The organism is Curtobacterium sp. NPDC086286 (genome assembly GCF_044746255.1).
Taxonomy (GTDB): Bacteria; Actinomycetota; Actinomycetes; order Actinomycetales; family Microbacteriaceae; genus Curtobacterium.
This window is the reverse complement of the sequence record NZ_JBIVBW010000008.1, coordinates 129,891-173,906: the sequence shown is the minus strand read 5'-3', so window position 1 is coordinate 173,906 and position 44,016 is coordinate 129,891. Positions and strand designations below refer to the sequence as shown.

The following is a 44,016-nucleotide window of genomic DNA, read 5'->3' as shown; positions in this document are numbered from 1 at the left end:
GCCCCCGCCTTGTCCCCCACTTGTTTGGGCGGGGGCCCCCGGGGGGGGGGGCGCCCCCCCCACCCCGGGGGGGGGGGGGGGGGCCCGCCCCCCCCCCCCGCCTCCTGGACGGGGTCGCGTCAGCGCCTACGCGCCCGCACGCCACCAGTCGTCGAAGGGCGTCGCCGGGACCTGGCGCTTGTGCTCCGTCGCCCGGTAGCGCGACTCGATCGCCTCGGCGACCTCGATCGGCACGTCGTGGCCCTGCAGGTACGCGTCGATCTCGGCGTACGACAGACCGAGGTTCGCCTCGTCCGTCTGGCCGGGCGTCTCGTCGAGCAGGTCGGCGGTGGGGGCCTTCTCGTACAGGCGGGCCGGGGCGCCGAGGTGCTCGAGCAGCTGCCGGCCCTGGCTCTTCGACAGCCCGGTGAGCGGGGTGAGGTCGACACCGCCGTCGCCGTACTTCGTGAAGAAGCCGGTCACGGCCTCGGCCGCGTGGTCGGTCCCGACGACGAGGAGCCCCCGCTGCCCGGCGACGGCGTACTGCGCGACCATCCGCATCCGGGCCTTGACGTTGCCCTTCACGAAGTCGCTCAGCTCCACCCCCGAGGCCGCGGTGTCCTGCACGACCCCGTCGACACCGTGCTCGATGTTCACGGTGATGCCCGGGTCGGCCGCGATGAACTGCAGCGCGAGCTGGGCGTCGTCTTCGTCGGCCTGCACGCGGTACGGCATGCGGACGGTGGTGAACTCGGCCGGGTGCCCCTCGGCGCGGAGCGACTCGACGGCGAGCTGGGTCAGGCGCCCGGCGAGCGTCGAGTCCTGGCCGCCGCTGATCGCGAGCAGGTAGCCCTTGGCGCCGGTGGTGAGCAGGTAGTCCCGGAGGAACCCGACGCGACGGGCGATCTCCTGCTCCGGGTCGATGGTCGGCTGGACGTTGAGGTCCGCTGCGATGGCGGCTTGGAGTTCACGCACCACCCCAGTATCCCGCTGCATCCGCCGCGTGCACAGGGTTCAGTGGACGCGATCCGCGCCGACCGGACGGATGGTGTTGTCGTGGTCGGCCCCGATCGCGCAGGTGCAGACGACGCCGATGGTCTCCTGCGCCCGGGTGAGGACGAAGCGTTCGACGTGCGGGGGCCCGACGTGGCGGTCGAGCGGGTGGGTGTCGTGGTCGTGCACGGTGGTCCTCACGTCGCGGTCGGAAGCGGTCGGAAGCGGTGGAAGCGGTGGATCGAGTCGGCCGGCAGGGAGGGGCCGGCCGGCGGACGAGGGGTGCCGGTGCGGTGGTGGCCCGAACCACCACCGCACCGGCGGGACCGCGGCGACCCGAACGCGCCGCGGTCCCGGAAGACGGGCGCCGGTACCCGCCGGCGCCCGTCCGGGTCAGGCTCGACGCATGCGCCGCGCGACGAGCGTGCCGCCGCCGGCCGCGAGGAGCAGCCCGGCGAGGAGCAGCAGCGGCAGGAGCTCGGCACCGGTGTAGGCGAGGCTCCCGGCACCCGTGCCGTTGCCGACCGCACCGGCACCGGCACCGCCCGCGCCGCCTGCGCCGCCGGGGCCGCCTGCGCCTCCGGGGGTCCCCGGCGTACCGGGCGTACCCGGCGTACCCGGCGTACCCGGGTCGGTCGGGTCGACCGGTGCTGCTGCGACCGCGAAGGTCACCGCGGCGGGGTCGCTCACGAGGGTGCCGATCGTCTCGACCGCCTCGGCCTCGTGGTCACCGACGGCGACCCCGGGGAACGTGACCGTCCACGTGCCGTCTTCGCCCGCGACGGTCGACTGCGTGCCCTCGTCGTCACCGTCGAGCGTGACGTCGACGTCGGCGCCCGGCTCCGCGGTGCCCGTGACCGGCACCGAGGTGGTGTCGTCGTCCGCGGGGACCGTGTAGTCCGTCCCGTCCTCGGGCGAGGTGATGGCGATGCCCGCGAACGGGTCCGCCTGCACGGTCGCCGTCGCGAGGTCGACGGTCGCCAGGTCCGCCGCCGGCAGGAGCTGCACGCGGACGGCCCGGACCGTGGTGGCCCCGGTGTCGTCGGCGGTCGGCTCGGTGAACGCCGGGGCGGTCTGCGAGTTGATCGTGACGGAGACGAGCTGGTTCACGACGTCGAGCAGCGGGTCGAGCGCCGTGACGGTCGACGTGATGGTGGTGAGCAGGGTCTGCACGGTGTCCGCCACGAAGTCCCCGCCGAGCACGTCACCGAGGATGCCGGTCAGCGCCGGGACGATGGTCGAGCCGAGCAGCGGCTGCAGCAGCGGGTCGAGCGTGCCGAGCACCGGGCCGAGGATCCCGTCGCCGGTGACCGTGAGCGTGGCGCCGTCACCGGTGCCGAGCAGGTCCCCGACGGTGGTGTCGACCGTGAGGGTCAGCCCCGCCACGTCGGCTCCGAGCAGGTCGACGCCGGTGTCCACGACGAGCTGCACGTCGGCGACGTCCAGGGCGTTCGTGAGCGTCGTGGTGAGGAGTGCCGGCAGCTGCTCGGTCAGGATGTCCGAGATCGCGCCGGTGATCTGCGCGTTGATCGTCGCGTCGTCGAGCAGCGTGGTGTTCGCCGGCAGGTCGTTCAGCGTGTAGAGCTGCGCGAGGTCGATCGTGACCACGCCCGAGGACAGGTCGATCGTGACCGGTCCGTCGGTGAGCGGCTGCTGCGTCACGGTGGCGAGCGCACCCTGCAGGTCCACGTCGGCGGTGAGCTGGGCGGTGGTGTCGTCGAGGGTCAGGACCCCGAGCCCGAGGGTGTTCACGGCGTCGGTCACCGGGTCGAGCAGCGCCGCGGTGAGGTCGGTGGTGAGACCGTCCTCGCCGATCGCCGCGTTCACGGTGTCGTCGGTGGTGCCGAGCGTCGTGTCCAGCGACGTCACGAGCTGCTGGACGGCGGGGCTGACGAGCCGGACCTGCGCGCCGGCGACCTGGTAGTCGGTGGTGACGTCCGGAGCGCCGAACGTGCGCGTCGCCTCGGCCCGGGCGGACAGGGCGCCGAGCCCGACCGAGAGCTCGCTCACGACGCCGTCGACGTCGAGGTCGCCGAGCAGCGGGGTGAGGTTCACGGTGGCGCCGGTGCCGGGGGTGCCCGGACCGACCTGGATCGCGCCGTCCGCGCCGACGGCTCCGGCGGCCGCGACCGCCGAGGTGGTGTCCGTGCTCGCGACCTGGCCGGCGACGCCGACGTTCACGAGACCGTTCTGGCCGAGCAGCTGGATGCCCCCGGGGACGTTGATCCCGATGCTGTTCAGCACCGAGAGGTCGAGCGGGTCGGACTGCCCGGCGGTCGCCCCGCCGGGAGCGGTCGCGCCGAAGGACCCGGCGAGCGCCGCGACGCTGTCGAGGTCGACGGAGCCGCTGCCGGAGAGCAGACGGCCCTCGGCCTGGGTCGCGTCGGTCGCAGCGGCGTGTGCGGGGAGGGCTGCTCCCCCGATGATCACGGCCGCGACGGTGGCCGTGGCGCCCGCGCGGAGCGCGAAGCGTGTTGCAGTGCGTGGCATGGTGCCTCTTCCTCCAGGCGGAGGTCGTCCGCCTGCTGATCCATCCCCCGCTGGTGGGGCGGGAGATCCGACGGGCGCGCTGGTGGGGCGGCCCGGAGTCACGTGTGCGCGTCGTGCTGCGCGCGGGCGCGGCTATCCGGGGTGATCACCCCCGGCGAGGCGGGGAGCGGTGCAGGCAGCGTCCACGGACGGGCGCATCGATCGTGCGCGCATCGTTCGTCCTCGTGCCATGTCCTGATCCCCCCGGGTGGGCTCGGCGGCGTCGTCGAGCTGAGGATGAGCGGTTGGTGAGACCGCGTTTCCTGTGCAATCTACAAGGTGGGTCCCCCGTCGTGGCGATACCCCCGTTCGGGGCACGCCGTGAACGGATCAGTTCGAGTGTTGACAGTTAGAGGTCGAACGGTTAGCGTTCTGAAGATGACGCAGCAGGCACCCCGGTTCGACACGCCCCTCCAGCAGATGCGCTGGATCGGGTGGGCGCAGCGCAAGGCGGCCGAGGAGTGGGTCCGCGAACGCGACCTCACCCAGGAGCAGAGCTTCGTGCTCGGGTACCTGCAGCACACGCCCGGCGCGATCCAGCGCGACATCGCCGACATCACCCGGACGAGTGCGGCCAGCGTCTCGAGTCTCCTGCAGGGACTCGAGCGCCGCGGGCTCGTCGAACGCCGGGCGGACGCCGAGAACGCCCGGACGAAACGGGTCTTCGCCACCGACGAGGGGATCGCCCTCATCGCCGGCTTCGAGGACGCCATGATCGCCCTCGACGACGTCCTGCTCGCGCCGCTCGACGCCCACGAGCGCGCCACCCTGCAGGAGCTCCTGCACAAGGTGACCGCGGAACTGCCGGAACCCACCCGGTGACCTGACCCGCGCCTCCAGGCCCGTCCAGGAGGCGCGACCCACCCCCCACGCGTCGGCACCCGCCGATCGCGTCATCAGTCATGCCCTGCGGCGCCGACCGACGGTCGGCGCGCGCTCCGCCCTGCCCAGAAGGAGGCAGCCATGAGCACCACAGCACCCGACACCGCCGCGGCGAAGAACCGCTGGTACCTGTCGGCCGCACCGATCGGCCGCGCGCTCGTCCACCTGTGCGTCCCGATGGCCGCCGCGATGGTCGTCAGCGCCGTCTACAACGTCATCAACGCCGGCTTCATCGGATCGCAGCACGACACCTCGCTGCTCGCCGCGATCACGTTCGGCACCCCGCTCCTCGGCATCATCATGGCCGTCGGCGGCGTGTTCGGCGTCGGTGGCAGTGCCCTCATGTCGCGCATGCTCGGGGCCTCGGAACACGATCCCGCCAAGGCCGAGGACATCAAGCGCGTCGCCTCCTTCGCCCTCTGGGGAGCCGTCGTCACCGGTGTGGTCCTCGCCGTGCTCGGCCTGGTGTTCCTGCACCCGCTCGTCGCCGTGCTCGGTGCCGACGCCGCCGCGGTGCCCGCCACGAGCGCGTACGTCTCGGTCATGCTCGCGTTCGTGCCGGTGCTCGCCGCGTCGTTCGCGCTGGAGCAGATCGTCCGGTCCGAGGGGGCGGCACGGCAGGCCATGGTCGGGCTCGTCCTGTCGACCGTCGGCAACCTCGTGTTCGACGTGCTCTTCATCCTCGTGCTGCACTGGGGCGTCGCCGGTGCCGCACTCGCCGTCGGCCTCGGCAACGTCGTGGCGATCGGCTACTGGATCGTCTGGCTCCAGCGGAACAGCGCGAACGTGAGCTTCGCACCGAAGTGGTTCACGCTGCGGGCGGACATCCTCAAGCCGGTGTTCGGTATCGGCTCGAGCGAATTGCTGCAGTCCGGGTTCCTCATCGTGACGACCCTCGTGCTGAACAACCTCGCGGCCGCCTACGGAGACGACCCGCTCGCGGCGATGGGCGTCGCCGTCCGCATCGCCCAGGTCCCGGAGTTCCTCGTGATGGGCGTGACCATCGGCGTGCTGCCGCTGCTCGCCTACGCCTTCGGCAAGGGCGACGCGGTTCGGCTCCGAGCCGCACTCCGCGGTGCCGCGTTCACCGTCGGGACGATCGTCCTGCTGTTCTCCGGCACGGTGTTCGTCTTCCGCGAGCAGGTCTTCACGGTCTTCTCCGGCGACCACTCGGTGCTCGCGATCGGCCTGACCATCCTCACGGCGCAGCTCGTCGCCACGATCGTGAACGGGTTCACCGGGCTGCTGACCTCGCTGTTCCAGGCCACCGGGATGGTGTTGCCGGCCATGGTGCTGTCGATGGCGCAGGGCGTGCTGTTCATCCCGATCGTGATCGTCGGGAACCTGTGGTTCGGGCTCGCCGGGATCATCTGGGCACTGACCGTGACCGAGGTGCTCGTGTTCGTCGCGGCGCTGGTGCTCTGGCTCGCGTCGCGCGGGCGGATCGCCCGCGGCCTCGCCGAGGGCTCGCCGGAGCGGGCGGACGCCACGCTCGAGGAGGCGGCGGCGGTCTGACGGGACGCCACGACGGACGGGAGGCGCGGTGCCGGCTGGCACCGCGCCTCCCGTCCGTCAGGTGGCCGCGACAGCTCGTCGCTGGCCGGCCGGCTCGTCGGCGGTCAGTTCAGAGCTGCTCGCCGAGGAAGTCCGCGTAGGACGGCTCGTCCCACGTCGGCCCGACCGCGCGGAGCGTCTCGTCCGCGCCACCGAGGCGCGCGGCGAGCAGGCCGGCGATGTCCTCGGGCGAGCGCATGCCGTGGCGGTGCCAGTCCTCCTGGCGGCGGGCGTTCACGCGAGCACCAGCTCGACGACGGACACGGCCAGCGGGCCGAGGGGGGTGCGGGGTGACCCGACGAACAGTTCGGCGGGGTGCGAGAACACATGGACAGTGGCGGTCACGTCGACCAGCCCTTCGTCGGAGTGATGCGCACTCCGGATCCGATCGGACCGTCCCGTTGCGCCAGACCCCGCAGACCGCGGGGAGCATCAAAGGCGACGGAACCCTGAGTCGGTCCGATGTTCACCAGCGTACTGTCGCGCGACCGTCGGCACGAGAACCGTCCGGAACGCGCACCGGGCGTCCGCCGCCACGTCCTCATCGGATCTCGGACGACGCCGAGCCGTGACCGACGCCGCCCCGGCCGGATCGCCGTCGCCCCGGTACGGTGGGCGGGCACACCCGTACCCCGAGGAGCCCCATGCCCCTGTTCGGCACCCCGCAGCCCCCGCACCCCGACGCACCGCCGAGCCAGGTGGCGAAGCAGTGGTCCGACTCGTTCGGCGCTCTGGCCACCCGCTGCCTGCAGATCATCGTCGTGCTCGTCGTCGTGATCGGCATCGTCTACGCCGCCGCCACGCTCAGCGTCGTCACGATCCCGGTGCTGCTCGCCCTCATCATCGCGTCGGCGATGCACCCCGTCGTGTCCTGGCTGCGGCGGCACCGGGTGCCGTCCGTCCTCGCGACCCTCGCCGTCCTGATCGGCGTGCTCGTCGTGCTCGGCCTCGTCGGCTGGCTCATCGTCGTGGCCGTCATCTCGCAGTGGCCCGACCTGCAGAAGTCGGCCCTGAGCGGGTTCGACCAGCTCCAGGACTTCGCGTCGACGCTGCCGATCTCGATCGACCAGTCGCAGATCGACGATGCCGTGAAGGGCATCCAGGACTTCGTCACCAGCTCGCAGTTCGGTTCCGGCGCGCTCGCGGGGGCATCGGCCACGGCGAACTTCCTCACCGGTCTCGTGCTGATGATCGTGGTGCTGTTCTTCTTCCTCAAGGACGGTCCGGCCATCTGGGAGTTCCTCCTCCGTCCCTTCACCGGTGCCCGCTACGACCGTGCTCGCCGGGTGGGTGACCGGGTCGTGCAGACGCTCGGCGGCTACGTCCGCGGGACCGCCACCGTCGCCGCGGTGGACGCCATCGGCATCGGCGTCGGCATCACGATCGTCGGGGTGCCGCTCGCACTGCCCCTCGCCGTCGTCGTGTTCATCACGGCGTTCATCCCGATCGTCGGTGCGACGGCGGCCGGCGTCCTCGCCGCCCTCGTCGCCCTCGTCGCGCTCGGCCCCGTCCAGGCGCTGATCGTCGTCGGCATCGTCGTCCTCGTGAACCAGCTCGAGGGCAACCTGCTGCAGCCCGTCCTGATGGGCAAGACGCTCAAGCTGCACGGCCTCGTCATCCTGATCGGCCTGACCGCCGGCACGGTGCTCGCGGGCATCACCGGCGCGATCATCTCGGTGCCGCTGCTCGCCGCCGCGTGGGGCGTCGTGCAGGTGTGGGACGGGCCCGACAAGCCGGCGCGCCCGTGGCGGCAGAAGCGCGTGGAGTCCGCCGAGGCGCGCTGACGCGAGCGGCGGCGGTCGGGGCGTCCGTGCCGTCTGTGCCGCAGCCCCGGAACGACAACGTCGATGTCGTACGACGTCGACCATGTCGTTCCCCCGCGGCCGCAACAGTTGCACACGCCCGGCAGCGACGTCGTCGATGTCGTACGACGTCGACAATGTCGTTCGACCCCCGCCCGTCCGCCGGCCGAGGCGCAGCACAGCACGACGAAGGGGGCCTCCGCACGTGGCGGAGGCCCCCTTCGTCGTGCTGCAGACCGGCGTCAGTCGGTGCCGGAGTCGAACGCCGCACCCTCGGACGCGAGATCCGTCGCACGACCGAGCGCGTCATCGGCATCCGAGGTGACGACCGCGCCGCCGAGGATCTCCTCCGACTCACCCGACTCGAGCTCGCCGACGAGGTCGCCCGTCGCCCCGCCGATGAGCCCGGCGGCGGCGTACTGCTCGAGGCGTGCCCGCGAGTCGGCGATGTCGAGGTTGCGCATGGTCAGCTGGCCGATGCGGTCGTCCGGGCCGAACGCAGCGTCGCCGACACGCTCCATCGAGAGCTTGTCCGGGTGGTACGACAGCGCCGGGCCCGTGGTGTCGAGGATCGTGTAGTCGTCGCCGCGACGCAGGCGCAGCGTGACCTCTCCGGTGACGGCCGAGGCGACCCAGCGCTGCAGCGACTCACGCAGCATGAGGGACTGCGGGTCGAGCCAGCGACCCTCGTACATGAGGCGACCGAGACGGCGACCCTCGGTGTGGTACGACGCGACGGTGTCCTCGTTGTGGATCGCGTTGAGCAGGCGCTCGTAGGCGATGTGCAGCAGTGCCATGCCCGGCGCCTCGTAGATGCCGCGGCTCTTCGCCTCGATGATGCGGTTCTCGATCTGGTCGGACGCGCCGAGGCCGTGGCGGCCGCCGATCGCGTTCGCCTCGTAGACGAGCGCCACGGCGTCGGCGTACTCGACACCGTTGATCGCGACGGGGCGACCGGCCTCGAAGCGGACGCTCACGACCTCGGTGGCGACCTCGACTTCGTCACGCCAGGCGGCGACGCCCATGATCGGCTCGACGATGTCCAGGCCGCTCGAGAGCTCCTCGAGGCTCTTCGCCTCGTGCGTGGCGCCCCAGATGTTCGCGTCGGTCGAGTAGGCCTTCTCGGTGGAGTCGCGGTACGGGAAGCCCCGGGCGACGAGCCACTCGCTCATCTCCTTGCGGCCGCCGAGCTCCTCGACGAACTCGGAGTCGAGCCACGGCTTGTAGACGCGCAGCCGCGGGTTCGCCATCAGGCCGTAGCGGTAGAACCGCTCGATGTCGTTGCCCTTGTACGTGGAGCCGTCGCCCCAGATGTCGACGCCGTCCTCCTTCATGGCGCGGACGAGCATCGTGCCCGTCACGGCGCGACCGAGGGGCGTCGTGTTGAAGTAGGTCTTGCCGCCGGAGCGGATGTGGAAGGCACCGGTCTGCAGGGCGACGAGGCCCTCTTCCACGAGGGCGCTCTTCGCGTCGACGAGTCGGGCGATCTCGGCACCGTACTCGTGGGCACGACCGGGGACGGCGTCGATGTCCGGCTCGTCGTACTGGCCGATGTCGGCCGTGTACGTGCAGGGCACCGCTCCCTTCTCGCGCATCCAGGCGACCGCGCAGGAGGTGTCGAGACCTCCGGAGAACGCGATGCCGACTCGTTCGCCGACGGGGAGACTGCTCAGGACCTTGGACACGACGTCAATCGTACGGGGAGTCCAGCCGGTACATCGACGCGAGAAGTGCCCCTGGCCGGCGCCGCAGGGACTCGAACCCCTGCGACCTGCTGGTGCCCCTGGCCGGCGCTGCAGGGACTCGAACCCCTGCGACCTGCTGGTGCCCCTGGAGGGACTCGAACCCCCAACCGTTTCCTTAGGACGGAACTGCTCTTCCATTGAGCTACAGAGGCTGGCCCACCCACTCTAGCGGCGGAACGGCTCCAGGAAGGCCCGGAGCTCGTCGACGAACAGCCCCGGCTGCTCGAACGCCGCGAAGTGCCCGCCCCGGTCGAGTTCGTGGTGGTACACGAGATTCGTCGTCCGCTCGAGCCACTCCTTCGGCGCCCGCACGAGGTCCCCCGGGAAGATCGAGAACCCGGACGGCACCTCGACCCGACGCTCGAGCTGCGCTGCAGGAACCGCAGCGTTCACGTGGTACATCCGCATCGCCGACCCGATCGTCGCCGTCGCCCAGTACTCGGTGAGCAACGCCAGGACCTCGTCCCGCGTGTACACCGACCAGAGGTCCCCGCCGCAGTCGCTCCACGAGCGGAGCTTCTCGACGATCCACGCCGCGAGCCCGGCCGGGGAGTCGTTCAGGCCGACCGCCGCGGTCTGCGGCTTGGTCCGGTGCATCATCGCGTAGGCGCCTTCGTCGGTACGCCACCGCTCGGTCTCGGCGACGAAGGCACGCTCCGCCTCGGACAGCGTCGACGGGTCGAGCCCGGGCCAGGCGAGCCCGCCGTCGATCCGGTGCACGGCGACGACCCGCTCGGGGTGGTCGAGCGCGAGGTACCGCACGACGTGCGTGCCGATGTCCCCGCCGGACACCGCGAACCGCTCGTACCCGAGGTCGGTCATCAGCGTCGCCCACATCCCGGCGACCGCCCGTGCGTCGATCGGCTGCGGCGGTGCGTCGGAGAACCCGTAACCGGGCATGTCCGGCACGATCACGTCGAACCCGGCGTCGACGAGCATCGGCAGCACCTTGCGGTACCGCCACCCGGAGTCCGGCCAGCCGTGCGCGAGCAGCACGGGCAGCGCACCCGGCGTCGCCGCGCGGGCGTGCAGCACGTGGATGCCGATGCCGTCCACCTCGACCCGGCGGGACGGCAGTGCGGCGAGCGCCGCCCGGTGCGCGTCGAAGTCGAACCCGTCCGCCCAGTACTCGACGAGCGGGCGCAGCTCGTCGACGTCGATGCCGAGCGACCACCCGGTCCCGGCGGGCGCGTCCGGCCAGCGGGTCGCGCGTAGGCGCGCACGCAGGTCGTCGATCGTCGCGTCGTCGATCTCGGGGGTCTCCGCCATGGCGGCACGCTACGCCCGCCCACCGACAGCCGGTCGCCACAGCCGACACGGTCCTGGTCAGGCACAGTGACGGACAGGAGGCGCGGTGCGGGCCCGACCCGCGCCTCCCGTCCGTCACGGTGTCAGGCGGCGATCCGCCGGCTGCGGTCGCTCCCTCGGAACGTCGCCCACACCACGGCCAGCGCCGCGACGCCGATCACCCACTCCAGGACGCCGACGAGGCTCGTCATCGGCGACACCTCGCCGTGCTGCGCCGAGAAGGCGGAGAAGTCCCACAGCGCGTGCAGCACCATCGGCCAGACCAGGCTGCCGGTCGTCCGCCGGAGGACGTAGAACGCGGTGCCGACCAGGAACGTGTTGACGACCTGGGCGAGCGTCGGGCCGAGGGCCTGCCCGGCGAAGAAGTTGAGCGAGTGCATCGCCGCGAACGCCGCCGTGCTGAGGAACCAGACCATCGGCTCGGCGAACCGGCTGCGCAGTGCGGTGAGCAGGAGGCCTCGGGTCGTGAGCTCCTCGGTGAACCCGACCAGCAGCAGCGCGATCGACGCCGCGAGGAACGGCCCGTCGAAGGCCGCCCAGTCGGTGATGGTCAGCCCGAGCACGGCCAGGAGCGCCAACGCGATCGGCACGGTGATCGGCCACCGGTGTCGACTCGGGTGCTCGTCGGACAGGGCCGGCCGCCACCAGCCGAGCAGCGTGGTCGTGACGGCCAGCAGGACGGACGCGACGATGAGCGAGAGCCCCGCGCCGAAGAAGAGGTCGTGTCCGTTCCGGCTCAGGTCGGTGTACGGCACCCCGCCGAGTCGTTGGACGGTGAAGACGACGACCATGTAGCCGAGCCAGATCGCGAAGCCGATCCAGACCCGGGGGCGGACGCGGAGGTGTGACGGAGTTCCCTGGTGCTCCATGCCTCGAGCATGGCACGGTGACGGACGGGAGTCGCGGGTGGGGGCCGACCCGCGCCTCCAGTCCGTCACGACGTCAGCCGCGCGGTACCGCTACGCGGCCACCAGGTACTCGTCCCACTCGGACTGCGGACGCTCGATGCCCCGGACCACCCACGAGGAGCCGTGCGGCGCCTTCGGGCGGAAGCGGAGCCGCCACCCCATCTCCTGCGGGGTGCGGTCGCCCTTGGTGTTGTTGCACGCCAGGCAGCAGGCGACGAGGTTCTCCCACGAGTCCTCGCCCCCGCGCGAGCGAGGCTGCACGTGGTCGATCGTGGTGGCGTGCCGATCGCAGTACGCGCACCGGTTGGCGTCCCGGCGGAGGACGCCCCGGCGCGACACCGGCACGAGTCTCGAATGCGGGATGCGGACGTACCGGGTGAGGATGATGACGGACGGACGGTCGTAGGTCGACGTCGACCCCGTGACCGGGTGGTCGAGGTCGGCGGCGACGATGGCGGCCTTCTGGTTCATGACCAGCACGAGGGCCCGACGGAACGAGATCACCGCGAGGGGCTCGTAACCGGCGTTGAGGACGAGAGTGCGCATGGGTTCCCTTCCGACGTGCCTGGACGGCTTCCAGGCTGTGCGGGTGCGTCGGACCGGGGTACCGCGCAGGTGACCTCCGCTCGCGCGAACGGCCCCTGAACCACGAAGAGCACCACCCGGATGGGCAGTGCTCACGTCATGCAGGGGCGTGCTCGTGCACGCAGGCGGTGGTCGACCATATGTCGACGTGCGCGCGCCGACCCATGGTGCGGGTCGTGCGGAACGCTGACATGGGGTCTCCCTGCTCGGACCGTTCGGGCCGGTGCACGGTCAGGGTACGTCAGAAACCGGCCCGGCACGAGAGTGCACGGGCCGGTTCCGGCGATGTTCACGGGATCGATGCCCGCAGTCTGCGTCAGATGCCGAAGCGGACGATGTGGTAGTCGCTGGTCCAGATCGGACGGATCGACACGGAGCCACCGGGCTTCGGCGCGTCCATGATCATGCCGTTGCCCATGTAGAAGCCGTCGTGCGCCTCGTTGTTGAAGATGACGACGTCACCCGGCTGCGCCTCGGACTCGGGGATCGTGGTGCCGGCCTGGTCCTGCAGCGGCACGGAGTGCGCGAGGTTGATGCCGTACTGCGCGTACACGAACATGACGTAGCCCGAGCAGTCGAAGCCCGACGGGTCCGCGCCGCCGAAGACGTACGGGGTGCCGATGTACTGCTTGGCGGTGGCGACCACGGCCGGCAGCGAGAACGGGGTGTTCGCGGCGGTCGACGAGGCGACGTAGTCGGAGGCGCTCGGCCCCGTGTACGACGCGTACTGCGAGGCGGTCTGCGCACGCGCGGCCTGGGTGGCCGCGGCCTGCTCGGACGCCTGCTTCGCCGCGGCGTCGGCGGCCTTCTGCGCTGCCTCGGCGTCGAGCGTGGACTGCGCCGTCGCACCGTAGCCGTCGCGGCTCGTGCCGGCAAGGGCGACCGCGTCGGAGACGGAGAAGTTCTGGGCCTCGGTCGTGCGGACCTGGCGCTGCGCGGTCGCGGCGTCCGTCCCGGTCGACTGCTGCGTCGCGGCGAACGCCGGGGCGACCGCGACGGTGCCGAACATGCCCGCGGCCACGGTCAGGACGACCGGCGCGAGGAAGCGGCGCTTGCGGGCCGACGAGCTCGCCTTGGTGGAGGCGGCGGTACGCGCGGCCTGGGCGGCACGACGGCCGCCGGGGAGCGGAGCGTCGCGCACCGGGGTGACGGCGCGGGCTGCTCGGCGCGAGAGGGGGGCGTCGGTGGCGTTCGCGGTGTTCGTCGGGTTCGCGGGCGTCTGGTCGTCCGCGGCGGAACCGGTCTGCGTCAAGGGTGTCTCCGGCGTCTCGTCACCACTGCCAGCGGGGGTGATCGCCGACCGTGCAACCCCATCCGTTCGTCATCGTTTCCGATCGAGACAGGAGACGGGTTCGAGACGTCCTGTCACGGGTCCTGGGCCTCGTGGGTGGCCGGCGGACTCGTCGAGTGTACGTGCCGACCGTTACCTTGTCGAGATGAAACCGCCGCTTTGTAACGAATCGGTAAAGAAGCCCTGATCAGGCCGCAGAAACACGCCTCGCCCCAGTTTCGGGGGCAGACGGGTCAGGAGCGCTCGATGTAGACGTGCTGCGCGACCTCGGTCGGGAGCTCGATGCCCGCGTCCTCGCCGTCGACACGCACGGCGACGTAGGCCCCTGCGCGCTGCACGCTCGCGACCCGGCCGGGCATGACACCGGCGGACCGCAGCTGGTGGAGGAGCTCCGGTTCGAACTGCACGGGCTCGCCCAGGCGGCGGATGACCCCGGTCGCGACGGCGTCGGTGCCCTCGGTCGCGGCGACGATGTTCTGCACGCCGTCGAGGAAGCCGGGGGCGGCCGGGCCGCCGATCTCGGCGAGGCCCGGGATCGGGTTGCCGTACGGCGACTCGGTCGGGTTGCCGAGCATCTCGAGCAGACGGACCTCGACCTGCTCGCTCATCACGTGCTCCCAGCGGCATGCCTCGTCGTGGACGAACGCCCAGTCGAGACCGATGACGTCGGAGAGCAGGCGCTCGGCGAGCCGGTGCTTGCGCATCACGTGCGTCGCGCGCGAGCGTCCTTCGTCGGTGAGTTCGAGGTGCCGGTCGCCCGAGACGACGACGAGTCCGTCGCGCTCCATGCGGGCGATGGTCTGCGAGACGGTGGGACCCGAGTGGCCGAGGCGCTCCGAGATGCGGGCGCGCAGCGGCACGATCGCCTCTTCCTCGAGGTCGAGGATGGTGCGAAGGTACATCTCCGTGGTGTCGACGAGATCGGTCACGGTCCGCCTCTCATGTCTGGGCCCAGCGCGCCCCACCCTACTTGTTCGAGGCGACATGGAATGACCAACACTTGCAAGGTGCAAGAAAGTCCGTGCGCGATGCGGCCAGGAGGCGCGGCCTCGGCCCGCCCCGTCCGGCCGGTACACGGTCACTCGCGCTGGGATACCGCTCGTTAGGATCGGTGCATGGCAGACATCGTCATCCCCGCCGAACTCCTCCCGACCGATGGCCGATTCGGCTGCGGACCGTCCAAGATCCGTGGCGCGCAGCTCGAGTCCCTCGTGACCCGCGGCGCGACGATCCTCGGCACGTCCCACCGCCAGAAGCCCGTCAAGGACCTCGTGGGCAGCGTCCGCGCCGGCCTCGGCGACCTGTTCGACCTCCCCGAAGGCTACGAGGTCGTCCTCGGCAACGGCGGCTCGACCGCGTTCTGGGACGCCGCCGCGTTCGGGCTGATCGAGCGCCGGGCCGAGAACCTGTCCTTCGGCGAGTTCGGCTCGAAGTTCGCCAAGGCCGCCGGCGCCCCCTGGCTCGAGGCGCCGCACGTGGTCGAGGCCCCCGGCGGATCCCTCGCCCCGCTCGAGATCGTCGAGGGCGTGGACGTCTACGCCTACCCGCACAACGAGACCTCGACGGGTGTCATGGCGCCGGTCGTCCGCGCCGCCGGGGACGCCGGCGCCCTCACCGTCGTCGACGCCACGAGCGCCGCCGGTGGTGCCGCGTTCGACGTCAGCGCGACGGACGTCTACTACTTCGCCCCGCAGAAGAACTTCGCCTCGGACGGTGGCCTCTGGCTCGCGCTGTTCTCCCCCGCGGCGATCGAGCGTGTCGAGCGCATCGCCGCGAGCGGCCGGTACATCCCCGAGTTCCTCTCGCTCAAGAACGCCGTCGACAACTCGCGGCTGAACCAGACGCTGAACACCCCGGCGCTCGCGACCCTGATCCTCCTCGACGACCAGGTCCGCTGGATCAACGAGTCCGGCGGCCTCGCCTGGGCCGACACCCGCACGAAGACCTCGTCGTCGACGCTCTACGACTGGGCGGAGTCGGTCGACTACGCGACGCCGTTCGTGACCGACCCCGCAGCCCGGTCGCAGGTCGTCGCCACGATCGACCTCGACGACTCGATCGACGCCAAGGCCGTCGCCGCGACGCTGCGCCAGAACGGGATCGTCGACACGGAGCCGTACCGGAAGCTCGGCCGCAACCAGCTCCGCATCGCGACCTTCACGGCGATCGACCCGGACGACGTCGCGAAGCTCGTGCAGGCGATCGACTTCACGGTGAACGCCCTGCGCTGACGCGGTTCGTCCTCATGACAGGAGGCGCGGTGCCAGCTGGCACCGCGCCTCCTGTCCGTCCGGGGACCGGTCGAGCACCCGTCAGGCGCGGTGGTGGTCCGGGTCGACCTCGCCGGCGTCCAGCCGGTCGACCTCGAGGTCGGCGTCCGGGTCGACCGGGCGCACCCGCTGGGTGCGACGGCGGCCCCGGGCCGGCTCGGCCGGCTCGGCCGGTGCGTCCTGCCGGTCGGTGTCGTCGTCGTCCGAGTCGTCGGTGTGGTCCTCGGACCCGTCCAGCTCGTCGACGTCCACACCGTCGATGTCGTCGTCGTCCGGCTCGTCGAGGTCGTCCTCGTCGGCGTCGAAGTCGTCTTCGTCGTCCGCTTCGTCGTCGTCGGACTCGTCGTCGTCCGAGTCGTCGTAGTCGGCGTCCTCGTCCGCGTCGTCCTCGTCGCCGTCGAAGTCCTCGTCGTCGTGCTCGCCCTCGGCACCGTCGGTGTCCTGGCCGGCCCGGTACTCGGCGAGCCGCTCGGACCACGGCACCCAGTCGGGCGCCAGCAGCGAGCCGTCACCGGGCATGAGCTCGACCTCGAGCACGGTCGGCTCGTCACCGGACACCTGGGCGATGGACACGGTCCAGCGCCAGCCGGGGTACCCGGCCATGCGGTTGGCGAACAGCACCGAGACGACGCCGTCGCCCTCGTCGACGGTCCCGGCGAACGCGCCGACGGTCGACTCGGGGGTCACCTCGAGCAGCGCCGTGCGGGCGAGCGCGGTGAGGTCCTCGGAAGGGGCAGGAGCAACAGGGGAGGTATCGGTCATCACGCGTCCAACTGGTCAGCGACGTGCCGCAGGATCGCAGCGATTCGGGTGCCGTTCTTCGGGTACCGGCCGTGCCGGAAGTCCCCGCTGATCCGGTCGAGCTCCTTCACGAGGTCCTCGACGATCACGGCCATGTCGTCCGCCGATCGTCGCGACATCTTCGCGAGGGACGGCTGCGGGTCGAGGAGCCGCACGGACAGCGCCTGCGACCCCTTCTTCCCCTGGACGACGCCGTACTCGAGCCGCGAACCGGCCTTCACCGACGTGACGCCGTCGGGGAGCGAGGACGCGTGCAGGAAGACGGGTTCGCCGTCGTCGCCGGTGATGAACCCGAACCCCTTCTGGTCGTCGTAGAACTTGACCTTGCCGGTGGGCATTCGTCGGTCTCCTCGTGATCGTGGAACGGCCGTGGTGCGTCGGATATCCTGGGTCGATGGCCAACCCGACCCGGTCCACCGGGAACACGCAGGACTCCGCGGAACCCCCGGTGACGTTCAATCGTACCGAACGCGCCCTCGCGTTCATGGTCGGCGGGATCTTCATCGCCGCCTTCCTCTGCATGGCCGCCATGATCGTGATGTGGCTGACGGTCCCCAGCGCCCAGGGATCGATGCCCTGGCCCGTGATCATGGCGATCCCGCTGGTCGGCTTCCCGATCGGCATGGTGCTCGTGTTCACCCTCCTCGGCATCACCTGGACCCGTCGGGCCCGAGCGAACCGGACGGCGCGCTGAGGACCGCGTCGGACGAGCGCGGCGGACGATGACGACCACCGCAGACCTCGCCGCCCGGCTCCGGGCGATGCCGGACGACGCCCTCGAACGGCTCGTCGTGGCGCGCCGGCTCCCCGCGGCGGTCCTCGCCGAGACCGGCCCGCTGCGCATCTCGGACTTCTTCGACCTCGCCGAGGCGCTCCGCACCGACGACGCGGTCGACGCCGCGATCGAGCACCTACCCCGTCGGACGCTGCTCGCGCTGCGTGACGGCGCGGGCTCCGCGGACGACCTCGCCCCGGCGGTCGCGCTCGGTCTGGCGGACGAGGACGGCGGCGTCGACGACGCGGTGTCGGCCCGGCTGGCCGCCCACGACGAGATCGCCGGTCTCCCAGGAGGCGCGGATCACCCCCGCCCCGTCGCTCCGGTGGACGAGACGGGCGACGACGAGCGCGCCCGGACGACCGGCGCGGAGCACGCCTTCGCGACGATGACCGTGCTCGCCGAACTCCTCCGGGCGGTGTCCGAGGGCGCGGTGCGCGAGCTCGTGAAGGGCGGCATCGGCACCCCGCTCGCGAAGACGCTCGGCGAGCGCGCCGGCGCGGACCCCGTCGTGGTCCCCGGCCGCCTGGCGCTGCTCGAACGGATCGGGTTCGCGGACACGGGCAACGGGACGTGGGCGACCACGGCGGCGGGCGACGCCTGGCTCGTCGCGAGCTGGCCGGACCGCTGGTCGACGCTGGTGTCGGCATGGCGGAACGCACTCGACCCCGCCGTCCGGAGCGTGCTCGACGTGGCCGGCGACGACCTGCGCGACCTCGTGTCGGCCGGCCGGTGGGCGTACCCGGCGGGCTCGCGCTGGCTCGACGTGGTGCTGCTCGACGTCGCGGGCACGGCGGCCGCACTCGGGCTCACGGTCGACGGCCGCGTGACGAGCACCGGCCGTGCACTGCTGGTCGGGGACCCGGCCCCCGCTGCGGAGGACCTCCCCCGCACGGTCGACGCCGTGTACCTGCAGCACGACCTCACGGTCATCGCACCGGGACCGCTCGCGCCGGTCGACGACGCCGCGCTCCGGACCGTCGCCGTGCTCGAGGCGCCGGGCCTCGCCGCCCGGTACCGCATCTCCGAGGACTCGCTCCGCCGCGCGTTCCGGGCCGGCCACACCCGGCAGGACGTCGTCGCGCTGCTGGAACGGCTGTCCGCGACGGGCCTGCCGCAGCCGCTCTTCTACCTCGTCGACCAGGTGTCCTCGCGGGACGGCAGCATCGTGGTCGACGTCGGCGCCGACGGGGTCGGCGCCCGCGTGCACGGCACGCCGGACCAGCTCGACCTCATCGGGGTGGACGCCGAGCTCCGGCAGCTGGCGTGGGAGCGCAGCGACCTGACCACCCTGCTGACCCGCTACCCGCCGCACGTCGTCCACACGGCGCTCGAGGACCAGCGCTACCCGGCCGTCCTGACGGCCGCAGCCCGCCCGGCGACGGGATCCGTTCCTCCAGGCCGTCGACGCACCACCGGACGCAACCCGGAGCAGGCGGCGCACGCACTCGTGGAACGGCTCCGCGTCACCACCGAGCGCGGCGAGGCCGAGCCCGAGCAGGAGTGGCTGGGGCGGCAGATCGACCTGGCCGTCCGAGGACGCACGCCGATCCGCCTGACGGTGCGCATGCCGGACGGCTCCGAGCGGCCGTTCTCGATCGTGCCGACCTCGGTCGCCGCCGGACGCGTGCGGGGACGCGACACGGCCGTCGACGTCGAGCGGACGCTCCCGCTCTCCCTCGTGGTGGCTGTGGAGAGCGACGCCTGATCCACAGGTGAGCCGATCCGCGCTGGTTCGCAGCCGAGCGGCCTAGGCTGATCCGTCATGAACGGACCGCTGATCGTGCAGAGCGACCGCACCGTGCTCCTCGAGGTGGCGCACCCCGACGCCGAGGACGCACGGCACGACCTCGCGGTGTTCGCCGAGCTCGAACGCGCGCCGGAACACGTGCACACGTACCGCATCACCCGGCTCGGCCTGTGGAACGCGCGGGCGGCCGGGCACGACGCCGAGAGCATGATCCACACGCTCGAGCACTTCGCGAAGTTCCCCGTCCCGCAGAGCGTCACGGTGGACATCCGCGACACCGTGGCACGGTACGGCCGACTCGTCATCCGGCGCGAAGAGCGTCCGGACGCGCCGGCGATCGCGAACTCCCCGGCCGAAGAGCTCGAGCGCCAGCCGGTCCTGCTCCTCACCGCGTCCGAGCCCACGGTCCTCGCCGAGGTCATCCGCTCGAAGCGGATCAAGCCGCTGCTGGGCGACATGCGCTCCCCGGAAGAGGTCGAGCTGCTCCCGTGGGCACGCGGGCAGATCAAGCAGGAGCTCGTGAAGCTCGGCTGGCCGGCCGAAGACCTCGCCGGGTACACGCCCGGGCAGCCGCACCCGATCGACCTCGACACCGACGACTGGCACCTGCGTCCCTACCAGGAACAGGCGGTCGACACGTTCTTCGCGCAGGGCTCCGGCGTCGTCGTGCTGCCCTGTGGTGCCGGCAAGACGCTCGTGGGCGCCGGGGCGATGGCGACGGTCAAGGCGACGACGCTCATCCTCGTGACGAACACCGTCTCGGCCCGGCAGTGGCGATCCGAGCTGCTGCGCCGGACCACCCTCACCGAGGACGAGATCGGCGAGTACTCGGGCAGCGTGAAGGAGATCCGTCCGGTCACGATCGCGACGTACCAGATCCTCACCGCCCGTCGGAAGGGCGAGTACACGCACCTGTCGCTCCTCGACGCCCTCGACTGGGGACTCATCGTCTACGACGAGGTGCACCTGCTGCCGGCGCCGGTGTTCAAGCTCACCGCCGACCTCCAGGCCCGGCGGCGGCTCGGGCTCACGGCGACCCTCGTGCGCGAGGACGGGCGCGAGGGCGACGTCTTCTCGCTCATCGGGCCGAAGCGCTACGACGCCCCGTGGAAGGAGATCGAGGCGCAGGGGTACATCTCCCCCGCCGCCTGCTACGAGGTGCGCATCGACCTGCCGCACCAGGACCGCCTCGAGTACGCGGCGTCCAGCGACGACGAGCGGTACCGGCTCGCGGCGACCTCGCCGGCGAAGACCCCGGTGGTGCGCGAGCTCATCGAGAAGCACCGCGGCGAGCAGATCCTCGTGATCGGGCAGTACATCGACCAGCTCGACTCGCTCGCCGAGTCCCTGGACGCCGCCGAGATCACCGGTTCGACCCCCGTCGACGAGCGGGAGCGGCTCTACCAGGCCTTCCGCGAGGGGTCGATCGACGTGCTCGTCGTCTCGAAGGTCGCGAACTTCTCGGTCGACCTGCCCGACGCGACGGTGGCGATCCAGGTGTCCGGCTCGTTCGGATCCCGCCAGGAAGAGGCCCAGCGACTCGGCCGACTCCTCCGCCCGAACAAGGACGGGCTGCCCGCGTCGTTCTACACGCTCGTGACGCGGGACACCGTCGACCAGGACTTCGCGCAGAACCGGCAGCGGTTCCTCGCGGAGCAGGGGTACTCCTACACGATCCTCGACGCCGACCAGGTCCAGGCGGTCGTGGGCTGACGCACCAACCGCTCTCAGGAAACCACTAGGGAACGGTCAGAAGATAGGACCATGAGCGATGGCCCCAAGATCCTGATCGTCGACGACGAGCCGAACATCCGCGACCTCCTGACGACCTCGCTGCGTTTCGCCGGCTTCGCCGTGCGCGCGGTGGGCAACGGAGCACAGGCGATCTCCGCCGTGCTCGAGGAAGAGCCGGACCTGATCATCCTCGACGTCATGCTGCCCGACATGAACGGCTTCGGCGTCACCAAGCGCCTGCGGTCGTCGGGCTACACCTCCCCGATCCTGTTCCTCACCGCCAAGGACGACACCGAGGACAAGATCACCGGTCTCACCGTCGGCGGCGACGACTACGTCACGAAGCCGTTCTCCCTCGACGAGATCGTCGCCCGCATCAAGGCGATCCTCCGTCGCACGATGAACGACGAGGAAGACGCGATCATCCGCGCCGGCGAGCTCACGATGGACCAGGACACGCACGAGGTCACGATCGGCGACGCGCAGATCGAGCTCTCCCCGACCGAGTTCAAGCTGCTCCGCTACCTCATGCTCAACCCGAACCGCGTGCTGTCGAAGGCGCAGATCCTCGACCACGTGTGGGAGTACGACTTCAACGGCGACGCCGGCATCGTCGAGTCCTACATCTCCTACCTGCGCCGCAAGCTCGACCAGTACTCGGCCGAGCCGATCATCCAGACCAAGCGCGGGTTCGGCTACATGCTCAAGGCGTCCAAGGCCTCGTAGGTCTCCCGGATCCCTCGGGGTTCGTCTTCACGGCGGTCGTCCGGTTTCACCGGGCGACCGCTGTCTATCGTTGGGGCAGCATGCACACGCGAATGAGCCGCTGGTGGGACGGGATCTCCCTGCGCACCAAGATCACCGGGATCACGGTGCTCCTGGTGGCGCTCGGACTGCTCGTCGCGGGGCTCGGCACGATGACGGTGCTGTCGACGTACCTCATGGCCCAGCTGGACAACAACGTCCGTCAGACGACGGAACAGCTCGAGGGTCAGAACATCAGCGACGGCGAGCAGTACTGCAAGCTCTCCGTCGTCCTCTCGCAGAGCGCGTACGTCGCCGCGTACGACTCCGCCGGCAAGCAGATCTGCCAGACCCCGGCGTCGAGCCGCCCCGACATCCACGAGCTCGACTTCTCCTCCGCGGCGCAGACCAGTTCGCGCTTCTCGCTGTACGACAGCCAGCACAACCACGAGTGGCGTGCGCAGGTCATCCCGGCATCGCTGCAGGACCAGTCGACCGGCACCACGCAGGCCGGGTACGTCCTGGTCGCGGTGTCGAGCGCCGACACCGACCAGACCGTCCTGCGATTCACCGCCATCTTCCTGAGCTTCGGTGCCTCGGTGATCCTGCTCGGCGCCATGCTCACGCGGCTCCTCGTGACGGCGACGTTCGACCCCCTGCGCGACGTCGAGGACACCGCTGCCCGGTTCGCCGCCGGTGACTTCAACCAGCGCCTCGAAGCCGACACCCCCAACACCGAGGTCGGTCGACTGAACCGGTCCCTCAACTCCATGCTCGAGCGCATCGACTCCGCGTTCGAGGACCGGCAGCGCACCATCGACCAGATGCGTCGGTTCGTCGGGGACGCCTCCCACGAGCTCCGCACGCCCCTCGTGTCGCTCCGCGGGTACGCCGAGCTCTACCGGATGGGCGCGCTCCGCAAGGAAGAGGACGTCGCCCAGGCGATGGAGCGCATCGAGAAGGAAGCCCAGCGCATGGGCCTCCTCGTGCAGGACCTGCTGCAGCTCGCCCGCATCGACGAGTCGAAGCCGCTCGAGCTCGGCCCGGTCGACCTCGTCGCCATCGCCCGTGACTCCGCGCTCGACACGATGGCGTCGAACCCCGACCGCGAGATCCAGGTGCTCGTCGAGGACTCGGTGACCGGCGAGAGCGTGCCGCACGCGGTCCGTCCGGCGTCAGCACCCGCCTCGGCCCCCGGTTCCGGCGACGGGCCCCCGGCATCGCCGACGTCCGCGAACACGACCGGCCCCATCGCGTTCTCGCGCCAGACGATCGCGCGACTCCGCGCCCGCCGCACCCGCGCGATGGGTGTCGACGGCACGGCCGCCCCCACCGACGAGACCACCCCGCTGCCCACCGTCGTGCTGCCGAAGCGGCCGCCGATCGTCCTGGCGGAGGAGAACAAGATCCGCCAGATCGTGACGAACCTCATGGGCAACGCCATGCGCTTCACGGAGCACGACGACCCGATCGAGATCGGCATCGGCGTGGACGACGAGCGCGGGATGGCGCACATCGACGTGATCGACCACGGCGAGGGCATCCCGCCGCAGCTGCGCGACAAGATCTTCCAGCGCTTCTGGCGCGCCGACACCTCGCGCGCACGGGACACCGGCGGCTCGGGCCTCGGGCTCGCGATCGTCTCGGGCATCGTCGCGGCGCACCACGGTTCGGTCGAGGTGTTCGACACCGAGGGCGGCGGCGCGACCTTCCGCGTGTGGCTCCCCCTGCTCCCCCGCGACTACGCCGCCCCCGCGCCCGCCGGCGCGTGACGCCCGCGGGCGTGCCGCCCGCCCGCCCGCCGGCCCGCTAGCCCGCCCGCCCCCGGGCCCCCGCACGCCCGCCCGCTGGCCCGAGGTCGCAATACCTGCCGCCCACCCACGCGCTCGGCGGCAATTCGTGCGACCCGGACGCCCCACGCGCGGCAGGTCGCGCGACCTCGCGACGAACCCGCCAGCACACGCCGAGGTCGCAATACCTGCCGCCCACCCACGGGCCGGGCGGCAGTTCGTGCGACCCGGGCACCTCACCTGCGGCATGTCGCGCGACCTCGACCAGGTCATGCCCGTGGTCGAGCCGACGATCGCGCGACGAACGCCTGACGAAGCCGCTCGAAGAGGACCGCAGGACGGTCGACGTCTCCTCGATTCGCGTGGAGGACGAGCCATCCCTCCACGGTCATGGAGTTGTCCCGGCGCTGATCGTGCTCGAACGTCGCACGCTCGCGGTGGTGGTCCCCGTCGTACTCCAGTGCGATCCGGAGCTCCGGCCAGCCCATGTCCACTCGCGCCAGGAACCGCCCTGCACGGTCGAACACCTCGATCTGGAGTTCCGGTTCAGGGAACCCCGCGTCCACGACCGCAAGACGCAGCCACGTCTCCATCGCTGACTCAGCCCCGACGCGGATGAGCTTGACGGCCGCACGTGCAACGGCGACGGAGCGCTGCCCGGGAAGGATCGTGGCGGCCAGGGCGTCGACCGTCGTCCGGTCTGGCCGTCCGACGAGGAAGTCTCCGACCGCCACGAGCTGTCGGACGCTCAGCAGCCCAGCGCACTCGCGCCACGCATGTTCCGGCCCGCTGACTCGTACGCCGGCCCGCAGCACCACGGCCGCCGCGGATCGACGTCGGTGTCCGACGACACCGGGCCGACGCATGAGCGGGCCGGCGCCGATCGTCGTGACGTGCAGGCTGCCCTCGAACTGGCGCGGGAGCGGAGCACCCCAGAGCTCGACAGCGGTCGTGTGACTGAAGTGTTGATCTGGGCGCATCACGAGTGCGAGCGCGGCGACGGGCGACATCAATGCATCTGCCGACCGGACGCCGTGCACCGGGCGGGCGAGGTCCCGCCGGCGGAGTCGACCCGGATCAACCCCGGCCGCGAGTGCGTCGCAGACCCGGAAGCCGTTCGGATCGAGTTCGTCGGGGAGCGGAGACGGCCGGGCCATGGCGAGAGTGTGGCGGTGCGGTGCGAGCCGCGACCATCCTTCGAGCCGAACTGTGGAGAACGTGACGACCCGCGCCTCCTGTGCGGTGTGCGCTGGTCGCACAACACGCCGTGGGCGGGACGGTGAGGTCGCACGAACTGCCGCCCGTCGCGCTCTCGAGCGGCAGTTCGTGCGACCTCGGCGCCCGCCCCCCCCCCCCCCCCCCCCGGGGGGGGGGGGGGGGGGGGGCGCCCCCCCCCCGGCGCGCCCCCCCCCCCCGCCGGCGGGGGGGGGGGGGGGGGGGGGGCCCCCCCCCCCGGGGGGGGGGGGGGGGGGGGGGCCCCCCCCCCCCCCCCCCGCCGGCGGGGGGGGGGGGGGGCGCCCCCCCCCCGGGCCCCCCCCCGCCGCCGCCCGCCCGCCGGCCTCCCCCCCCCCCCCCCGCACGCGGAAGGGCCCCGCACGCGCAGCGTGCGAGGCCCTTCCGTCAGGACTGCTTAGAAGTCCATGCCACCCGTCGGGTCGCCGGCCGGAGCAGCAGGGGTGCGCTCGGGCTTGTCGGCGACGACGGCCTCGGTCGTGAGGAACAGACCGGCGATCGACGCAGCGTTCTGCAGCGCCGAGCGCGTGACCTTGGCCGGGTCGATGATGCCCGCGGCGACGAGGTCGACGTACTCACCGGTCGCGGCGTTGAGGCCGTGACCCGACTCGAGCTCGCGGACCTTGGCGGCGACGACACCCGGCTCGAGACCGGCGTTCAGCGCGATCTGCTTGAGCGGCGCGTCGATCGCGACGCGGACGATGTTCGCACCGGTCGCCTCGTCGCCCTCGAGCTCGAGGGTGTCGAGCACGACGGACGCCTGGATGAGGGCGACGCCACCACCGGCGACGATGCCCTCTTCGACAGCGGCCTTCGCGTTGCGGACGGCGTCCTCGATGCGGTGCTTGCGCTCCTTGAGCTCGACCTCGGTCGCGGCACCGGCCTTGATGACGGCCACGCCACCGGCGAGCTTCGCGAGGCGCTCCTGGAGCTTCTCGCGGTCGTAGTCGGAGTCGGTCGCCTCGATCTCGGAGCGGATCTGACGGACGCGGCCCGCGATCTGCTCCTCGTCGCCGGCACCCTCGACGATGGTCGTCTCGTCCTTGGTGATGATGACCTTGCGGGCCTTGCCGAGCAGGTCGAGCGTCGCGTTCTCGAGCTTGAGGCCGACCTCTTCCGAGATGACCTGGCCGCCGGTGAGGATCGCGATGTCCTGCAGCATGGCCTTGCGACGGTCGCCGAAGCCCGGGGCCTTGACGGCGACGGACTTGAAGATGCCGCGGATCTTGTTCACGACGAGCGTGGCCAGGGCCTCGCCGTCGACGTCCTCGGCGATGATCAGGAGCTGCTTGCCCGCCTGGATCACCTTGTCGACGACCGGCAGGAGGTCCTTGATGTTCGAGATCTTCGAGTTGACGATCAGGATGTAGGCGTCCTCGAAGACGGCTTCCTGACGCTCGGGGTCGGTCACGAAGTACTGCGACAGGTAGCCCTTGTCGAAGCGCATGCCCTCGGTGAGCTCGAGCTCGGTGCCGAAGGTGTTCGACTCCTCGACGGTGACGACACCTTCCTTGCCGACCTTGTCGATGGCCTCGGCGATGAGCGCGCCGATGGTCGGGTCAGCGGCCGAGATCGACGCGGTCGCGGCGATCTGGTCCTTGGTCTCGATGTCCTTCGCGTTGGCGAGGAGCTGGTCGGAGACGGCGGCGACGGCCTTCTCGATGCCGCGCTTGAGCGACACGGGGTCGGCACCGGCGGCGACGTTGCGGAGGCCTTCGCGGACGAGGGCCTGGGCGAGGACGGTCGCGGTGGTCGTGCCGTCACCGGCGACGTCGTCGGTCTTCTTGGCGACCTCCTTGACGAGCTCCGCACCGATCTTCTCGTACGGGTCGTCGAGCTCGATCTCCTTGGCGATGGAGACACCGTCGTTCGTGATCGTGGGGGCGCCCCACTTCTTCTCGAGGACGACGTTGCGGCCGCGCGGGCCGAGCGTCACCTTCACGGCGTCAGCCAGGATGTTCAGGCCGCGCTCGAGGCCACGGCGGGCCTCCTCGTCGAAAGCAATGATCTTAGCCATGTGAGTTTCTCGTCCCTCCCGGACGTCGTCATGGGGGTCGTGCTGGCACTCAGCGTGAGCGAGTGCCAACGCCGATTCTGGCACTCGCAGGGGTCGAGTGCAACACCGCCAGGAGGCGCGGCTCGAGTTCCCAGGACACGCACCGACACGAGCGACGAACGCACCGACACGAGGGACGGAAGCGACGAACGCCGGTCGCCGCACACGGACGAACGCGCCGCCCCGGACGGGACGGCGCGTTCGCGAGGTGGTTGCCGGGTCAGGCGGGACGGACCGATTCGGCCTGCGGCCCCTTCGACCCGGTGCCGACGTCGAACGTCACTGCCTGGCCCTCCTCGAGGACCTTGTACCCCGACATGTCGATTGCCGAGTAGTGCACGAACACGTCCTGGCCCCCTCCATCGACGGTGATGAAGCCGAAGCCCTTCTCGGCGTTGAACCACTTCACGGTTCCGTTGGCCATGATCTCTTGCTCCCTGCGGTGGTGCTGGTGCGGACGGCGTAGTCGCCGTCTTGGGGAGACTCTTACCGAACAATGCCGACAGGGCAAGAGGTGTGACGTTGTTTCACGTCGATTCCGACAAGAATCAACGTGCTCGAAACACGGCCGTCACAAATGCGCGCACCACGAACCGGAGAACGCGACCAGGAATGCGCCGGGAACGATCAGCCGGCGTAGTCCGCGCCGAGCACGACGCTGATGTCGGCGTTCGGGAACGCCGCCGACTGCTGCACCGCGGTCGTGCCGAGCGACTTCGCGATGCCCTGCGCGACGGCGGCCTGTGCGGCCTGCTGGTAGTACACGATCGTCGAGGTCGCCCCGGTCGTGCCGGCGTCCCCCGTCGACGTCACCTTCCACCCGGCCGAGGTCAGCGCCGCGCTGCCCTTCGCCGCGAGGCCGGTCGTCGACGTGCCGTTCAGGACGACGAGCGTCGTCGCACCCTGGTCGGCCGGGGTCCCCGTGGCCGGTGCCTGCGACGCCGACGAGGACGCGGACGACGACGGCGCCGCTGATGCGGACGCCGACGCCGAGGCCGAAGCCGACGGCGATGCCGAGCCGGTGAACGAGTAGCTGCCGTTCAGGAGCGCGAGCGCGACGACGCAGACCCCCACGATGACACCAGTGGCGAGCGCCGCCCACGCGAACGCGATCCACCCGCGCCCACGCCGCTGCGCACCGCGGTGCGCCCCGACCCGGGGGCCGTCGGCGACGTCGTCGAACCGGTCTCGGGGGTATCTCGTCGTCATCGTTCCTCTTCACGTCCTTCGGGAGCTGCACCGGGCGCGACGAAGCTGCGCGCTGCCCGGGCACTGGTGCGCGCGTACCGGAGCCGCTGCAGCCGGGAGACCAGCTGCGGGTCGTACGCGAGCGCCGCGGGCGAGTCGATCACACGGTTCAGCACCTGGTAGTACCGAGCGGGCGACATGTCGAACTCGACCCGGATCTCCGCTTCCTTCGTGCGGTCGTGCCGTGCCCGGTCGTGCTCGAACGCGAGCACGTGCTTGGCGAGCTCGTCGAGCTCGACGGGTGTGGCGGTCACTGCGGTTCCGATCACGGTGGGGGAACGGGTCTCGCACATCGTAGAGGTGGAGGTCATCCGCACCCTGGCACGCCGCTGGACTGTCGCGAAGACCGGTCACAGGTTCGGATCGGCCACCCACCGGACGCGGACCCCGAACGGGTCCGAGACAGCCAGGGCCACACCGTCGAGCGACGCGGTCGCGAACGCGTCCGGATCCGCCGGGTCGACGTCGTCCGGCAGGGTCGCGGCGACCCCGCTGAGGATCCCCGTGCGTTCCAGCGCGATCCAGTGCACGCCCAGCTCGCGCACCCGGTCGACGAACCGCTGGCGGTCCGCGCCGGGGACGTACACGAGGGTCCCGGTCGTCAGGACGACCGGCACGACGTCGTCCGGCAGGGCTTCCAGTGCGCGGTCGAGGTCGCCCGGCAGGGTGCCCCGGATGCGGACGGGAGGCGCGGCGAGCGTCGCACGCGCAGCCTCACGCATCAGGGCGGTGCGGTCCGTCGCCTCGGGCGGGACGGCCTCGACGAGCCGGTCGAACGCCCCGGGCCCGGCGAGGTCGATCGGGTTCGGGTCGAGGGCCACCCGCGCCCGGACGTCGATCGGGCACGCTGCCGGTGCCGGCACCGCGCCGCTGGCCTCCGCGACGAGGTGCAGGCCGGGCTCGACGGAGGCCGTGTGCATCCGGACGACCTCGGAACGCGCCCCGACGACGTAGTCGAGCGTCACCCGGTCCGGGATCGAGCAGAGCCCCGCCGCCGCCCCCGCGTCGACGAGGCCGAGCGGCCGCCCGACCCGAGCGGCGAGCGCCGCGAACAGCGGGACCACCGGGGCCAGGCGTCTGGGGTCGTTGGCCTGCACCGTGGCGGAGGCGAGGGCGGCGACCAGGGCGGGTCGCGCCTCCTGGACCAGCGCGCGCAGCGCACCGGGGTCCGCCGGATCGGCGCCCAGGCGACGGGCGACCGCGAAGAGGAGCTCCGGCTGCCGCTTCGACTCCGGGACCTCGTCGAGCACGGACACCGTGCCGTCGTCCAGCGACCGCGCCCACGCGGCGTAGGACGGCGAGACCCCCGCGATGCGCTCCGCGTAGGCGGCGTACCGCTCCCGCGTGTCCATCAGCGACCGGGACGGTGCATACCGACGTGACGGATGCCGGCCTCGTCGTAGGGCGCTCCGAAGCGGACGAAGCCGTGGCGCTCGTAGAGTCCGGCGACGTACTCCTGGGCGTGCAGGACGAACGGCTCGTGCCCGTGCGCACCCAGCACCGCGGCCACGAGGCGACCGGCGATCCCGCTCCCGCGGTGTCCCGGGTCGGTGGCGACCCGGCCGATCACCCAGGCGGGTGCTGCCGAACCGTCTGGGTGGACCTCGTCCGGTGCCGGTCGGATGAGCCGCAGGTACCCAACCGCTCGGTCGTCGGTGCCGAACCACCAGTGCTCGGTGTCCGCTTCACGGTCACGGCCGTCGAAGTCCTCGGCCGTGACGCGTTGTTCCAGTGCGAACACGCGGTTCCGGAGCACCACGATGCCGTACAGTTCGTCCGTCGTCAGACGGTCCCAACGGGCGTGGTGCACGGAATGTTCGGACATCGTCGCGAGTTTACCGAAGTGGTCGTCCAGCAACGGCGACAGGAGCAGGAGGAAACAATGGCATACAACGTCGACAAGTCCGACGCCCAGTGGCGCGAGGAGCTCTCCCCGGACCAGTACGCCGTCCTCCGGCAGGCCGGTACGGAGCGCCCGTGGACGGGTGACCTCCTCGACGAGGAGCGCGCCGGTGTCTACACCTGTGCGGCGTGCGGCGCGGAGCTGTTCAAGAGCGGCACGAAGTTCGACTCCGGCTGCGGTTGGCCGTCGTTCTACGAGTCGGTCGACCCCGACGCGGTGCAGCTGCTCGAGGACAACTCCCTCGGCATGGCACGCACCGAGGTCCGCTGCGCGAACTGCGGCTCGCACCTCGGCCACGTGTTCCCCGACGGGTTCGGCACCCCGACGGGTGACCGCTACTGCATGAACTCGATCTCGCTGAACTTCTCCGAGAAGAGCGAGTGAGGCCCCGGCGCGTCCGCCGCTAGGATGGGCGCGTCAGCCGGCATGGCGCAATTGGTAGCGCACCGTACTTGTAATACGGGGGTTGCGGGTTCGAGTCCCGCTGCCGGCCCCACGTGCGAAGGCCCCGGGTGGAAGCACCCGGGGCCTTCGGCGCGTGGAACACGGATCAGGGGGCGTTCCGAGCGCTCGACGCGGTAACCAGCCGGTCGTGCAGTGATGGTGACACCGCACCGAACACGGTGTCCACATCCCTGGTCAAGCTCGCGGAAAGCCGCACCCGTCGGACAGCGAACGCTCAGCGGCCCCCGGTGATCTTCCGCTCGCGCTGCGCGACACCCGCGGTGCCGTAGGGGTAGTCGTCGATGCGCGGCGCGCTGACCTCGGTGAGCCGTGCGAGCTCGGCGTCGTCGAGGACGAGGTCGGCGGCACCGAGGTTGTCCTCGAGCTGCGAGACCGTTCGGGCACCGAGGATGACGCTCGTCACGGCCGGTCGGGCGAGCAGCCACGCCAGGGAGACCTGCGACCGCGAGGCACCGTGCGCGTCGGCGATGTCCGACACCGCGTCGAGGACGGCCCATGTCCGCTCGTCGCCGTTCCGCGCCTCCCACGCCTCCATCCCGCGCGCCGGGTTCTCGCCGAGCCGGGTCGCGCCGCTGGGGGCCTCGTCGCGCTGGTACTTGCCGGAGAGCCAGCCGCCGGCGAGGGGCGACCAGGGCAGCAGGCCGATGCCGGCGTCGAGGCAGGCGGGGACGATCTCGTGCTCGATGTCGCGGACGAGCAGGTTGTACTGCGGCTGCAGCGTCACGGGCGGCGCCCACCCGTGGCCCTTCGCCTCGTACACGGCCTTCGTGATCTGGTACCCGAGGTAGTTCGAGAACCCGTAGGAGCCGATCTTGCCCGCGGACACGGCGTCGTCGAGGAAGCGCAGTGTCTCCTCGATCGGGGTGAGGGCGTCCCACGCGTGCATCTGGTACAGGTCGATGTGCTCGACGCCGAGCCGCTCGAGCGAGGCGTCGAGGGCGACCCGGAGGTGCCGACGGGACAGCCCGAGGTCGTTCGGCCCGTCGCCCTGCGGGAAGCGCCCCTTGGTGGCGAGGACGACCTGCTGCGCCTCGGTCGGGTGCGCGGCGAGCCAGCGGCCGATGATGCGCTCGGACTCGTTGCCGGAGTAGACGTCCGCCGTGTCGATGAGCGTGCCGCCGGCGGCGACGAACGTGTCGATGATGGTGTGCGAGGTGGGTTCGTCGGCTTCGCTGCCGAAGGTCATGGTGCCGAGGGTCAGCGTCGACACCGATGTCCCGCTGTTGCCGAGGAGTCTGTAGTCCATGGCCGGGACGGTACGCGCGACCACCGGGGACAACGAGGACCTGGCAGTACCCGTCAGCGCTGGTCGGACACGGCGGTCTCGGTCAGGAACGTGATCGCGGCCTGGCGGAAGTCGCGCGACGTCGGTGCGTTGAAGTGGTTCCGGCCCGGGATCTCGAAGAACGAGGCGTCCGGGGCCGCCGCCGCGAGCCGCACGGCGCTGTCCTTGATGCCGTCCTCGCTGCCCGCGGCCATCAGTACGGGCTGCGCGGGCGCGTTCGACGGCGTCGGCTCGATGCTGCCCCGCATCCCCTCGACCATCGCCACGAGCGCGCCGAGGTCGTTCCCCTCGACGCCGGCGGCCATCGTCAGGTAGCCGTTCGTCACGCGGTCCTCGATCGGCGTGCCGTCCGCCAAGTACGCCTTCGCCTGGTCGACCCGCACGCGCCGCATCGGGTCGGCGTCGGGGATGCCGCCGAACACCGCACGGGTGATCCGGTCGGGGAGCTGCTCGGCGGTGTGCCAGCCGACGCGGGCGCCGAGCGAGTACCCGAGGTACGCGACGTCGTCGAGCAGGTAGGTGTCGATCACGCTGACGACGTCCGCGACGAGGAGCTCCATCGAGTACGCGGACGGGTCGTGCGGCTTCGACGAGGCACCGTGCCCGCGCTGGTCGAGCGCGACGACGCGGTACCCGGCGCGGACGAGGTCGCGCGTCCACCCGGAGGCGTGCCAGTTCAGCAGCGCGCCGGAGGCGAACCCGTGCACGGCGACGACCGCCGGCGCCTCGGGGTCGCCGAAGTCGTAGGTGGCGATCTTCAGCCCGTCCGGGGACATCACGACGCGGGGACGGGGTGCTTCGGGGACGAGTGACATGTCCCCTCCAGGCTACCGGGGCACTGTGGTCACCATGGACGGCTACGGCGGCGACCAGATCCGGGCGGCGGAGCGGCCGCACCTCGACGCGGGCGAACCGCTCATGCAGCGTGCGGCGGACGGGCTGGCGCGGATCGTCGGCGGACTGCTCGACGACCCGGCCGTGCGTCCGGCTGACGGACCGGGATCGGTCCTGCTGCTGGTGGGCAGCGGCGACAACGGTGGTGACGCGCTGTTCGCGGGGGCACGCCTGGCGGCGGACGGGAGGCGCGTGACGGTGCTGCGCGTCGGCTCACGCGTCCACGGGGCGGGCCTGGCAGCGGCGCTGGACGCCGGGGCGCGCCTCCTGGACCGCCCGTCCGACACCGGGTCGGTCCGTCCGGCCGCGGACCTCCTCGCAGCGGCCTCCCGGGATGACGCCGCGCGACTGGCCGCCGTCGCGACCGACGCGGCGCTCGAGGCGGACCTGGTGCTCGACGGGATCCTCGGCATCGGCGTGCACGGCGCGTCCGCGCTCCGCTCTCCGGCGCGCGAGGTCGTCGCGGCGATCCGTCAGCTCGCACGCGACCAGCGCGCACCGTTCGTCGTGGCGGTCGACGTGCCGAGCGGCATCGACGTCGACACCGGCGCGATCGCGGACGACCACGTGCTGCAGGCGGACGTCACGGTGACGTTCGGCGGGGTGAAGGCCGGGCTGCTCCGCGGACCGGGCGCGAGCCTCGCCGGGCGGATCGAGCTCGTCGACGTCGGGATCGGTGCGGACCTGGCGGGCGTGGAGCCGCTGGTCCGCACCTGAGACCCGGGCTCGGACCCGGGGTCAGACCGCGCCGGCGTCCACGCCGTGCTCGATGCCCGGGCGGGCCTCGAGCCAGGTGTCGACGAAGTGGCGGTAGTTCGCCGCGATGAGCCCCTCGGCGGCCTCGGTGTCGAGGTGTTCGCGGACGACGTCCTCGAGCGGTTCCTCCCAGTTGCTGCGACCGATGGCGAACCCGACGAACCCGTCCACCCCGGCGGCGGTGCGCAGCCAGTGGTCGAGCTGCTCCTCGGGGGCGTCCCGGCCGAGGACGATGCACTGCACCGCGTCCCGGCCACCGCGACGCACAGCCCGGACGACCCGTTCCGCGTCCGCGCGCTCGTCGAGGCCCTCGAGCTTCCACACATCCGCCTCGACCCCGTGGTCCTGCAGGTACTCGATGACCTGCACGACGAGGTCCGGTCGGAGGTCGCGGTCGTAGTCCTCGACCGATGCCCGCTGCTCGTCGGTCGCCGGCACGAGCAGTTCGACCAGGAACGGCCGACCGGCACCGTGCAGCACGCCCGCGACCTCGGCGAGCTCCGATGCCTGCCGCTCGCGGCGCTCCGCGTCGAAGTCGGGGTTGTCGCGCACGAGCACCTTCACCCAGTCCGGGTCGAAGGCGTCCACGTGCGCCATCCAGTCCTCGCCGTACTCGAGCTCGAACCACTCCCGGCCCGACCGCTCGATCGGCATCGCGAGCTGGAGCCCGGCCTCCTTGACGAGCCGGGCGACGTCGGAGCCGTAGCGCTCGTCGACGAGGACGCCGGTCCGCTCGCGGGACGCACCGGCCGCGAGCGCCGTGAGGACGCCGCGGTAGACGAGCTGCTTGCCGGCGCGCACGCGCTCGGCCTCGGCCTCGTCGAGGGGCTCCCCGCCGGACTCGTCGTAGGTGTGCTCGAGGAGCGAGGACCGCTGGTCCATCGCGAAGAGGAACAGGGGGTGGGATTCGTCGAGGACGGGCATGCCGTCCGGTCTACTCCTCCCACCGATGCGGGCACCGAGCACCGCCCACCCGTACATTCGGGGCATGACGTTCAACGACGACTCGCAGCTCAAGGGCGGGAAGGTCACCCGGCGGGGGCGCGGCGCTGCGATCGGCGGCGGCGCGGTGGGCGTCGGCGCCATCGTCGTGTTCCTCATCGCACAGTTCACCGGCGTCGACCTCTCCGGCATCATCGACGGCGGCAACGGCACGACCGAGATCCAGCAGCGCGGTGAGACCGTCGACGCAGCAGCCGAGTGCCGAACGGGCCGTGACGCGAACCTCAAGATCGAGTGCCGGATGGAGGGCGCCGCTGAGTCGCTCGACGGGTACTGGACGTCCGAGTCACGGAAGCTCGGGATCGCCTACACGACCCCGGGGTTCATCCTGTTCGACGGCTCGACGAGCACCTCGTGCGGCCAGGCATCGGCGGCGACCGGCCCGTTCTACTGCCCGCCGGACCGGGCGATCTACCTCGACACCGCGTTCTACGACGACCTGCAGTCGAAGTACGGCTCCTCCGGCGGGCCGCTCGCGCAGATGTACGTCGTCGCGCACGAGTGGGGCCACCACATCCAGCAGCTCCAGGGTGCCTTCGCGAACACCGACCGCTCCGGGACCGGTGCGTCGTCCGGCAGCGTCCGCGTCGAGCTGCAGGCGGACTGCTACGCGGGCGCCTGGGTCGGCGACGCCGCGACCACGAAGGACGCGAACGGCGAGACCTTCTTCGAGCCGATCACGCGTGCCGAGATCGAGGACGCACTGTCCGCCGCGAGCGCCGTCGGCGACGACAGCATCCAGGAGCGCTCGAGCGGTCGGGTCGACCCGGACTCGTTCACCCACGGGTCGAGCGAGCAGCGCCAGAACTGGTTCCTGCGGGGCTACCAGCGCGGCGCGACGGCGTGCGACACGTTCAGCGTGCCGGGTTCGTCCCTGTAGTCCGGGTCAGCAGCCCGGGTCAGTTCGACGGCGAGGCGCTCGGCGTCGCGGACCAGGTCGGGGTGGCACTCGGCGTGGGCGTCGGCGTCGGGGTGGCGTCGCTCGCACCGGCAGCCGTCACCACGAAGGTCCGGAAGTCGTCGTTCGTGATCGGCGAGGTGAGCTCGTAGCGCTGCCCGTTCACGAGCACGAGGGGCGTTCCGGGGAACTCCTTGAGCGTCGACCCGGGGATGTCGCCGCCGGTCACCGCGGTGGTCCGCTCGTCGATCCACTTGCTGTAGGTCTGGTCCTCGATGCACTTCGTGATCGTCGACCGCTTCTGCAGCCCGTCCACGCCCGTGACGACCTTGGTCAGCTGCGCATCGGTCAACCCGGCGGTGCCCTCTTCCGGCTGCTTCGCGAACAGCGCCTGGTTGACGGCGAAGAACTGGTCCGGCGAGCTGTCCGCGACGCAGGCGGCGGCGTTCGCGGCACGGAGCGAGTACTTCGTGCCCTGCGACCGGTTCGAGAGGATCGCGATCGGGTGGATGTCCACCGTCGCCGCACCGGAGTCGACGAGGTTCTGGATGTACTCGCCGTTCGCGTCCTCGAACTGGCCGCAGATCGGGCAGAGGTAGTCGACGTACATCGTGATGCGCACCGAACCGGCGGCGTCCGTCGAGGTCGGCGCGGGCGACTGCGAGGACGCCGTGACCGCCTTGAGGTCCTGCCCGATCGTGATGCCGCCCTGCGAGGTGTTCGCCGGGCCGGGGCCCGCGGGCTGCACGGAGTCGACGAGGACGAGTGTCACGACGGTCGCTGCGGCGAGCAAGACGACGCCGATGCCGATCTGCAGGCCGAGTCGGAGTCCGCGCTGGCGGCGCTTCTGCTGGGTGCGGGCACGCTGGGCGCGCTGTCGTGCGGCTTCGCGTCGTTCGTTCCGCGCGGCGCGGGCGTCACCCTCGGGGCGGTTGGTCATGCGTCGAGTGTCCTCACGTTGGTCGTCGTCCGTACGGCTTCCCCCGGCAGGCCGGACGGACCCGCCGATCGTACCGGGACCCGATGGGAACCACCCAACCCGGTGTGAGCACTGGCGCTCCCGAGGCAGATCGTGTTGTATGAACCTCGATGGTCGACGGCGACCATCCGGGGCCCCCACGGGCAACCGCTTCACTCGGATCGTCCGGCACGTACCTGCCGGTGAAGGAAGGACCGAACGCTCATGGCGTCCGTCACCTATGACAAGGCAACCCGTCTCTACCCCGGAGGCAACCGTCCCGCGGTCGACTCCCTCGACCTGGACGTCGCCGACGGCGAGTTCCTCGTCCTCGTCGGCCCCTCGGGCTGTGGCAAGTCCACGTCCCTGCGCATGCTGGCCGGCCTCGAAGAGGTCAACTCCGGTTCGATCCGCATCGGCGACCGCGACGTCACGGACGTCCCGCCGAAGGACCGCGACATCGCGATGGTGTTCCAGAACTACGCGCTGTACCCGCACATGACCGTCGCCGAGAACATGGGCTTCGCGCTCAAGATCGCCGGCGTCGGCAAGGACGAGCGCGCCACCCGCGTGCAGGAAGCCGCGAAGCTCCTCGACCTCGAGCAGTACCTCGGCCGCAAGCCGAAGGCGCTCTCCGGTGGTCAGCGTCAGCGCGTCGCGATGGGCCGCGCGATCGTCCGTCAGCCGCAGGTGTTCCTCATGGACGAGCCGCTGTCGAACCTCGACGCCAAGCTCCGCGTCCAGACCCGCACCCAGATCGCCTCGCTGCAGCGTCGTCTCGGCGTCACCACGGTCTACGTCACGCACGACCAGACCGAGGCGCTCACCATGGGTGACCGCATCGCGGTGCTCAAGGACGGCATCCTGCAGCAGGTCGGCTCGCCGCGCGACCTCTACGAGAAGCCGAACAACGTCTTCGTCGCGGGCTTCATCGGCTCGCCGGCGATGAACCTCCTCCCGGCCGACGTGGTCGAGGGCGGCATCAAGTTCGGTTCGCTCAACCACCCCATCGACCGCGACACGCTCTCCAACGCGCGTTCCGGGAACATCACGGTCGGCATCCGCCCCGAGGACGTCATCGTGGCGCAGTCGGGCGAGGGCCTGCCGGTCACGGTCGACGTGGTCGAGGAGCTCGGCGCCGACGGCTACCTGTACGGTCACGCCGACGTCAAGGGTTCGCGCGTCGACATCGTCGCCCGCGTCGACGGGCGTTCGCACCCGTCGATCGGTGACACGATCGTCGTCACGCCGAAGCAGGGCCACGTGCACGCCTTCGACACCGAGTCGGGCGAGCGGCTCGACGACAAGGCCGTCGTCAGCGCGTAACGCTGGAAGGTCCCCACAGGAGGCGCGGTGCCAGCTGGCCCCGCGCCTCCCGTCCGTCGCACACGTACCAGAGGAACCAACCGTGCCCGACTCGATGTCCATCACCGCCGCCACCGTCGACCCCGGACTCCTCGACCTGCCGTGGGACCTCCCACTGGCGGATTGGCCGGACGAGACGATCGTCGCGCTCCCGAAGGGCATCTCGCGGCACCTCGTGCGGTTCGTGCAGCTCGGCGGGTACGTCGTCGCCGTGAAGGAGACCGGCGAAGAGGTCGCCCGCTCGGAGTACGAGATGCTCCGCACCCTGCAGCGCATGGACGTGCCGTGCGTCGACCCCGTCGCCGTGATCACGAACCGGGTGAGCGCCGACGGCGAGGCCCTGCACCCCGTGCTCGTCACCCGGCACCTGCGCTTCTCGCTGCCGTACCGCGCCCTGTACTCGCAGACACTGCGGCCCGAGACGGCCACCCGCCTGGTCGACGCCCTCGCGCTCCTGCTCGTGCGGCTGCACGTCATCGGCTTCTACTGGGGCGACGTCTCGCTCTCGAACACGCTGTTCCGACGTGACGCCGGTGCCTTCGCGGCGTACCTGGTGGACGCCGAGACCGGCAAGCTCTACCCCGGCGGCCTGTCGAACGGTCAGCGGGAGAACGACCTCGAGGTCGCGCGCGTGAACATCGCCGGCGAGCTCCTCGACCTCGAGGCGGGCGGTCGACTCGACGAGAACGCCGACGCCGTGGACGTCTCGAACCGGATCGTCGCGCAGTACCGGACGCTCTGGAAGGAACTCACCGGCACCGAGCAGTTCGACGTCAAGGAACGCTGGCGCATCAACGACCGCGTCGAACGGCTCAACGCGCTCGGCTTCGACATCGAGGAGCTCTCGATCCACACGACCGAGGGCGGGTCGCAGGTGCGCATCCAGCCGAAGGTCGTCGACGCCGGACACCACCAGCGACGGCTCCTGCGCCTCACCGGGATCGACGCCGGCGAGAACCAGGCGCGGCGGCTCCTCAACGACCTCGACTCGTACCGGGCGCGCAACGGCCGCGACCTGCTCGACGAGGAGATGGTGGCGCACGAGTGGGTGTCGCGGGTGTTCGAGCCGGTGATCCGCTCGATCCCGCGGGACCTGCGCGGGCGGCTCGAGCCGGCCGAGGTGTTCCACGAGCTGCTCGAGCACCGCTGGTTCATGTCGCAGGAAGAAGAGCGTTCGGTGTCGCTCCCCGAGGCGACGACCGCCTACATCAACGACGTGCTCCGGCACCGTCGCGACGAGCGGCTGCTGATCAACCCGCCGACCTCGTCGATGACGCTGCCGATCCCGGTCGTCGACGACGCGGTGCCGGCGTCGCCCGACGACGTCGAGGACTGGCGCGCCGGGGTCTGACGGGCGCGGGCGCCCCGGCGCGCCCACGCGCCCGCGCGCCTCGCATGGTGAGCAGGAATGGTCGCCTCCCGAACCGGGAGGCGACCATTCCTGCTCACGAAGTGCGCGACTACTCGGCGCGACGGCGCCGGGCGACCTCCCACAGGGTGACGCTCGCGGCGATGCCCGCGTTGAGGGACTCCGTCGCGCTCGAGATCGGGATCGAGACGATCGCGTCGCAGGTCTCGGTGACGAGGCGCGAGAGGCCCTTGCCCTCGGAACCGACGACGATCACGATCGGACGGTCGGCGAGCTCGAGGCCGTCGAGCTCCACGTCGCCGTCACCGTCGAGGCCGAGGACGAACAGGCCCATCGACTTGAGCGACTTGAGGGTCTGCGTGAGGTTCGGGGCCATCGCGACGGGGGTCCGGGCGGCCGCACCGGCGGAGGTCTTCCACGCGGACGCGGTCACACCGACCGAACGCCGCTGCGGGACGACGACACCGTGGCCGCCGAAGGCCGCGGTGGAGCGGATGATCGCACCGAGGTTGCGCGGGTCGGTGATGCCGTCGAGGGCGACGAGCAGCGGGACCTCGTCCTTGGCGAACGCCCGCTCGACGACGTCCTCGGCCACGGCGTACTCGTACGCCGGGACCTTGAGCGCGACACCCTGGTGCACGCTGTCGTGCCCCGTGATGCGGTCGAGCTCCGGACGCATGATCTCCATGATCGGGACGCCGCGGTGGTTGGCGAGCGCGAGGATCTCCTTGACGCGGTCGTCGACCTCGATGCGGGAGGCGATGTACAGCGTCGTCGAGGGGGTCTTCGTGCGCAGGGCCTCGAGCACCGAGTTGCGGCCGGTGACCAGCTCGGAGTCGTCGGTCTTCCGCTGCGGCGGACGACCGGTGCGCTGCTGCGGTGAGCTCGACGCACCGTGGCGCCCGCGAGCGGCCTCGAAGCGCTCCTTCGCCGCCTTGCGCTTGCCGGCGGGGTGGTACGGACGGTCCTCGGCCTTCGGCGTGGGCTTGCGGCCCTCGAGCGCCTGCGCGCCCTGGCCGCCGGAGCCGACCTGCTTGTTGCCCTTGCGACCGGTCCGGACGGCGCCCGGCCGTCCCTTCTTGCTGCCCGAGACGTTCTTCATTGCTCTCTCCTGTCCGGCACTGCCGTTGTCAGGCGATGCTCCAGCGTGTACCTGCTGCGGTGTCCTCGATCGTGATGCCCGCGGATGCGAGGTCGTCGCGCACGCGGTCGGCCGTGGCGAAGTCGCGTGCGGCCCTGGCGTCGGCGCGTTCCTGCACGAGGCGTTCGACGAGTGCTGCGAGCGGTGCGGCCGATGCGTCGTGGCCACCACCCGACCAGTGGGCGGCTCGCGGATCGATGCCGAGCACTTCCACCATCGCAGCCACCTGATGGTACGCGGTTCCGAGCGCTTCCGCATCGTCCGCGTCGAGGGCGGCGTTCCCGGAGCGGACGGTCTCGTGCAGCACGGCGAGGGCCTGGGGCACCGAGAGGTCGTCGTCCATCGCCGCGGCGAAGGCCTCGGGCACCCCCGGGGCATCGGCCAGCCGGACGCCCTCGAGCCGCGGCGCGGCCCGGGTCAGGAAGCCCTCGATCCGGTCGAGCGCCGCCTCGGCCTCGGCCAGGGAGCCGTCGTGGTGGTCGATCGACGAGCGGTAGTGCGCGGCGCCGAGGAAGTACCGGACGACCACGGGACGCGCGGACCCGAGGAAGTCCGCGGCGAAGATCGAGTTGCCGAGCGACTTCGACATCTTCTGCCCGTCGACGGAGACCAGGCCGTTGTGCAGCCAGTAGGAGGCGAAGGCGTCTCCGGCCGCCGTGGACTGCGCGAGTTCGTTCTCGTGGTGCGGGAAGCGCAGGTCGAGCCCGCCGCCGTGGATGTCGAACGCCGGGCCGAGGTAACGCCGGGACATCGCCGAGCACTCGATGTGCCAGCCCGGGCGGCCGGGACCCCAGGGCGAGTCCCAGTTCGCCGTCGACGGCTCCCCGGGCTTGGCGCCCTTCCAGAGCGCGAAGTCGCGGGGGTCGCGCTTGCCGCGGGGGTCGGCGTCGGTGGCCTCGACCATGTCCTCGCGCCGCTGCCGGGTGAGCGCCCCGTAGGACGCCCAGCTGCCGGTGTCGAAGTAGACGTCGCCGGAGCCGTCCGCCGCCGCGTAGGCGTGCCCGCGGTCGATGAGCTTGGTGATGATGTCGTGCATCTGCGGCACGCTCGCGGTGGCCCGGGGCTCGTACGTCGGGGGCAGGATGCCGAGGGCGTTGTACGCGGCCGTGAACTCGAGCTCGACGCGGTACGCCCGGGCGAACCAGGCCTCGTCGGTGCCGTGCGCGAGGTCGAGCACCTTGTCGTCGATGTCCGTGACGTTCCGCACGAGCGTGACCCGGAGGCCGCGGTGGGTGAGCCAGCGGCGCCAGATGTCGTAGACGAGCGCGGAGCGGAGGTGCCCGATGTGCGGCGACGACTGCACGGTCGGACCGCACACGTACATGCTCACCTGTCCGTCGACCAGCGGGACGAGGTCGACGACGGCAGCGGCGCGGGAGTCGTAGAGGCGAACGGTCACGCGTCCAGCCTAGGACGTCAGACCGGTCGGACGACGGCTGTCGCGATCGCGGCGAGCCCCTCGCCGCGGCCGGTGAACCCGAGACCGTCCGTCGTCGTGCCGGAGACCGCGACCGGGGCCCCGACGACGGCGCCGAGGGCGTCCTGCATCTCGGTCCGACGTGCGCCGATGCGCGGGCGGTTCCCGATGACCTGCACGGTGACGGACACGGGCGCCAGACCGGCGGCGGCCAGCATCGCGACCGCACCCCGGACGAAGACGTCGCCCGCTGCCCCGGCGTAGGCGGGGTCCGACGTGCCGAACGTCCCGCCGATGTCGCCGAGCCCGCCCGCCGAGAGCAGGGCGTCGCAGACCGCGTGCGCGACCGCGTCGCCGTCGCTGTGGCCGGAGAGCCCCGCTTCACCGGGGAAGTCGAGCAGCCCGACCCGGCACGGGGACGCCGCGTCGAACGCGTGCACGTCCACCCCGAGGCCGACCCGGGTGTCCTCGGGGATGGCGGCGCGGGCACGCACGATCGACTCGGCACGACCGAGGTCCCACGGGGTGGTGATCTTGAAGGCGTCGGCGTCGCCGGGGACGAACCGCACGGTGCCGCCCGCCGCCTGGAACACCCCGGCGTCGTCGGTCTCGGCCTGCTGCGACACCGCGTACGCCTGCCGGAGCGCGGCGAGCGGGAACCCCTGCGGCGTCTGCACCCCGACGAGTGCCGCGCGGTCGACGGTCTCGACGACGGCGTCCCCGTCGACGCGCTTGATCGTGTCCGTGACGGGCAGTGCGGGGACGAACCCGGCACCCGCCCCGTCGTGCAGCGAACCGGCGACGGCGTCGAACACCCGCTCGAACTGGGCTGCCGGCGTCAGACAACGCGCCGCGTCGTGCACCAGCACCGCGGTGACGGAGTCCGGCAGCACGGCCAGGCCGGCCTCGACCGAGGCATGGCGATCCGCGCCTCCGGGGACGACGGCCGTGTAGGCGACCGCAGCCCCGGCGACGGACGCGACCACCTGTCGGCAGTCGTCGAGGAGCGCCGCCGGCGCGACCACCACGACGAGCGTCGGCGACGGCAGGGCGAACAGCGGCTCGAGCGCCCGCGCGAGCATCAGCGTGCCGGCCACGGGGACGAACGCCTTGGCCGTCCCGATGCCGAGCCGCGTGCCGGAACCGGCCGCAACGACGACGACCGCCCTGTCCACCCCGTGGGGGAACAGAACGGTCGAGGACGTGTTCAGTGGTCCGGTGCGCTCAGGAGGCGAGGACCTCGTCGAGGACGGTCGATGCCTTGTCCTCGTCGGTCTTCTCGGCCAGCGCCAGCTCGGAGATCAGGATCTGCCGCGCCTTGGCGAGCATCCGCTTCTCCCCCGCGGACAGGCCGCGGTCCTGGTCGCGGCGCCAGAGGTCGCGGACGACCTCGGACACCTTGATGACGTCACCGGAAGCGAGCTTCTCGAGGTTCGCCTTGTAGCGACGCGACCAGTTCGTGGGCTCTTCGGTGAAGGGGGCACGAAGGACCTCGAACACCTTGTCGAGGCCTTCCTTGCCGATCACGTCACGGACTCCGACCAGGTCGACGTTGTCCGCCGGGACCTCGATCGTGAGGTCACCCTGGGTGACCCGCAGCTTCAGGTAGACCTTTTCCTCACCCTTGATGACGCGCGTCTTGACTTCAGAGATGGTTGCCGCCCCGTGATGGGGGTAGACGACGGTCTCGCCGACCTCGAATTGCATGTATCAGGCTCCGTTCCGAGACACCCAGTTTACCACAAGCGTTGTTCGGGTAAGGGGCGCCTAACAACTGGCACCCCCGCTGATCGGTAGGATGGTGCCGGACCGTCCGGTCCACAATCGTGATCTTCCGGAGGAATCTCTTGCGAGCTCGGGTACTCGTGTCCGTCGCCGTTGCGGCAACCATCGCGCTCGGCGCCACCGGCTGCGAGTTCATGTCGCCCGCACAGACGACGGAGATCAAGCAGATCACCGACGGCGTGAACGTGTCGACCGGCAAGGTGGACATCCGCAACGCGCTCCTCATCGCGGACGACGCCGACGGGGCCCGGTTCGTGGGCACGATCGTGAACAACGCCGAGCGGGACGACATCACCCTCTCGATCGAGGTCGGTGGGGACACCCAGACCGTCACGGTCCCGGCGAACACGCACATCGACCTCGGCGGCGCCGCGGAGCCCTCCGAGCAGGCCACCGCCTCGACGGAAGAGGGCGACGGCACCACGCAGGGCACGGCCGCCGGCGACTCGCGCGAGGTCGTCTTCGACGACGCCGACACCAAGCCCGGCTCGCTGGTCAAGGTCTACTTCTCGTACTCGGGCGCCGAGGGCGTCTCGGCGAGCGTCCCGGTGCTGACCAGCCAGCAGGAGGAGTACGCGACGCTCGCGCCGACCTCCTCGCCGGAGCCCACCAGCGAGATCACCCTCCCGGTCGAGACGCCCGCGGCCACGCCGACGGACGACGCGACGCAGGACGCCGGCAACTAGCAGCAGACGCACGCACAGGAGGCGGGGGGGGGGGGGCGCCCGGGCCCCCCCCCCCCCCCCCCCGGCCGCCCCCCCCCCCCCCGCCCCCCCCCCCCCCGGGCCCCCCCCCCCCCCC

The 44,016-nt window shown here is 71.4% G+C and carries 42 protein-coding genes and 2 tRNA genes; 16 read left to right on the top strand and 28 right to left on the bottom strand.

The features are described 5' to 3' along the window. Nucleotides 1-126 precede the first annotated feature (126 nt). From nadE to ACIPKM_RS15500, 3 genes are all read right to left on the bottom strand, one after another. On the bottom strand, nt 127-954 hold the full coding sequence (nadE, locus tag ACIPKM_RS15510; RefSeq protein ID WP_139199207.1) for an ammonia-dependent NAD(+) synthetase: 828 nt from the start codon (nt 952-954) through the stop codon (nt 127-129). Nucleotides 955-993: 39 nt separating this feature from the next. Beyond that, complete coding sequence (locus tag ACIPKM_RS15505) at nt 994-1,173, bottom strand: hypothetical protein (RefSeq protein ID WP_070417835.1); 180 nt, start codon at nt 1,171-1,173, stop codon at nt 994-996. A 192-nt stretch (nt 1,174-1,365) separates the two neighbouring features. Next, nucleotides 1,366-3,462: a choice-of-anchor G family protein gene (locus tag ACIPKM_RS15500; protein ID WP_402737050.1), complete on the bottom strand. Its 2,097-nt coding sequence runs from the start codon at nt 3,460-3,462 to the stop codon at nt 1,366-1,368. A 417-nt stretch (nt 3,463-3,879) separates the two neighbouring features. On the opposite strand from ACIPKM_RS15500, the gene ACIPKM_RS15495 reads away from it, so the two are divergent. Together ACIPKM_RS15495 and ACIPKM_RS15490 are read left to right on the top strand one after the other, a co-directional pair. Continuing rightward, on the top strand, nt 3,880-4,323 hold the full coding sequence (locus tag ACIPKM_RS15495) for a MarR family winged helix-turn-helix transcriptional regulator (RefSeq protein WP_070417833.1): 444 nt from the start codon (nt 3,880-3,882) through the stop codon (nt 4,321-4,323). 141 nt (nt 4,324-4,464) lie between these two features. Beyond that, a complete protein-coding gene (locus tag ACIPKM_RS15490) occupies nt 4,465-5,898 on the top strand; it encodes an MATE family efflux transporter (protein ID WP_261647368.1) in 1,434 nt (477 codons plus the stop codon). A 109-nt stretch (nt 5,899-6,007) separates the two neighbouring features. Here the strand turns inward: ACIPKM_RS15490 and ACIPKM_RS15485 are convergent, their stop codons facing one another. Continuing rightward, nucleotides 6,008-6,175 (bottom strand): hypothetical protein, encoded by a 168-nt coding sequence (locus ACIPKM_RS15485; protein WP_402737049.1) that lies wholly within the window; start codon nt 6,173-6,175, stop codon nt 6,008-6,010. Between the two features lie 406 nt (nt 6,176-6,581). Here ACIPKM_RS15485 and ACIPKM_RS15480 point away from each other — a divergent pair, with 406 nt between their 5' ends. Next, nucleotides 6,582-7,721 (top strand): AI-2E family transporter, encoded by a 1,140-nt coding sequence (locus tag ACIPKM_RS15480; RefSeq protein ID WP_402737048.1) that lies wholly within the window; start codon nt 6,582-6,584, stop codon nt 7,719-7,721. Between the two features lie 260 nt (nt 7,722-7,981). Here the strand turns inward: ACIPKM_RS15480 and argG are convergent, their stop codons facing one another. The 7 genes from argG to ACIPKM_RS15445 all read right to left on the bottom strand — a co-directional run bounded on the left by argG (nt 7,982) and on the right by ACIPKM_RS15445 (nt 14,505). Then, nucleotides 7,982-9,424 (bottom strand): argininosuccinate synthase, encoded by a 1,443-nt coding sequence (argG, locus tag ACIPKM_RS15475; RefSeq protein ID WP_402737047.1) that lies wholly within the window; start codon nt 9,422-9,424, stop codon nt 7,982-7,984. A gap of 137 nt (nt 9,425-9,561) precedes the next feature. Next, nucleotides 9,562-9,636: transfer RNA gene (locus ACIPKM_RS15470), tRNA-Arg, on the bottom strand. Nucleotides 9,637-9,649: 13 nt separating this feature from the next. Next, nucleotides 9,650-10,753 (bottom strand): epoxide hydrolase family protein, encoded by a 1,104-nt coding sequence (locus tag ACIPKM_RS15465; RefSeq protein WP_402737046.1) that lies wholly within the window; start codon nt 10,751-10,753, stop codon nt 9,650-9,652. Nucleotides 10,754-10,875: 122 nt separating this feature from the next. Next, the gene (locus ACIPKM_RS15460; RefSeq protein WP_402737045.1) at nt 10,876-11,661 is read right to left on the bottom strand and encodes a lysostaphin resistance A-like protein; all 786 of its coding nucleotides are present in this window, start codon (nt 11,659-11,661) and stop codon (nt 10,876-10,878) included. A 90-nt stretch (nt 11,662-11,751) separates the two neighbouring features. Beyond that, nucleotides 11,752-12,246 carry an HNH endonuclease gene (locus ACIPKM_RS15455; protein WP_070417828.1) on the bottom strand — a complete coding sequence of 165 codons (495 nt, stop codon included), beginning with the start codon at nt 12,244-12,246 and terminating at the stop codon, nt 11,752-11,754. A gap of 355 nt (nt 12,247-12,601) precedes the next feature. Then, the gene (locus ACIPKM_RS15450; protein ID WP_071294899.1) at nt 12,602-13,537 is read right to left on the bottom strand and encodes a C40 family peptidase; all 936 of its coding nucleotides are present in this window, start codon (nt 13,535-13,537) and stop codon (nt 12,602-12,604) included. Between the two features lie 272 nt (nt 13,538-13,809). After that, entirely contained in the window at nt 13,810-14,505 is a 696-nt protein-coding gene (locus tag ACIPKM_RS15445) for a metal-dependent transcriptional regulator (RefSeq protein ID WP_022906596.1), read from the bottom strand. Between the two features lie 186 nt (nt 14,506-14,691). Here ACIPKM_RS15445 and serC point away from each other — a divergent pair, with 186 nt between their 5' ends. After that, entirely contained in the window at nt 14,692-15,807 is a 1,116-nt protein-coding gene (gene serC, locus ACIPKM_RS15440; RefSeq protein ID WP_071294898.1) for a phosphoserine transaminase, read from the top strand. Between the two features lie 81 nt (nt 15,808-15,888). Here serC and ACIPKM_RS15435 read toward each other — a convergent pair whose 3' ends face one another. Then, complete coding sequence (locus tag ACIPKM_RS15435) at nt 15,889-16,608, bottom strand: DUF3027 domain-containing protein (protein ID WP_402737044.1); 720 nt, start codon at nt 16,606-16,608, stop codon at nt 15,889-15,891. Further along, nucleotides 16,608-16,985 (bottom strand): cold-shock protein, encoded by a 378-nt coding sequence (locus ACIPKM_RS15430; RefSeq protein ID WP_022906598.1) that lies wholly within the window; start codon nt 16,983-16,985, stop codon nt 16,608-16,610. The genes ACIPKM_RS15435 and ACIPKM_RS15430 overlap by 1 nt, the downstream gene beginning before the upstream one ends. 56 nt (nt 16,986-17,041) lie before the next feature. On the opposite strand from ACIPKM_RS15430, the gene ACIPKM_RS15425 reads away from it, so the two are divergent. The 5 genes from ACIPKM_RS15425 (at nt 17,042) to ACIPKM_RS15405 (ending at nt 23,422) form a co-directional block, all read left to right on the top strand. After that, a complete protein-coding gene (locus ACIPKM_RS15425) occupies nt 17,042-17,341 on the top strand; it encodes a hypothetical protein (protein WP_070417823.1) in 300 nt (99 codons plus the stop codon). 28 nt (nt 17,342-17,369) lie between these two features. After that, the gene (locus tag ACIPKM_RS15420; protein WP_402737043.1) at nt 17,370-19,130 is read left to right on the top strand and encodes a helicase-associated domain-containing protein; all 1,761 of its coding nucleotides are present in this window, start codon (nt 17,370-17,372) and stop codon (nt 19,128-19,130) included. A 57-nt stretch (nt 19,131-19,187) separates the two neighbouring features. Further along, entirely contained in the window at nt 19,188-20,885 is a 1,698-nt protein-coding gene (locus ACIPKM_RS15415) for a DNA repair helicase XPB (protein WP_092385117.1), read from the top strand. 51 nt (nt 20,886-20,936) lie between these two features. Beyond that, a complete protein-coding gene (locus tag ACIPKM_RS15410) occupies nt 20,937-21,632 on the top strand; it encodes a response regulator transcription factor (RefSeq protein ID WP_017888045.1) in 696 nt (231 codons plus the stop codon). An 80-nt stretch (nt 21,633-21,712) separates the two neighbouring features. Continuing rightward, nucleotides 21,713-23,422 carry a cell wall metabolism sensor histidine kinase WalK gene (locus ACIPKM_RS15405; RefSeq protein WP_070417820.1) on the top strand — a complete coding sequence of 570 codons (1,710 nt, stop codon included), beginning with the start codon at nt 21,713-21,715 and terminating at the stop codon, nt 23,420-23,422. A 287-nt stretch (nt 23,423-23,709) separates the two neighbouring features. Here ACIPKM_RS15405 and ACIPKM_RS15400 read toward each other — a convergent pair whose 3' ends face one another. From ACIPKM_RS15400 to ACIPKM_RS15370, 7 genes are all read right to left on the bottom strand, one after another. Next, nucleotides 23,710-24,597 carry a hypothetical protein gene (locus ACIPKM_RS15400; protein ID WP_071294894.1) on the bottom strand — a complete coding sequence of 296 codons (888 nt, stop codon included), beginning with the start codon at nt 24,595-24,597 and terminating at the stop codon, nt 23,710-23,712. A 473-nt stretch (nt 24,598-25,070) separates the two neighbouring features. Next, on the bottom strand, nt 25,071-26,690 hold the full coding sequence (gene groL / locus ACIPKM_RS15395; RefSeq protein ID WP_070417818.1) for a chaperonin GroEL: 1,620 nt from the start codon (nt 26,688-26,690) through the stop codon (nt 25,071-25,073). Between the two features lie 259 nt (nt 26,691-26,949). Beyond that, nucleotides 26,950-27,153, bottom strand: coding sequence for a cold-shock protein (locus ACIPKM_RS15390; protein WP_022903461.1), 204 nt, complete (start codon nt 27,151-27,153; stop codon nt 26,950-26,952). A 203-nt stretch (nt 27,154-27,356) separates the two neighbouring features. Beyond that, complete coding sequence (locus ACIPKM_RS15385; protein WP_071294893.1) at nt 27,357-27,938, bottom strand: LytR C-terminal domain-containing protein; 582 nt, start codon at nt 27,936-27,938, stop codon at nt 27,357-27,359. After that, nucleotides 27,935-28,231: a DUF3263 domain-containing protein gene (locus ACIPKM_RS15380; RefSeq protein ID WP_229085283.1), complete on the bottom strand. Its 297-nt coding sequence runs from the start codon at nt 28,229-28,231 to the stop codon at nt 27,935-27,937. Before ACIPKM_RS15380 ends, ACIPKM_RS15385 begins: the two co-directional genes overlap by 4 nt. A gap of 96 nt (nt 28,232-28,327) precedes the next feature. After that, nucleotides 28,328-29,329: a DUF2332 family protein gene (locus ACIPKM_RS15375; protein ID WP_071294892.1), complete on the bottom strand. Its 1,002-nt coding sequence runs from the start codon at nt 29,327-29,329 to the stop codon at nt 28,328-28,330. Continuing rightward, nucleotides 29,329-29,802, bottom strand: a complete 474-nt coding sequence (locus tag ACIPKM_RS15370; RefSeq protein ID WP_071294891.1) for a GNAT family N-acetyltransferase — start codon at nt 29,800-29,802, stop codon at nt 29,329-29,331. The genes ACIPKM_RS15375 and ACIPKM_RS15370 overlap by 1 nt, the downstream gene beginning before the upstream one ends. A gap of 57 nt (nt 29,803-29,859) precedes the next feature. Between ACIPKM_RS15370 and msrB the strand changes: the two genes are divergently transcribed. Both msrB and ACIPKM_RS15360 read left to right on the top strand, forming a co-directional pair. Then, nucleotides 29,860-30,264 carry a peptide-methionine (R)-S-oxide reductase MsrB gene (gene msrB, locus ACIPKM_RS15365; protein WP_070417813.1) on the top strand — a complete coding sequence of 135 codons (405 nt, stop codon included), beginning with the start codon at nt 29,860-29,862 and terminating at the stop codon, nt 30,262-30,264. A gap of 36 nt (nt 30,265-30,300) precedes the next feature. Continuing rightward, nucleotides 30,301-30,376, top strand: a tRNA-Thr gene (locus ACIPKM_RS15360). A 183-nt stretch (nt 30,377-30,559) separates the two neighbouring features. Here ACIPKM_RS15360 and ACIPKM_RS15355 read toward each other — a convergent pair. Next, nucleotides 30,560-31,591, bottom strand: a complete 1,032-nt coding sequence (locus ACIPKM_RS15355) for an aldo/keto reductase (RefSeq protein ID WP_070417812.1) — start codon at nt 31,589-31,591, stop codon at nt 30,560-30,562. A 53-nt stretch (nt 31,592-31,644) separates the two neighbouring features. Further along, entirely contained in the window at nt 31,645-32,445 is an 801-nt protein-coding gene (locus ACIPKM_RS15350) for an alpha/beta fold hydrolase (protein WP_071294890.1), read from the bottom strand. Nucleotides 32,446-32,479: 34 nt separating this feature from the next. Between ACIPKM_RS15350 and ACIPKM_RS15345 the strand changes: the two genes are divergently transcribed. Continuing rightward, nucleotides 32,480-33,241: an NAD(P)H-hydrate epimerase gene (locus ACIPKM_RS15345; protein ID WP_139201866.1), complete on the top strand. Its 762-nt coding sequence runs from the start codon at nt 32,480-32,482 to the stop codon at nt 33,239-33,241. 21 nt (nt 33,242-33,262) lie between these two features. Here the strand turns inward: ACIPKM_RS15345 and ACIPKM_RS15340 are convergent, their stop codons facing one another. Next, on the bottom strand, nt 33,263-34,204 hold the full coding sequence (locus tag ACIPKM_RS15340; protein ID WP_071294888.1) for a 2-deoxy-5-keto-D-gluconate 6-phosphate aldolase domain-containing protein: 942 nt from the start codon (nt 34,202-34,204) through the stop codon (nt 33,263-33,265). A 64-nt stretch (nt 34,205-34,268) separates the two neighbouring features. On the opposite strand from ACIPKM_RS15340, the gene ACIPKM_RS15335 reads away from it, so the two are divergent. After that, the gene (locus ACIPKM_RS15335) at nt 34,269-35,162 is read left to right on the top strand and encodes a neutral zinc metallopeptidase (protein ID WP_071294887.1); all 894 of its coding nucleotides are present in this window, start codon (nt 34,269-34,271) and stop codon (nt 35,160-35,162) included. 19 nt (nt 35,163-35,181) lie between these two features. Here ACIPKM_RS15335 and ACIPKM_RS15330 read toward each other — a convergent pair whose 3' ends face one another. Next, nucleotides 35,182-36,120: a thioredoxin domain-containing protein gene (locus ACIPKM_RS15330; protein WP_071294886.1), complete on the bottom strand. Its 939-nt coding sequence runs from the start codon at nt 36,118-36,120 to the stop codon at nt 35,182-35,184. 243 nt (nt 36,121-36,363) lie between these two features. On the opposite strand from ACIPKM_RS15330, the gene ACIPKM_RS15325 reads away from it, so the two are divergent. Together ACIPKM_RS15325 and ACIPKM_RS15320 are read left to right on the top strand one after the other, a co-directional pair. Then, on the top strand, nt 36,364-37,464 hold the full coding sequence (locus tag ACIPKM_RS15325) for an ABC transporter ATP-binding protein (RefSeq protein ID WP_070417806.1): 1,101 nt from the start codon (nt 36,364-36,366) through the stop codon (nt 37,462-37,464). An 82-nt stretch (nt 37,465-37,546) separates the two neighbouring features. Beyond that, nucleotides 37,547-38,854 carry a DUF4032 domain-containing protein gene (locus tag ACIPKM_RS15320; protein WP_092385133.1) on the top strand — a complete coding sequence of 436 codons (1,308 nt, stop codon included), beginning with the start codon at nt 37,547-37,549 and terminating at the stop codon, nt 38,852-38,854. Between the two features lie 109 nt (nt 38,855-38,963). Here ACIPKM_RS15320 and rlmB read toward each other — a convergent pair whose 3' ends face one another. The 4 genes from rlmB to ACIPKM_RS15300 are packed head-to-tail and all read right to left on the bottom strand — an operon-like array spanning nt 38,964 to nt 43,137. Continuing rightward, nucleotides 38,964-39,974: a 23S rRNA (guanosine(2251)-2'-O)-methyltransferase RlmB gene (rlmB, locus tag ACIPKM_RS15315; protein WP_070417805.1), complete on the bottom strand. Its 1,011-nt coding sequence runs from the start codon at nt 39,972-39,974 to the stop codon at nt 38,964-38,966. 28 nt (nt 39,975-40,002) lie between these two features. Beyond that, nucleotides 40,003-41,412: a cysteine--tRNA ligase gene (gene cysS, locus ACIPKM_RS15310; protein WP_071295881.1), complete on the bottom strand. Its 1,410-nt coding sequence runs from the start codon at nt 41,410-41,412 to the stop codon at nt 40,003-40,005. A 17-nt stretch (nt 41,413-41,429) separates the two neighbouring features. Further along, nucleotides 41,430-42,605, bottom strand: coding sequence for a 2-C-methyl-D-erythritol 4-phosphate cytidylyltransferase (ispD, locus tag ACIPKM_RS15305; RefSeq protein ID WP_083403400.1), 1,176 nt, complete (start codon nt 42,603-42,605; stop codon nt 41,430-41,432). A gap of 49 nt (nt 42,606-42,654) precedes the next feature. Beyond that, nucleotides 42,655-43,137, bottom strand: coding sequence for a CarD family transcriptional regulator (locus ACIPKM_RS15300; protein ID WP_017888066.1), 483 nt, complete (start codon nt 43,135-43,137; stop codon nt 42,655-42,657). A gap of 158 nt (nt 43,138-43,295) precedes the next feature. Here ACIPKM_RS15300 and ACIPKM_RS15295 point away from each other — a divergent pair, with 158 nt between their 5' ends. Further along, complete coding sequence (locus ACIPKM_RS15295) at nt 43,296-43,901, top strand: hypothetical protein (RefSeq protein ID WP_071295879.1); 606 nt, start codon at nt 43,296-43,298, stop codon at nt 43,899-43,901. The last annotated feature ends 115 nt before the right edge of the window (nt 43,902-44,016 follow it).

Bases quoted from the DNA above. Each gene is read 5' to 3' on its own strand.
- ACIPKM_RS15415 (WP_092385117.1), top strand. From the start codon at position 19,188: ATGAACGGACCGCTGATCGTGCAGAGCGACCGCACCGTGCTCCTCGAG.
- ACIPKM_RS15430 (WP_022906598.1), bottom strand. From the start codon at position 16,985: ATGCCCACCGGCAAGGTCAAGTTCTACGACGACCAGAAGGGGTTCGGG.
- ACIPKM_RS15345 (WP_139201866.1), top strand. From the start codon at position 32,480: ATGGACGGCTACGGCGGCGACCAGATCCGGGCGGCGGAGCGGCCGCAC.
- ACIPKM_RS15425 (WP_070417823.1), top strand. From the start codon at position 17,042: ATGGCCAACCCGACCCGGTCCACCGGGAACACGCAGGACTCCGCGGAA.
- ACIPKM_RS15325 (WP_070417806.1), top strand. From the start codon at position 36,364: ATGGCGTCCGTCACCTATGACAAGGCAACCCGTCTCTACCCCGGAGGC.
- msrB (WP_070417813.1), top strand. From the start codon at position 29,860: ATGGCATACAACGTCGACAAGTCCGACGCCCAGTGGCGCGAGGAGCTC.
- ACIPKM_RS15455 (WP_070417828.1), bottom strand. From the start codon at position 12,246: ATGCGCACTCTCGTCCTCAACGCCGGTTACGAGCCCCTCGCGGTGATC.
- ACIPKM_RS15490 (WP_261647368.1), top strand. From the start codon at position 4,465: ATGAGCACCACAGCACCCGACACCGCCGCGGCGAAGAACCGCTGGTAC.
- ACIPKM_RS15385 (WP_071294893.1), bottom strand. From the start codon at position 27,938: ATGACGACGAGATACCCCCGAGACCGGTTCGACGACGTCGCCGACGGC.
- ACIPKM_RS15355 (WP_070417812.1), bottom strand. From the start codon at position 31,591: ATGGACTACAGACTCCTCGGCAACAGCGGGACATCGGTGTCGACGCTG.
- ACIPKM_RS15465 (WP_402737046.1), bottom strand. From the start codon at position 10,753: ATGGCGGAGACCCCCGAGATCGACGACGCGACGATCGACGACCTGCGT.
- ACIPKM_RS15495 (WP_070417833.1), top strand. From the start codon at position 3,880: ATGACGCAGCAGGCACCCCGGTTCGACACGCCCCTCCAGCAGATGCGC.
- ACIPKM_RS15460 (WP_402737045.1), bottom strand. From the start codon at position 11,661: ATGGAGCACCAGGGAACTCCGTCACACCTCCGCGTCCGCCCCCGGGTC.
- rlmB (WP_070417805.1), bottom strand. From the start codon at position 39,974: ATGAAGAACGTCTCGGGCAGCAAGAAGGGACGGCCGGGCGCCGTCCGG.
- ACIPKM_RS15400 (WP_071294894.1), bottom strand. From the start codon at position 24,597: ATGGCCCGGCCGTCTCCGCTCCCCGACGAACTCGATCCGAACGGCTTC.
- ACIPKM_RS15340 (WP_071294888.1), bottom strand. From the start codon at position 34,204: ATGCCCGTCCTCGACGAATCCCACCCCCTGTTCCTCTTCGCGATGGAC.
- serC (WP_071294898.1), top strand. From the start codon at position 14,692: ATGGCAGACATCGTCATCCCCGCCGAACTCCTCCCGACCGATGGCCGA.
- ACIPKM_RS15335 (WP_071294887.1), top strand. From the start codon at position 34,269: ATGACGTTCAACGACGACTCGCAGCTCAAGGGCGGGAAGGTCACCCGG.
- ACIPKM_RS15375 (WP_071294892.1), bottom strand. From the start codon at position 29,329: ATGGACACGCGGGAGCGGTACGCCGCCTACGCGGAGCGCATCGCGGGG.
- ACIPKM_RS15405 (WP_070417820.1), top strand. From the start codon at position 21,713: ATGCACACGCGAATGAGCCGCTGGTGGGACGGGATCTCCCTGCGCACC.
- ACIPKM_RS15300 (WP_017888066.1), bottom strand. From the start codon at position 43,137: ATGCAATTCGAGGTCGGCGAGACCGTCGTCTACCCCCATCACGGGGCG.
- groL (WP_070417818.1), bottom strand. From the start codon at position 26,690: ATGGCTAAGATCATTGCTTTCGACGAGGAGGCCCGCCGTGGCCTCGAG.
- ACIPKM_RS15350 (WP_071294890.1), bottom strand. From the start codon at position 32,445: ATGTCACTCGTCCCCGAAGCACCCCGTCCCCGCGTCGTGATGTCCCCG.
- ACIPKM_RS15410 (WP_017888045.1), top strand. From the start codon at position 20,937: ATGAGCGATGGCCCCAAGATCCTGATCGTCGACGACGAGCCGAACATC.
- ACIPKM_RS15330 (WP_071294886.1), bottom strand. From the start codon at position 36,120: ATGACCAACCGCCCCGAGGGTGACGCCCGCGCCGCGCGGAACGAACGA.
- ACIPKM_RS15435 (WP_402737044.1), bottom strand. From the start codon at position 16,608: ATGACCGATACCTCCCCTGTTGCTCCTGCCCCTTCCGAGGACCTCACC.
- ACIPKM_RS15390 (WP_022903461.1), bottom strand. From the start codon at position 27,153: ATGGCCAACGGAACCGTGAAGTGGTTCAACGCCGAGAAGGGCTTCGGC.
- ACIPKM_RS15500 (WP_402737050.1), bottom strand. From the start codon at position 3,462: ATGCCACGCACTGCAACACGCTTCGCGCTCCGCGCGGGCGCCACGGCC.
- ACIPKM_RS15420 (WP_402737043.1), top strand. From the start codon at position 17,370: ATGACGACCACCGCAGACCTCGCCGCCCGGCTCCGGGCGATGCCGGAC.
- ACIPKM_RS15370 (WP_071294891.1), bottom strand. From the start codon at position 29,802: ATGTCCGAACATTCCGTGCACCACGCCCGTTGGGACCGTCTGACGACG.
- ACIPKM_RS15480 (WP_402737048.1), top strand. From the start codon at position 6,582: ATGCCCCTGTTCGGCACCCCGCAGCCCCCGCACCCCGACGCACCGCCG.